Below are 43,744 nucleotides of genomic sequence, written 5' to 3' on the forward strand. Positions count from 1 at the left end.
CGGCCACCCTGGCCCGTCACGAGGTCCACCGTCGTGCTGAACGACAGGACGTCCACGATGACCAGCACCGCGCACTCCCGCCCCAGCCCGGCGACCCCTTCCGCGCCCCACTCCACCCGCAGGTCATACCCGTCCTGGGCGAACACGTCCACACCCCCAGCATGCCCGGCTCGGGTCCGGATGCGAGACTCCAACCCGTGCGCGTCTACTTGGGATCAGACCACGCCGGCTTCGAGCTGAAGAACCACCTGGTCGAGTACTTGAAGGGCCAGGGCCACGAGGTCACCGACATCGGCCCGGCCGTCTACGACGCCGCCGACGACTACCCGGCCTTCTGCATCGAGACCGCCCGCCGAGTGGTGGCGGACGAGGGCAGCCTGGGCATCGTCATCGGCGGTTCGGGCAACGGTGAGCAGATCGCCGCGAACAAGGTGAAGGGCGCCCGGGCCGCGCTGGCCTGGAAGCCGGAGATCGCCGCGCTCGCCCGCGAGCACAACCACGCGCAGCTGATCGGCATCGGCGCCCGCATGCACACGGTCGACGAGGCCACCGCGATCGTCGACACATTCCTGTCCACCCCGCCGTCGGAGGACGCGCGGCACGGCCGTCGCGTGCAGCAGATGCTCGACTACGAGCGCACCGGCACGCCGCCGCCGCTGCCTGCCTGATGCCCGAAGGGCACACCCTCCACCGGCTCGCCCGCCTGCACCAACGGCGCTACGCGGGCGCGCCGGTGGGCGTCTCCAGTCCGCAGGGCCGCTTCGCGAGCGAGGCGGCCCTTTTGGACGGCCGGGTCATGCTCGGGGCCGAGGCCTACGGCAAGCACCTGTTCCACGACTTCGGACCGCTCGGGTCCGTGCACGTCCACTTGGGACTCTACGGCACGTTCACCGAGGCGAAACTGCCGGAAACCACGCCGGTGGGCCAGGTCCGGCTGCGGCTGACCGGCCGGACACATTGGACGGACCTGCGCGGCCCGACCCGCTGCGAGCTGCTGACCCCGGACGAGGTCGACGCGATCAAGGCGCGCCTCGGCCCGGACCCGCTGCGCCGCGACGCCCGCCCGGATGAGGCGTGGCAGCGGATCTCGGCCTCCCGGACCTCGATCGCCGCGCTGCTGATGGACCAGTCGGTGATCTCCGGTGTCGGCAACGTGTACCGGGCCGAGGTCCTGTTCCGGCACCGGATCAACCCGATGGTGCCCGGCCGGGCGCTGGACCACGTGCAGTGGAAGGAGATGTGGACCGACCTCGTGGCGCTCATGCGCAAGGGCGTCCGGATCGGCCGCATCGACACCGTGGACGACGAGCACCTGCCCGAGGTCACCGGCCGCGCGCCGCGGCAGGACCGGCACGGCGGCGAGGTGTACGTCTACCGGCGCACCGGGCAGCCGTGCCTGGTGTGCGGCACGCCGGTCGCGCACACCGAGCTGGCCGGGCGGAACCTCTACTGGTGCCCGGTCTGCCAGACGGCATGACCGAGCGGGCCGGACTGCGCGTCCGGCCCGCCGTCGGGTGAATCAGAAGTCGCCGAAGCCGCCGAAGTCCCCGCCGCCGAAGTCGCCGCCCATGTCGCCGCCCGCGTCGCCACCGGCGTCACCCATGTCGCCGCCGTCGGCTCCCGCGTCGGCCATGGCGTCCTCCTGGCCCGCGTCGTAGCCGGACTCCCACGCCGAGGCGCTCGCGATGCCGGCCATGCCGCTGAACATCGCGCTGAACAGGAACATCGAGCCCAGGCCCCACGCGCCGGCCACGAGCGCCGGCTTCCACCAAGGCTCGCTGTACCAGCCCTGCGGCACCGGGCGCCCGGCCACGCGGCCGCCGGGGTAGTAGTACGGGGTGTTGTCGCCCGGCTTCGGCGAGGCCTCGTAGTGCCTGCCCTCGACATCGACGCTGCGGTGCTCGGTGACCTTGCCGGCGCGCTCGCGCTCGGTCTCCTCGGGCAGCTTCGGGCCCGGGTCCATGCCCATCGCCTCGCGGGCCGCGCGCACGTAGTAGAGGCCCTCCAGGGCGGTCTCCTTGACGAGCTTGGCCTGCTCGGCCGTCTGCGCCTGCTCCAGCTGCGAGCCCGCCGCGTTGTAGCGCTCGGACGCGTCGGCCAGCGCCTGCTTCGCCGGCTCGTTCGAACCCACGAGGTTCAGCACCTGCCCGCCGAGGCGCTCGACCAGGCGCCGGGCGTCGGCCTTGGCGTCGTCGAGCTGGCGCCGCCGGGTGGCGGCCTGAGCCTTCGCGAAGTAGGCGATGCCGCCCACGATGAGGACGAGGAGCACGATCACGGTGATCGTGGTGCCCATGGCTTACTCCCGGAAGTTCGGTGTCTTGAACCGGACAACGCGGGCGCTACGCCGATGGTTCCCAGCTTCCGCACAGCACCCGCACCGGCACTTCCTCGGTGAACACGCCCTCGGGTTCGGCCGCCAGGAGCGCGGCCCGCAGGTCGGTGTCGAAAGCGCGCCGACCTGCGGCGTCGAGCTTCTCCAGGGCGCCTGCGGAGTAGAAGGCGCCGACCACCTCGTCGAGGCCGAGCCGTTCGGTGTGATCAAGACGATGTTCCCGCACCCGGGTGAACCCGGCCCGTTCGAGCAGGTCGCGGTAGCGCGCGCGCTCGTCCTCGCTGCTGCCGCACGCGGGGAACTCCAGCGCGCCCAGCCAGCGGGTGGACACCTGCCGGATCGCCGCCGCCCACGGGCTGCGCTGCGTCCACACCGGCGTGCCGTTGGCGATCACCGCGACCCCGCCGCCGGGCCGCAGCAGGCGGGTCAGCGCGGCGAACAGCGGCCCCGGATCCATCCAGTGCAGCGCCTGGCCGACGGTGACCAGATCGAGGCTGCCGCCGCCGAGCAGCGGCTCCAGGGCCGGCACGTCGCTGTCCGCGCCGACGACCCACACGACGTTGGGGAGCTCCGCCGCGCGGGCCTGCGCGAGCATGTCGGGTGAGGGGTCCATGCCGATCACCGCGCCGGCCCTGGCGGCCATCGGCACCGTCAGCTGCCCGGTGCCGCAACCCAGGTCGAGCACCCGGCCGAGCGGGAACTCCGCCGCGAGCAGGTCGAAGACCTCCGGCCGGTACCCGCGGCGGAACTTCGCGTAGTTCGACGCCACCTCGCCGGCGAATTCCTGGATCATCCGCCCAGTCTGTGACCTGCGGGAATCGCGGCGCAAGCGGTTCCGCTCTCGACGAAAACTAGAACAGGTTATAGTCTCGGGCGCATGAAGTTCACCCTCTCGGTCGCGATGAACCCCCTGGACCAGTTCACCGAGTTGGCGCGCACCGCCGAGGAGTGCGGCTTCTCCTCGATCGCGCTGCCGGACTCGCTGTTCTACTCCGAGCACGTGTCCGCCGAGTACCCGTACACGCCCGACGGCAGCCGGTTCTGGACCGCGGACACGCCGTGGGCGGACCCGCTGGTGGCGGTCGCGACGATGGCCGCGGTGACGGAGCGGATCGAGTTCTACACGTCGGTGCTCAAGCTCGGCTCGCGCAACCCGGTGCTGCTCGCGCGTCAGGTCGGGTCGGTCGCGGTGCTGTCCGGCAACCGGTTCGGGCTCGGGCTCGGGGTGGGCTGGTCGCCGGAGGAGTTCGAGTGGTGCGGCGCGCCGTACGCCAACCGCGGCAAACGCGTGGACGAGGCGATCGAGGTGCTGCGGCTGATCCTGGACGGCGGGATGGTCGAGTACCACGGCAGGTTCTTCGACTTCGACAAGCTGCAGATGAGCCCGGCGCCGTCGGAGCACGTGCCGTTCTACATCGGCGGGCACACCGAAGTGGCGTTGAAGCGGGCCGCGCGGGTGGGCGACGGCTGGTCCTCGGCGATGATGAAGTTCGACGACCTGCGCTCGACGATCGCGCGGCTGGCCGAGTTGCGCGCCGAGTACGGGCGGGCCGACGTGCCGTTCGAGGTCCAGGCGGTGTGCATCGACCGGTTCGGGCTGGACGGCTACCGCGAGCAGGCCGAGATCGGCGTGACGGACATCGTGACGCAGCCTTGGGTGTTCGAGGGCATCGGGTTCGGCGACCCGATCGGCCCGAAGAAGGACGCGATCCGCAAGTTCGCCGACGAGATCATTTCCCGGTTCTGAAGGGGTGTGCCATGGGTGTTCAGGTGTGCTGGGACGTCGATGCCGAGCAGCCGCCGGCGCGGGTCGCTTCGTGGAGGTCGATGAACGCGACCTGCCGCGGCGCCAAGGACGAGTGGCTGGCGCTGTTCGCTGACGACGCGGTGGTCGAGGACCCGGTCGGCAAGTCGATGTTCGACGAGGAGGGTCGCGGGCACCACGGGCACCAGGGGATCGCGGCGTTCTGGGACCTGACGATCGCGAAGGTGGAGCGGTTCGAGTTCGTGATCAAGGATTCCTTCGCGGCGGGGGACGAGGTGGCCAACGTCGGCACGATCACGACGTACCTGCCCGGCGGGTACCGGGTGGATACGGACGGCGTGTTCGTGTACCGCGTGGGGGCGGACGGGCTGGTCCGATCGATGCGGGCGTTCTGGGAGACGGAACGCGCCATGGCGACGGCGCGGCAGGTGAGCGGGTAGGCAGCGGGCGCGTAGCAACCTCCCGCGATGCCTGGCGTCACCGGCTGTCCCGCAGCACCGGGCGGCCGCTGCGCAGGGCCTCGAAGGCCGCCTCGACCCGGGCCACCAGTGACGGTGGGGTCTTCGCGGGCAGCTCGTCGCGGGTGAACAGGCGGGCCGAGAGGATCTCGGGATCGGTGAGTTCGAGCGAATCGACCTCGGTTTCGGTGATGAGCCCGCCGTCGAAGACGAAGTAGAGCCCTTCCGGCAGACGCTCGTCGGACCGGCGGTGATCGATGACGAGAAGATCGCCGCGCCGGCGTCGCAGGCCGAGCTCCTCGCGGACCTCCCGCGTCGCGGCGGCCCACGGTGCTTCCTCGGCGTCGACCGTGCCGCCCGGGAGGTCCCAGTACGGCTTGTACGACGGCTCGACGAGCAGCACGCGGTTGGCGTCGTCGCGGAACAGGACGCCCGCGGCCATGCGCTTGCGGGGGAGTGCCTTGACGTACTCGTCGAAGGGGAGCAGGTCCACGGGTTGCGTGGCTAGACGAGGCGCTTGGTGAAACCGGCGTCGATGAGGCGTTGCAGGGCGGCCCGGACGGTCGCCGGGAGCGGTTGCGGGATGGCGAACCCGCGCTCGGCGTAGGCGGTGATGCGTTGTGTGTCGCCGACGAGCATGTTGATCACCCGGTCGTCGTCGGCGATGGTGTGCAGGTATTCGTCGAGGGTTTGTGGCTTGGCGGCGCAGACGACGTCGACCTCGGGCCAGAGCTTGCGGCAGGTCGCGTAGGCGCGGCGCTGCTGGTAGGGGCGCGAGACAAGGGTGACTTCGCGGATGTCGTGGTCGCGGAGCAGATCGCGGGCGAAGGTGATGTTCTCGCCGGTGTTGGTGGCGCGGGTCTCGACCCGGATGGCCGACGCCGGCACCCCCAGGGCGCGCGCGTGCTCGCCGAAGTGGACGGCTTCCCCACGCGGGAACAGCCCGACGGTGGTGGGCGCGTTGGCCCCGGTGAAAACGACCAGCGGAAACCGGCCCGCGTGGTACAGCTCAGCGACGTACCCGGCGACGCCGAGATCATGACTCCCGAGCCCGATGCCGACATCCGTCCGCCGGGGCTCGTGGCGCAGGTGGTGGTAGCGCCAGAGAACCTCGGCGTCGGCGCGCAGCTGTTCGTCCACGTCGCTCGTCTGCCTCACGCGAGGTTGCGCAGCAGTGCTTGGTACGTCAGGTCCACCTGGCCTTCCTCGACGTGGACGATCCGCGCCCCCGGCCGTGCGGGATCACCGCTCGATCATCTCCTGGGCCTCGACGTGCAGCGGATCCGCCGCCGCGCGCGTGCGCTCAACGAAGCGCCTCACCGTGTTCTCCTTGCTGCCGAGCAGCACGATCTCGTGGAACGTGGCGTCCACCTCGGGCGAGGCCCTCGAGTTGTTCGATGAACGGCGTCCGGCCCAGGAACTGCGGAATCACCACGTCGTGGCCGGATGCCAGGTGGGTGCGTGCGGCAGCGAGCGCGACACCGCGAGCAAGCCGGCCGGCGGCGCGCGGGTCGTCGCGCCGGCGGCCGATCAGATTTCGTAGACGGTCGACGTCCAGGTTCAGCGCCAGCGGATGCTCGTCCACATACCGCCCGGCGAGCGTCGACCTACCACACGCGGGCGGCCCGTTGAGCAAGATCAGCCGCGGCACCGGGCGACGGTACCAACGACCCGCGAACAACGAGAGCGGGCGACGGGAATCGAACCCGCACCACCAGTTTGGAAGATTGCGTCTGCTGCCCGGCCGGTGCGCGTGACCTGCTGCTTCCTGGTCCGCTGAGGTCTCCGGTTGACCGCTGTTGACCGGGGCTACTGGCACGGTAATGGCACGCGGTTGAGCTGCCCACACCCCTCCCATCACCCCGACACACAGCCAAGAACACGGCCGGTGGTGCCGGGTCAAGGCACGCTTTCCAGCCTTGACGCGGTGCCACCGGCCGTAGTCACGATCGGCTGTCGGGGTGGTGATCGACTTGTGACCCGCGCTTGCGTAATGCGCGGCTCCTGGCGAACGACGTTCAATCCATAGCGTTGACGCAAGGAGACCGAGCGTGAGAGTGCCCAGGCAGGCGGCGGGTGGCTGCCCAGGTGATGAGCTGCTGCGCTCGGTCCGGCTGTATCGGCGCGCCGCCGGCGGTGGCGAAGTGCCCGGCTGGGTTGCCGCGCCACGCGGCTCGCCGGGCGGAGCGGAGCGGCAGCCCGGCGTAAGCCGCGCCCGGGATCTGCTGCGGCACCCAAGGCAACGGGCAGAGCGCGTCGCCGCCGGCGGCGCGCCTTGATCCCATAGAGGCGAATTCGGCAATCCCATGCGCGCTCAGGAGACCAAGCGGAGACACGGATGTACACACTCATAACAGATGAGACGAACACGCAGGAGTCGAAAAATAGCGAGTTCTTCATCTACGGCGGCCTCGTCTTCAGCCCCGAGCAAATGGGCATTATCAGTAGCGACATCCAAGCGATACGTGACACGTATGGATTTGCGCCGGAAGATAAGCTAAAATTCGATACTAATAGCAGGCCTGCGAACGTCGATCGCTCAAGTTATACGGCAGCCAAGAAGCAGGTAATTCAATCCTGCCTTAACGCTGGTGTCGTATTCATTGCCTACATGATCCTCCACAAGATAGCGAAAGACCCAAAAACTATAGGAGAATACGCGCTCAATAGTGTTCTGGTTAGGTTCGACGGCGTATTTCTTCGCGAAAAGAGCGACATTGGTGTTGTTATCGTCGACAGACTTCCAGACCAAGCGCGAGCGTACGATATGTTGAGGCGGAAATTTCAGACCGGGCTAGAAATAGCATCAAATGGTAGCAAAATCGAACTTGACCGCGTTCTTCTGTACGCCACGACCTGCGATGGTGCCTCCCATTTGAGTTCCGCTGTCGATATCGTACTTGGAAGTCTGCGGTGGGTAGTCAATCACAGCAATAACGGGCCGACCACTGAGCTGAGCAGAGACATGTTCGGCAGCGTAGCGAGCATGATGTACCACCGGGAGTCGGGTGGAAAAAAATACCTTCGTGACTACGGCCTGATATTGAGGCCGAAAGAGCCCGGACATCCACCATACAAAGCGAGATACGACGACCTCGTATCCTATCTGCAAGGTCTCCTGAATTCGTAACTGGTGACGTCGAGGCCGAAGGGTTGCGATGGCTATCGTAGATATGGAATGGCGCGCGCCAAGAAAGGTTGCGACGCTAAGCGACAATGCGGCAAAGGCACGGTACGGCGTAGCCTATCTTCGGTCTCTTTGTAGCCAGGCGGGCGTTGGGTTCGGCGAGACGGACCCCGATGAAGATGTTGCGGCTGTTGACGGTGAGGTAAAGTTCTTCGAGGCCAATGTTCGGTTTCAAATTAAATGCACATCGAAGTTTAAAATATCGGGCAAGTCGGCCAGTTGGGTTATTGAGCCAGAATGGCGCGAGAAATGGAATCGCAGCCAAGTCCCGGTCTATCTAATATTGGTTATCATCGATCCTGAATTGCGAGCCGACTGGCTAACCCACCATGAGCAAGGAACACTGCACCGGTCGGCAGCGTTTTGGACGCGAGTCGACAAGTTGGATCAACATGGGTCGATCTCGGTGCCAAAATCGAATCGGCTAACTGTAGAGACCTTTTCTACCTGGCATCGAGAGCTTATGGCATGCTTTGCGCCACCGGCACGCGAGGGGATAATAGCGTGATACGTTTTCCCGTCCCGTCGCTTGACGATTTGATCGTCTACATGCAAAACGAGAATTGGGACGAAGGCCCAGAAGGTCCCGCCGGGAGTCTTTGGTTTCGAGATGGCGCTTCCGTTGCCGTCCCAAGGTTCGACGACCAAGAACTGGTGCGCGGAACACTGGAACGCATTGCGAAATTCGAGAACAAAGATTCCGCTGACCTTTCGGACTCAATTAGGTACTACCGGATGGACGTAACGAACTTTCGATCCTTGATTAATCGGGGAATTGTGGACACTATACCGCTCGATTCCGCTGTCAACATTGTATCATCGATTAGGACGCTGTTCCGCTGCTCCGGGATGACGGCATATCGCCCGCAGGCTGATTTGAAATCAGGCTACTCGCGTAGCGTTCGTGATTTTACAAGGCAAGCTGGAATGGGTCATACAAAACGTGGATCGTTTGTGTTCCCTGTGGTTATTCCCTTAGGTGAAACGGAAATCCCGACGCCCGCTGAACCTACTCTCGTCGAGGTGACTCGCAGCGCGCCTGAGCCCTACGAACGGCGAATAGTTCGCACTTTGGCGCAGTCGCTGAAGGCTGTGGAGGAAGTTGTAATACAACCGGGTCGTGAGCCAACGCTGAAACGCCTTCATGATGCTGTTGAGGCTGGCGTGAGTCGACAATTGTGTTCAGCGTTGGTTAGCATTACGTCGGATTCGGTTGTCACGGCGCTGGATGCGCAATTTTCGTGGGGAGGCATCGTGCCGCCAGCGCGAAATTCCCCGAAGCAGGTAGTTATCCCGGCCGAGTCAAGAGATTTGCTATCCAAAGCTGCTGAGAAGCTGCGCGAAGTGCGGGTTGAGCCTGCTCGAGTCTTTAGCGGGTCAATCGTTGAGTTACGACACGAGGAGAACGACCCTGTCGGTTATGTCACCATTTCAACTCCGCGAAATGGTCGCATGTCAGAAATCCGCGTGCAATTGCCATATTCGCGCTATCAGGACGCGCTGAGATGGCACTCAGATTCGCGACCTGTGCTTGTGGAGGGCGACGTCGTCAAGGACAAGGGTCGGCTGGTCGTGAACGAACCGATAAGGTGTCACCCAATAGACGAACTCTATTTGACCTCGAATTAGCTACTTTTTTCGAGGATCGTCGCCAGTTTTGCCCGGGAAGGTATCGGCAACTGTCCGGCAAATCGTCTGTGCCAAAGTTGGACAGCGTGCCGTGGCGTGCGCACTGCTAGCCTGGCTCTATGCGTGGTGCGGGTGATCAGCTCAGCATCGGGGAGCGTATTGCCTTCTACCGGCGTCGGCGGGGGTTGTCGCAGGCCGTACTGGCTGATCTGGTCGGCCGCTCTGAGGACTGGCTCAGCAAGATCGAGCGTGGTGAGCGCGATATCCGCAGGTTGGACGTGCTCGCGGATGTGGCTCGTGCGCTGCGGGTGACCCTTGGGGACCTGCTTGGTGAGCCCGTGCTCATGGAGGACGAAGAGCGCAATGACGACGTTCCGGCGATCCGGGATGCGCTCATGGCTCCGCGTCGGCTGTCCCGCACGCTGTTCTCGTCGTCCATGTTGCCTGAGTACATCGACCCGGCCCCGGTGCAGCAGCTCGTGGAGGGGGCCTGGTCGAGCTACCAGAAAGGCGACCTCGGCCGGGTTGTCCAGGCTCTTCCTGGGCTGATCAAGACCACGCAGCAGATGGAAGCGGCCTCGGCGGATGATCCGGCCTACCGGCGCACCTGTGCGGCGCTCTCGGCGCGGATTCATCACCTGACCGCGACCACGTTGAGCAAGATCGGTGAGGCCGACCTGTCGTGGATCGCTGCTGAGCGGGCTATGCAGGCGGCCGACGAGGCGGACGATCCGCTCGTGCTGGCCTCGGCTGCGAGGTCCGGTACTCATGCGCTCCTGGCTGTCGGCCGGTTTGAAGACGCGCTTGAGCTGGGAGAAGCTGCGGCGAAGTGGCTGCTTCCGCGGATGGCTGCTGGTGATCCGGCGGCGTTGAGCCTCTACGGCATGCTCTACCTGCGGACGGCGGTGGCCGCGGCCCGTCATCAGGACCGGGCGACCTCGAATGACCTGCTCGCGCACGCCACCCGTGCTGGCGAACAGCTCGGCGTGGATGCGAACTACTGGCACACCGGCTTCGGACCGGTGAATGTTGAGTTGCACCGCCTCTCGGCGGCCCTCGACCTCGGCGACGTGACGCAGGTGATCGAGCAGGCTCCGAAGGTCGACGTCGATCACTTACCCGCGGAACGGCAGGTCACGTACCTGATCGACTACGCGCGGGCGCTGAGTCTGATGGCGAAGGACGACGAGGCACTTCAGACGCTGCTCTCGGCTGAGCAGAAGTCGCCGGCCATCGTGCGGCATTCGACCGTGGTCCGTGAGGTTGTGCGGTCGATGTACCGTCGTGCGCCGGCCACGGCTGGGCGGAAGTCGTCGGCGCTCCTGGCGCTGGCTGAGCGTTGTGGAGCGGTGAGGTAGCTGCATGGGTTCGCGGGTGCTCGGTCTGATCGGTTCCGGTGCGGGTGGCGTCGAGGAGCTGCTTCCGCGCGTCATCAAGCCTGCGCAAAAAGCAGGATGGACGGTCGTCGTCACCCTGACGCCCACTGCCGGCCGCTGGCTCCAGAAGTCCGGGGCGCTCGCTGAGATCGAGGAGGCGACTGGCTACCCGGTACGCGTTGAGCCTCGCGACCCGGATGAGAAGAGCCCACACCCTCCCGTTGACTGCTACCTGGTCGCTCCGGCGTCGGCGAACATGGTCGCCAAGCTCGCGATGGGTATCGCGGACAACCAGGCTTTGACGCAGGTGAACGAGGCCATTGGTACTCGGAACCTGCCGGTCGTCGTGTTTCCGCGGGTGAACGCTGCGCACGCGAGGCACCCGTCGTGGGAGTTCCATATCGCCGCGCTCCAGCGGGCGGGCGTGCGCCTCGTCTACGGTGATGACGTCTGGCCGCTCCACGAGCCGCGCAGTGCGCCGGGGCGTGAATTGCCCTGGTCGGCCGTGCTCGACGCGGTGAACGAGGCCGTTCCCGCCTCGCGCTAGTCCTCCCCAGCACCTACCCGGACAGTTTGTCCGGGTGATCGCCCTGAACCGGGTGTCTCCTGGGTCATACCGCGCCCCACCGGACGCGGGAGAGCCAAGACCCCCAGGAGAGCAGATGGGCATTCACGTGGTGATCCAGCCCGCCGCCGGGTACGGCGCTGAGGTCGTTTCACCGTCACCCGGCATCCGGCAACTCATCGCCGGTGGGGAGGACGCCACCTTCGTCATCCAGGTTCCCGCGCGCATCGGCGGGCTGACCGATGCCGCTCGGTTCGCGCGGAGCCTGGCTGTCGCTGCCATCGAGTTCGGGGACTGGTGCGAGACGCAGAACCGTTCGCGCTCGTTCCCGTTCAACTCCGCGGATGGTCGCCGCTCGAACGACACCGAATGACTGGTCGCGCTCGACCACAGAACACGAAGGCACACAAGGGGTATCGACATGGCTATTTCCAGGGGACACCGCTTCCCGATCGAGTTCGATGACGCGTTCCCGCAGGGTTTGGTGATGGTGGGCGAGATCTCCCCGGACAACGAGTACCAGTCCCGGGAGGACAGGGCGGCCGGTCGTCCCGCTCGGCAGCGCGTCGACGAGGTGACGGGCAAGCGCCAGTGGAAGGCAACGGTGACCGACCCGTCGGAGCCGAACGCCAAGCGCGCGTCCTTCGAGCTCACGTTCCTCGCCGACGTCCAGCCTGTGCCGACGACGAGCGAGGTGCTTCCCGGCATGCGGCCGGTGGAGCTGGAGGGGCTGACCGCGGAGCCACGAGTGGCTGGCAACGGCGAGTTCAAGTACCAGTCCTTCGTCTTCCGCGCGACCGGTTTCAAGGCTGCGAACAGCGGCGGAGGACGAGCGGGGAAGGCTCCGGCGGAGCAGTCGGCGAAGGCCGCGTGAGTGGGGGAGGAGCGCTGATGATGACGCGTGAGGACCACGCGCCCCCGGCCCGCGCATGGAGGCGGCCGGAGGGTGGGGAGCCGGGCTACGTCTACGAATGGGTGGCGGCCTACATCGCCGACCGCATCAACTCGGGCGAGCTTCCTGTGTATGCGCGGCTGCCCAGTGAGAAGCGGTTGGCAGTGGAGTACGGCGTTTCGCTGGGATCGGCCCGCCACGCGACTCGGATTCTGCGGGAGCGCGGGTTCGTCATGACGATCCGGTCCAAGGGCACGTTCGTCGCCCCGCGGAACGCCAAGAGTGATTGAGATCGGCACGGGAACGGATGACGCATCCGTTCCCGTGCTCTCCCAGTGGAAGGAGGTGAACGAAGTGCCATCCAGGCCCCGGAAGCCTCGTCGCCGGTGGCTGGTCCGGCGGCGCTGCTGGCTGTGCGGACGCACCCATCGCCTGATGCGGGACAAGGCGTACGTGTGCCGGACCTGTGCGGGCCGCGGCAGCGAAGGTCTCTAGAGGAAGGTCCACAGTAGACACGAAACGCACGTGGGCACGTGCGGCGATCAAGCACCCCCTCATGCAAGAAACCTCGAAATATAAGGCGCAGAAGCGGAACCTGGCTACCAACCGTGCCGCTCCTGAGCTGTCCACCCTCTGGGAGCAGACAAGCGGCAACGATAGACAACGGCAACCGAGCCGTGTCAACCGGCCGCACCCCGACGCGGTGCGCCGCACGCAAGAAGTTCACCCGACTGGCCCCCGGCGACACCGAATGCGCGGCGTGTGCCGGCCGACTGCCGCTGCCGATCACCACGAAGGCGGGTGGTCGCTGATGGACGCGCACATTCGGAATCCTCTTCCTCGGCGGGATCGGTCGACGACGGGCGGATCAAGCGGAACCCGTGCCGGATCAAGGGCGCGGACCAGCACCGCACACCGGAGCGGCCGCACGCGTCGATCGAGGAGGTGTACCGGCTGGCGGACCTGATGCCGCGGCGGTACCGGTTCCTGATCCTGCTGGCCGCGTTCTCCGGGCTGCGCTGGGGCGAGTTGATCGCCCTGCGCGTGCGGGACCTGGACCGGGTGAACCTGGTGGCGCGGGTGGCCCGCCGGACGGCTGAGCTGCGGAGTGGGCGGCTCGACGTGGGGCCCACCAAGTCCGCGGCCGGTGTGCGCACGGTGGCGCTGCCTCGCTTCCTGGCCGATGAGCTGGCGGAGCACCTGGCCGAGTTCGCCGAACCGGGGCCGGACGGGCTGCTGTTCGTCGGCAAGCGCGGAGGGGTGCTGCGCCGGGGGAACTTCCGTCGCGAGGTGGACTGGAAGAAGCTTCTGGCCAAGGCCGGGCTGCCGGACGGCTTCCACTTCCATGATCTCCGCCACACCGGCAACCAGATGGCGGCGGAGGCCGGCGCGACCACGCGGGAGCTGATGCAGCGGATGGGGCAGAGCACCGCGCGGGCAGCGCTGATCTACCAGCACGCGACGAGCGCCCGGGACCGGCAGATCGCCGACGAGCTCAACGCACGGGTGGAGCGCTACCGGCAGGGCGGGAGCTAATGGCACGGTAATGGCACGACAGCAGCGAGCGGCGGCCCTCAGAACCGAGGACCGCCGCACGTTGCATGCTTTGACCTGCGAAGACAGTGAGAGCGGGCGACGGGAATCGAACCCGCACCACCAGTTTGGAAGACTGGGGCTCTACCATTGAGCTACGCCCGCATGCACCCGCATCGTACGGGCGCGTCTGCGAGTCTAGCGGGCCACGCTAGAGTGATCGCACCGCCCCGGCTCTGGGGCGACCGGGATGTGGCGCAGCTTGGTAGCGCATCCGCTTTGGGAGCGGAGGGTCGCAGGTTCAAATCCTGTCATCCCGACCACGCCGGCCGGCTCGCGGTCCTTGGGGCTGTTCGGCCGGGGCCGACCTGATCCGTTTCTAGCGTGGGCGGCATGAACGTCACAGGCGAGCACGTCGTGATCAGCCCGAGCATCCTCTACTTCGGCACCCCGGTCGTGTTGCTGTCGACCGGGAACGCCGACGGCAGCGCCAACCTCGCGCCCATGTCCTCGGCCTGGGCGCTCGGCCAGGTGGTCGTGCTCGGGCTGGCCGCGGCGTCGCACACGGTGGCCAACCTTCGCGTCCGTCCGGACCTCGTGATCAACCTGCCGGGGCCGGACCAGTGGCGGGCGGTGGAGCGGCTGACCCCGCTCACCGGGGCGGACCCGGTGCCGGAGCACGAGCGCGGCGCCTTCCGCCACGAACCGGACAAGTTCGGGGCGGCTGGGCTGCAGCCGGTGGACTCCGACCTGGTCCGGCCGCCGCGGGTGGCGGACTGCCCGATCGCGATGGAAGCGCGTGCGGCCGAGGTGCGGGAGGGCTGCACGGGCGGCTTCGTCGTGGTGCAGGCGGAGGTGCTGCGCGTGCACTGCGAGTCACGGCTCGTGGTGCCGGGGACGCAGCACGTCGATCCAGGGGAGTGGAGCCCGCTGATCTACAACTTCCGGCACTACTTCGGCCTCGGGCCGGAGCTGGGGCACAGCTTCCGCTCGGAGACGCCGCGGAGTTAGCGATGTGGTCCCGCTGGCGCAGGTGGCGACGGCCGTGCATTGGTGCGGAGGTGGCCTCGGGCTGCTCGTGGCGCTGCCGTTGGCTGCTCTTCCCGGGGATGGCGCTGACCCCGCGAACCACCAGCCGTCAGGAGTCCTGCTCCCGGCGGGCTCGGGCTCGGCGTTTGCCCTCGTGCATTGCCTGGACCCGGGCGATCGGGATGGTGCGGCCGTGCTCGATCAACTCTTCCGGCAGGCTCTGCGGCTCCGGCAGCGAGTCGGCCCACGGATCCCCGGAACCCAGCAGCCGGACGGCCTCGCGCAGGGTGAACGTCGCCGGGTGCACGTTGTCGAGCTCGTCCCATGGCACGGGGAACGACACCGGCAGCCCGGGGCGCACCCGCGGGCTGTACACCGCCACGACCGTCGCGCCGCCGGCGCGTGTCGAATCCAGGAACACCTTGCCGCCGCGGTCCTCGCGGATGAACGCCGTCGTCGCCAGGTCCGGGTCGAGCTTCTCGGCGCGGGCGGCCAGCGCCCGGGTCGCCGCGGCGGCCTGCTCAGCGTCGGCGCCGCGCACCGGCACGAAGATGTGCACGCCCTTGGACCCGCTCGTCTTCACCGCGCCCGCCAGCCCGCAGTCGGCCAGGGCCTGGCGCACCAGGTGGGCCGCGCGCACCGCCAGCCCGAACGCCGCCGACCCCTCCGGCGGGTCCAGGTCCAGCACCAGATGCGTGGGCGTCTCCAGGTGCCCCGCGAGGCCCAGCGTCGGGTGGTACTCGATCGCCCGCTGGTTGCCGAACCACAGCAGCGTGCGGCGGTCGTTGCACAACGCGTACGACACCTGCCGGTGCGAACTCTCCGCCCACATGCTCACCCGCGGCACCCACTCCGGCGTGTACTTCGGCAGGTTCTTCTGCATGAACGGGTCCTGGCCGCGCAGCAGCCGCACGACCGACAGCGGCCGGTCCCGCAACGCCGCGACCATCCGGTCGGCGACCGCGTCCAGGTAGTCGACCAGATCGCGCTTCGTGGCGCCGGCATCGGCGAACAGTGACTGGTCGAGGTTCGTCAACGACACGCCGTCCCGCACCTCTGCGCTGCTCATGGCCCCACTCTTGCCGATCCGGGTCGCCGCGGCCACCCCTGGCGGGGTTTGCCCGCACCCGCGCAGGGGTAGCGATTCCTCGTGGACATGGGTGAGCGGTACCGGCTCGGGGAGCGGATCGGCGGCGGTGGCAGTGCCGACGTGCACCGCGCGTGGGACCGCGTCGCCGAACGCGAGGTCGCGGTCAAGCTCTTCCACGCGCGCCCGACGCCCGCCCAGCAGCGGCGGCAGGCGCGGGAGTTCCGCATCCTGGACCGGCTGCGGCACCCGGCCCTGGTGCCGCTGTACGACTCCGGCGTCCGCGACGGCCGCGTCTTCTTCGTGATGCGCCTGGTCGACGGCCCCACCCTGGCGGACCGCATCGCCGAGGGACCGCTCTCCGTGGACGAGACCATCGAGCTGGGCGCCCGGCTGGCGGACGCGCTGGCCTACGTCCACCGCGCCGGCATCACGCACCGGGACGTCAAGCCCGCGAACATCCTGCTCGCCCCGGACGGGGCCGTGCTCGGCGACTTCGGCATCGCGCAGGGCCACGACACCACCCGGTTCACCACCATCGGCACCGTCGTGGGCACCGCCGCGTACATGGCGCCCGAGCAGGTCCGCGGGGAACCGGTCGGGCCGTCCGCGGACGTCTACTCGCTGGCGCTGGTGCTGCTGGAATGCCTGTCCGGGCGGCGCGAGTACCCGGGATCGCTCACCGAGTCGGCGGTGGCGCGGTTGCTCCGCCCGCCCGCGGTGCCGGACGGCCTCCCACCGCACCTCGCGGACCTGTTGCGGCGCATGGGAGATCGCGACCCGGACGCGCGGCCGTCGGCGCGGGAAGTGTCGGCCGTGCTCGGCGGGGTGACGCGGCCGCTGGCCGTGGTGAAGCCGCGTCGCCGGCTGGCGGTGGCCGCGGGCTCCGCGGTGACGGCCGCCGCGGCCGCTCTCGCCTTCGCACTCCTCAACGGGTCCACCGCGGAGGTCCCCGCCACGTCCGTTCCGGCGCCCGCCCCGGTTTCGGCCGCCCCGCCGCCGGTGACGAGCGACGCGCCGGCACCGGTGGCGAAGACGGCCCCGGTCACCCAGGCCGAGGAGACCACGGCCGCCCCGGACAACCGGGGCAACGGCGAGGACAAGGGCAAGGACAAGGACAAGGGGCAGCAGAAGAAGCCGCACAAGGACAAGTGATCAGACCGCCTTGCTCATGTGCACCAGCGCCCCGTCGAGGAACGGCTCCTCGCGGTCGACCCGGTAGCCCAGCCGCCGGTAGAAGCGGATGTTCTCGGTGAACAGCGCGTTGGTGTAGAGCCGCACGCCGTGCAGGCCCATCGACTGGGCCAGGAGGTCCGCGTGCCGCATCAGCAGCCGCCCGTATCCGGTGCCCTGCGCCGACGGCCGCACGGCGACGTTCTCGATCAGCAGGTGGTCCACCGCCGGGATCATCTCGATCAACGCGACCAGCTGGTCGTCGTCGTAGAGCAGGTCGATCCGGTGGGCGGTCACGGCCTGCCGGTAGTCGGTCTGCATCGGCAGGGGTTCGCGCCGGATCAGATCCGCCCACTTCGCGTACGCGGCGTGGACCAGGTCCCGGATCGCGTCGGCGTCCTCGGGCGTCGCGCGCCGGAAGAGGTATTTGTGTTGCGGCATTTCTCCTCCTTCGCGGCGGTGTGGTTGCCCGCGGACCTCGGGGGTACCCGGTGGCCGCACGAACAGCCGAGCAACAGGAGAACGAATGGCGCAGCACGCCGGACTCCGGGACCTCGCCGCCGCGGGTCGCGCCGAGGCCGACGCCTACCGGGGCGACCACGACCGTCCGCTGGGCGGCTATCTCGTCGTCATGATCGTCTACACCTCGCTCGTGGTGGCGGCGGCACTCGCGGCCGTGCTCACCGGCCGGAAGCTGCCCCGTGACCTGCGGGTTTCCGATATCGCCCTGATGGCGATGGGTACCCACAAGCTGGCCCGGACCATCAGCAAGGACGCCGTCACCAGCCCCCTGCGCGCCCCGTTCACCCGATACGCTGACACCGGCGGCCCCGCCGAGGTCATGGAGGAGGTGCGCAAGCCCTCCGGGCTCCGGCACAGCGTCGGCGAACTGCTCAGCTGCCCGTTCTGCCTCGACATGTGGGTGGTGACCGGGTTCACCATCGGCCACGTCTTCGCCCCCCGCCTCACCCGCCTGGTCGCGTCGGCGCTGGCCGCGCTGACCGGCGCCGACTTCCTGCAGCTGGCCTACGCGAAGGCGCAGCAGATCGCCGAGGACTGACCCGCCCGGGTGTCGCGGAGGAGAAGCAGGGGTACTCGCACCGCGGACAGGAGGTGCGATGACTGAGCTGATGACCCGGGAAGACGCGGCCATCGAGGTCCACGACCCCGCGAGCGGTGAGCTGGTGGGACGCGTGCCGAGCGCGACCGAGCAGCAGGCCGCCGCGGCGGTGCGCGCGGCCCAGGCGCTGTTCGCGGACTGGGCGCGGACCGCGGCGGGGGAGCGGGCCACCGCGTTGAAGGCCGCGGCGGCCGAGCTGCGCGAGCGGGCGGACGAGCTGGCCGCGATGAACCACCGCGAAACCGGCAAGCTGCTCGACGAAGCGCGCGAGGGCGTGCTCGCCGGAGCGGGAACCCTGGAGCAGTACGCCGAGCTGGGCCCGGCCCACCGCGGGCGGAGCCTGCAGGGCGGCTGGGACGCGACGGACCTGATGGTGCCCGAGCCGCGCGGGGTCGTGGTGGCGCTGACGCCGTGGAACGATCCGGTCGCGGTCGCGTGCGGGCTGCTCGGCGCGGCGCTGGCGACCGGCAACGTCGTGGTGCACAAGCCGAGCGAGCGGTGCCCGCACGTGGGACGGATGCTGACCGAGCTGCTGGCGCGGCACCTGCCGGTGGACGTGCTGTCCTGCGTGGACGGTGACGGCCGGGTCGGGGCGTGGCTCGCGGAGTCGGCGGACGTGGACGTGATCGCGCACGTCGGCAGCACCGCGACCGGCCGGTCGGTGGCGGTGGCCGCGGCGCGGACCGGGGCGAAGGTGCTGCTGGAGAACGGCGGCAACGACGCGCTGATCGTCGACACCGGGGTCGATCCGCGGTGGGCGGCCGCGCAGGCCGCGCTGGGGGCGTTCGCGAACGCCGGGCAGATCTGCGTGTCGGTGGAACGGATCTACGTGCACCGCGCGGTGGCCGGCGAGTTCCTGGACGCGCTCGTGGCGGAGGCGCGCAAGCGCCCGTCGGAGGTGCCGATGGCGCCGCTGGTGGACGAGCGTCAGCGCGAGCACGTGCACTCGCACGTCGAGGACGCGGTGTCGCAGGGTGCTTCGCTGCTGGCCGGCGGGACGTTGCCGGACGGGCCGGGCGCGCACTACCCGGCGACCGTGCTGAGTGGATGCACGCCGTCGATGCGGGTCCTGACGGAGGAGACGTTCGGGCCGGTCGCGCCGGTGCGCGTGGTGGACAGCTTCGACCAGGCGCTCGAGGAGGCGGCCGACGACCGGTACGGCCTGACGGCGACGGTGCTGACGGAGTCGATGGCGCACGCCCAGCGCGCGTGGCGGGAGCTGCCGGTGGGGACGGTGAAGGTGAACAACGTCTTCGGCGGCGCGCCCGCCGGGGCGGCCCACCCGCGGAAGGCCAGCGGCGAGGGGTTCGGCTACGGACCCGAGCTGCTGGACGAGATGACCGTCACGAAGGTCGTCCACATCGGACCCGCAGGCGGCTGACCGGCGGACGTCCGGTGGCGCCCCGCTGCCGGACGTCCCTAGGGCGCGTCCTCAAAGCCAGATGAGCGGTGTGGCGAGGTCGATCGTGCTCCGGTGGCGGTGGCGCGGAACTGTATGAGGCGGTTGAAGCATCGTTGGACGATGTTGCGGCGTGTGTAGCTGGCGCGGCCGGTTGGCCTGCTGGTCCCGGCGTTCAGGAATGGTCGCTGGGATGCGCCGTCGGCGCAGGTAAGAGCGAATGGCGCGGCTGGAGTAGCCGGAACTCGATGCCTGCGATGACCTGCGTGAACATGGTGCAGTCGTGGACGTTGCCGCCGGTCACCGCGATCGACAAGGGCCGTCCGTGTCCGTCGCAGGCGGGGTGGATCTTGGTGGTGGGGCCGCCGCGGGACCGGCCGATGGCGTGATCATCTGGTTCGCTGTGTCCGCCGCACGAGTGCGATTCCCCCTGTGTGGGACGCGGTCACGCGGCGGGCACCGGCAGCGTGCTGATGCGCCCGCACGATGCCGGAATCGACCGAGACCTCGCGGGTCACGCCATGCCACCCCGGTCTTGGCCATGAACAACATCCCGTTGATCACCCGGCGGTCATCAACCCGTGGGCGCCCCTTCGCCCCCGACCCCGGCAGGTCAGCTCGCGCCTACGCACCACAACCCAAGATCAAACCAGATCGAAACACCGACTTTGGGGACACGTCCCTAGGCCGATTCCCGCAGGGTGAGCGACACCGGCAGCACCTGCCGCCGCGGGGGCAGCGTTTCGCTGGCCAGCAGGGTAGTCAGGGTGGCCACCATCTGGCGCACCTGGGCGGCCGGGTCCTGGTGCACCGTCGTCAGCGGGGGGTTCATCGCGGCGGCCAGTGCCGGGTGGTCGTCGAAGCCGACGACCGCCACGTCGGCCGGGACTCGGCGGCCCGCGGCGCCCAGTGACTGCAGCACCCCGGCGGCCATCACGTCGCTGGCGACGAACACCGCGTCCAGCGCCGGCTCCCGGGCCAGCAGGCGGTCCATCGCGATCCGGCCGCCGTCCAGGGTGAAATCCGCCTCCTCCGCCAGGCCCGCCGAGTCCAGTCCCGCGTCGGCCAGTGTCTTGCGCCACCCGGACAGCCGGTGGACCGCCGCGGTCTGGTCCTGCGGGCCGGCGACCGTCGCGATGCGACGGCGGCCCCGGGAAACCAGGTGCTCCACCGCGAGCCGCGCGCCGGACTCGTTGTCGAAGTCGATCACGTGCACCCCGCGCGCCACCCCGCCCGCCGGACCGCCGAACACCACCGGCAACCGCAGCAGCCGCAGCGCCCGCGGCAACGGGTCCGCCTGGTGCGGCGCGAACACCAGCGCGCCGTCGACGTGCCCGCCCTCCAGAAACCGCAGCGTCCGCGTCAGGTCGGCGCGCCCGTCGCAGAACATCAACACCATCTGGATCCCGGTCGCGGCCAGCTCCCGGTACCCGGCGCGCATGACCGCCGTCCGGTACGGGTCCCCGAGCAGGACCTCCTCCGGCTCGGACAGCACCACCGCCACCGCGCCCGTCCGCCGCGTCACCAGCGACCGCGCCGCCTGGTTCGGCGAATAGCCCAGATCGGCGGCCGCCGCGCGCACCGCCTCCCGGGCACGCGCGCTGACGTTCGGGTCGTCGTTCAGCGCCCGGGACGCCGTCGAGCGGGAGACCCCGGCGAACGCGGCGACGTCCTCCAGCGTCGGCCGGCCCTCGTGGTTGCCGTGTGCGGTCACCGGGTCACCTTCCGCCATTGATGGGAGCGCTTCCAACAATAGCGCATCTTGACACGGCTGGTGACTAGCGACACACTCAACCCCGTTCTGGGAGCGCTCCCAAAATCTCTCTCCCCGGAACCCCACGAGTTAGGGAAACGACGTGCGACATCTTCACAAGGGCGTGAGCTTCGCGATCGGCCTGGCTGTGCTCGGCGCGAGCCTGGCCGCCTGTGGTGGCGGCGGCTCGTCCGGAACCTCCGGCGACGGGCGGATCGAGCTGTCCATCGGCACCTTCACCGAGTTCGGGTACGAGGAACTGATCCCCGAGTACGAACGCCTGCACCCCAACATCAAGATCACCCACCACAAGACGGGCGAGGGCGGCCCCTACCACCAGAACCTGATCACCAAGCTGGCCGCGGGCAACGGCCTGGAGGACGTGGTCGCGGTCGAGGAGGGCCACTTCTCCGACATCATCGACAAGTCGTCCAAGTTCAACGACCTCACCGAGATCGGTCCCAAGGACGTGACCGCCGACCGGTGGCTGAACTGGAAGTACGAGGCGGGCAAGGACTCCGACGGCAGGCTGATCGGCTACGGCACCGACATCGGCCCGCTGGCCCTGTGCTACCGCAAGGACCTGCTGCAGGCCGCCGGGCTGCCGTCCGACCCCGAGGGCGTCAAGTCGCTGTTCGCGACCTGGGAGTCCTACTTCGCGGCCGGTGACCAGTACGTGCAGCGCACCGGCGGCAAGGCGTGGTTCGACGCGTCCTCGCAGCTGTACAACTCGATGGTCAACCAGCTCGAGACCGGCTACCTGGACCGCAACGACGACCTCACCATCGAGTCCAACCCGGGCATCAAGGCGGCCTGGGACCGCATCACCGGCGCGATCCAGCGCGGCCAGTCCGCCAGGCTCATCGCGTTCGGCAACGAGTGGAAGACCGGTTTCCAGCAGGGATCCTTCGCCACCACCGTGTGCCCGTCGTGGATGCTCGGCGTGGTCGAGGAGAACGCCGGGCCGGGCAACGCGGGCAAGTGGGCGGTCACCGACGCCTTCCCCAACGGCGGCGGCAACTGGGGCGGTTCCTACCTGACCGTGCCCAAGCAGAGCCAGCACCCGAAGGAGGCCGCGGAGTTCGCGGCGTGGCTGACCGCGCCGGAGCAGCAGCTCAAGGCGTTCCAGGCACGCGGCAACTTCCCCAGCCAGACGCAGGCGCTGTCCTCGCCGCAGCTGCTGCAGCAGACCGAGCCGTACTTCGGCGACACCCTGGTCGGCCGGCTCTACTCCGAGCAGGCCAGGAAGGTGACCCGCGCGCAGTACAAGGGCCCGGGTGACGGCCAGATCCAGGAGAACGTCACCAGCCCGGCGCTGCAGGCGGTCGAGCAGGGGACACCGCCCGACCAGGCCTGGCAGCAGGTGGTCGACGAAGCCAAGAAGATCGTGAAGTGAGCCGAGGGGGAACAGGCCGATGACCACCGTGGCGGAGAAACCGCCGAGGCAGGACGTGCCGCCGGAACCGGCGAGACCGACGCTGCGGCAACGCCTCTCGCGCTGGGACGTCAAGTTCTCGCCGTACCTCTACATCGCGCCGTTCTTCGTGGTGTTCGGCCTGACCGGCCTGTTCCCCCTGCTCTACACGGGCTACGTGTCGCTGTTCGACTGGGAGATCGGCGACGACGACCCGAAGTTCATCGGGCTGCAGAACTTCGTGACGCTGCTCGGTGACCCGCAGTTCTGGAACGCGGTCGTCAACACGATCTCGATCTTCGTGCTGTCCAGCGGGCCGCAGCTGGTGATCGCGGTGCTGCTCGCGGCGCTGCTGTCGCTGCGGCTGCGCTTCCCGGCGAGCTGGCGGGTCGGGATCCTGCTGCCGTACTCGGCCAGCCTGGTCGCGCTCGGCATCATCTTCGCGAACCTGTTCGGCCCGCGCTACGGGCTGGTCAACGCGATGCTGGAGACGTTCGGGCTGGACCGGGTCGAGTGGCAGGCCAACCGGTTCGCCAGCCACCTGGCGATCGCCACGATGGTCAACTGGCGCTGGACCGGCTACAACGCGCTGATCGTGCTGGCGGCGATGCAGGCGCTGCCGCGGGACGTCTACGAGGCGGCGGTGGTCGACGGCGCCGGCGCGGTCCGCCGGTTCTTCTCGATCACGCTGCCGATGCTGCGGCCGACGCTGATCTTCGTGGTGATCACCTCGACGATCGGCGGGCTGCAGATCTTCACCGAGCCCAAGCTGTTCGACGCGATGCCCGGGTCGAACAACGGTGGTTCGCAGCACCAGTTCCAGACGCTGACGCTGTACCTGTACCAGTCCGCGTTCGAGAGCTTCGACCTCGGCTACGCGTCGGCGATCGCGTGGCTGCTGTTCCTGCTGATCGTCCTCATCGCGCTGGTCAACTTCCTGATCACCCGGCGGCTCGCCGCGACGACGGGACTGAAACGATGACCGTACGGATACTTCCCCGGCGGCGGGGCGGGTCGCGCTTCTTCGTCTACGCCACGCTGATCGCGTTCGTCGCCGGTTCGCTGTTCCCGTTCTACTGGTCGTTCCTGGTGGCCAGCCGCGACACCGGCATGCTGTCGGACCACCTGCCGCCGCTGCTGCCGGGCGGCAACTTCTGGGCCAACGCCAGCCGCGTGTTCGACGCGGTGCCGTTCTGGAAGGCGCTGGGCAACAGCCTCATCGTGGCGGGCACGGTGACACTCACGACGGTGCTGTTCTCCGCGCTGGCCGGGTTCGCCTTCGCCAAGATGCGCTTCCGCGGCTCCAACGGCCTGTTCGTGTTCATCGTGGTGACGCTCGCGGTGCCCACGCAGCTGGGCGTGATCCCGCTGTTCATCATGATGTCCGAACTCGGCTGGGCCGGGCACCTGCAGGCGGTGATCGTGCCGAACCTGGTCACCGCGTTCGGGGTGTTCTGGATGCGCCAGTACATCGTGGACGCCGTACCGTACGAGCTGATCGAGGCGGCGCGGGTGGACGGGTGCAGCGTGTTCGGCACGTTCGTGCACGTCTGCCTGCCCGCGATCCGCCCGGCGGCCGCGGTGCTCGCGATGTTCACGTTCATGATGTCGTGGAACGACTTCCTGTGGCCGCTGATCGTGCTCGACGCGGGCAACCCCACCGTGCAGGTCGCGCTGGAGAAGCTGCAGAGCGGTCACTACGTCGACTATTCGCTGGTGCTGGCCGGGACCACGCTGGCGACCATTCCGGTTCTGATCGTCTTCCTGCTGCTCGGGCGCCAGATCGTGTCCGGGATCATGCAGGGCGCGGTGAAAGGGTGAGCATGTCGGTTCTGGGTGAAGAGGTCACCGCCGGGCTGGAGTTCCCGCCCGGGTTCGCGTGGGGGGCCAGCACGGCGGCCTTCCAGATCGAGGGGGCGACCACTGTGGACGGTCGCACCGACTCGATCTGGGACGCGTTCTGCCGCCGTCCGGGCGCGGTCGCGGGCGGTGACACCGGGGAACCGGCGGCCGACCACTACCACCGGTTCCGCGACGACGTCGCGTTGATGGCCGAACTCGGGCTCGGGGTGTACCGGTTCTCGCTGGCCTGGTCGCGGGTGCGGCCCGACGGCGGCGAAGTCAACCCGAAGGGGCTGGACTTCTACGAGCGGCTGGTGGACGCGTTGCTGGACCGGGGCATCACGCCCTGGGCCACGCTGTACCACTTCGACCTGCCGCAGGCGCTGGAGGAGCGTGGCGGCTGGGCCGTCCGCGACACCGCCTACCGCTTCGCCGAGTTCGCGGCGTCGGCGGCGGACCGGCTGGGGGACCGCATTCCCTTCTGGTCCACGTTGAACGAGCCGTGGTGCTCGGCGTTCCTGGGCTACGCCAAGGGGATCCACGCGCCGGGGCGGCAGGAGCCGCGGGCGGCGGTCGCGGCCGCGCACCACCTGCTGCTCGCGCACGGGCTCGGGCTCGCCGAGATCCGGCGCGCGGCGGACGTCCAGGCCGGGATCACGGTGAACCTGTACCCGGTGCGGGCGGCTTCGGATTCGGCGGCGGACGCCGACGCGGCGCGGCGGGTGGACGGGTTGCAGAACCGGCTGTTCCTCGACCCGGTGCTGCGTGGCCGGTACCCGGCGGACCTGCTGGCGGACCTGGAGCCGTTCGGTCTGGGCGAGTGCGTCCGCGACGGGGACCTGGCGCTGATCGTGGCGCCGATCGACCAGATGGGGATCAACTACTACCGCGGCTACGAGGTCACCGGCACGCTGCGGCCGGGCGTCGAGCCGGGCGGGCTGGAGTGGGTGGGCGCGGACGGGATCGGGTTCGTGCCCGACGCCGCGGCCTCGGTGACGCACTCGGGCTGGTCCGTGCAGCCGGAGGGGCTGACCGAAACGCTGGTGCGGGTGCACCGCGAGTACCCGGCGGTGCCGTTGTACGTCACGGAGAACGGCGCGGCCTACGACGACTCGGTGCGGCCGGACGGCTGGATCGACGACGTCGAGCGGGTCGAGTTCCTGGCCGCGCACCTGCGGGCGGCGCACGCGGCGCTCGCGCAGGGGGTCGACCTGCGGGGGTTCTCGTACTGGTCGCTGCTGGACAACTTCGAGTGGGCGGAGGGTTATTCGAAGCGGTTCGGCCTGGTGCACGTCGATTACCGGACGCAGGTCCGCACGATGAAGCGCAGCGCCCACTTCTACGCGCAGGTGATCCGCGCCAACGCCGTGCCGGTCACGTCGTGACGGCGCCTCGTCACTCGTCGTCGGGTTTCGAATCGCCGTCGAGGTCGGCCGCCAGACCCAGGTGTTCGACGAGCCACTTGTCGAACTCCATCGACGCGCGGATCCAGCTGACCGTGCTGTTGACGAAGTGTTCCAGCGCGACACCGGTGCCGATCAGCATCGACTCCTCGCCGATCAGGCGGACCGTCCCGTCGTCGTCGGTGTGGGTGTAGACCTTGGGGAACAGCGTGCGGCGGTTCCAGTCGTCGATCGCCTCCAGCAGCATCGGCTTGTGCTCGATGGCGTGCGGGCGGTCGTAGAAGGCGCGCACGGCGTAGGTCTGGTTCTCCTGCTCGCCCCGGAAGAGGAAGTAGATGCGGTAGTGCTCCCACGCGGCGCCGAGGTCGCCGTCCTCGTCGAGGGCGTGCTTCAGGTCGATCTGGTCCAGGAGCTGTTCGACCAGGCCCTGGTCGGGCACGACGAGGTCCGGCACGGGGGAGGGATCGGTGGTCATCGTGGAGATCCTTCCGCATGCCGCCGGCTCACGCCGGGGTGGCCGTCGGCAGTGGGGTGGTCGTCAGGTCGGGCAGGGCGGGCGCCAGGTCGGCCATCAGGGCGGTCGCGTTGTCCCGGCCGCCCGCGGCCAGTGCGGCGTCCACCAGGGCCTGCGCGCTGTTCGCCGGCACCCGCAGCAGCTCGGCCATCGCGGCACGCGCCAGCGGCTTGTGGACGCCGTCGCTGGTCAGGAGGAGCCCCGCCGGGCCCACCGCCTCCGCGCGGCCGAACTCCTCCGGCCGCGCCGTCCGCACGCTGGTCGTGACCAGGTGCTCCATCCCGGGGGTGGGCACCTGGCCACGATCGCGGAAGTACTGGGCCACCGTGTGGTCCCTGGTCAGCTGCCGCAGCGAGCCGCCGTTCCAGGCGTAGGCCCGCACGTCCCCGACCCACGCCACCCGGTAACCACCGTCGAACGGGGTCGCGACCACCAGCACGCAGTCGCCGGCCGCCTCCGCCCGCACGGCCCGCTGGGCGGCGGCCAGCGCGGCCGCGGGGCCCTGCGACGCGGGCACCTGGACGGCGGTGGACACCGCGACCTGGGCGGCCCGCGCGGCGGACCGCTCGTCCCCGACGCCGTCGGCCAGGGCGAACACGACCTCCCCGGTGCTCGGGTCGGTGTAGGCCGCGGTGGCGTCGGCGTTCACCGAACGCGGGCCGCGGGCGGTCGCGGTGGCCCACACGGGGCTGGAGGTGAGGCGGTACATGGTGACCTCCTTCGTGCTGTTATACCTCCACTTTCCGCGTCGCGCCTGAGGTCAGCCTGTGACCGGCGTGAACCCGGGCTGTGAGTCAGCTCAACTCACCGGCGCCCGCATGCCCTGCCCGTCGGCGGGGTAGTACTTGATCTCGCCGGCCGCGACGGAGGCCTGGAACTGCTCCAGCGTCGGTGAGTCGTCGCCGCCGTCCCAGCCGCCGATGGCGATGACCGCCTTGCCGCCGACTGCGACCCGCCGCCGCCCGCTTGGTCGTGGTCTGGGACAGCGCCGTGGTGAGCTCCGCCGAGGAAAGCTCCCGGCCCAGGCCGCTCATCGTGCTGCTGACCGGGCCGGACGCCGGGGTGGAGCCGGTGTGCGCGACGCTCGCGGTAGTCACCGCATACGCCGCGCCGCCCAGGCCGAAAACCAGCACCGCCGCCGTGACGAGCACGGTCCCGATCCGCTTGAACTGCGTTACGCCGACCAGCAACCCGGTCGACACCAGCAGCCCGAGCGCGACGACCGCGAACTTCAGCCACGGCAGGTAGTCCGGCGTGCGGGCCAGCAGGATCTAGTCCCACACCGCGGCGACCGCGGCCAGCACGGCCAGCACCGCGCGGGCGGAGGAGTTCGCCCGGACCCGCCACAGCGCCCGGCCCGCGATCGCGATCAGCGCGGCGATCGCCGGGGCCAGCGCGACCGAGTAGTACGGGTGGACCGTGCCGCTCATGAAGCTGAACACGCCCGCCGTCACCACGAGCCAGCCGCCCCACCGCAGCAGCGACAGCCGGGTGCGGTCGGTGCGCGCGCCGGGTGAACCACAGCCCGGCGACCAGGCCGAGCACCGCGGCGGGCAGCAGCCAGGAGAACTCGGTGCCGAAGGCGGAGCCGAACATCCGGAAGACGCGGGTGCGGCCGCCGAAGCCGGTGCCGCCGCCGCCCGTGTTGCCGTCACCGCCGAAGATGCGGCCCAGGCCGTTGTAGCCCAGCGCCAGCTCCAGCAGGCTGTTCGTGGTCGAGCCGCCGATGTAGGGCCGGGCCGACGCGGGCCAGAGCTCCACCAGCGCGACGTACCAGCCGGCCGAGACGACCACGGCGACCAGGGCGCCGAGCAGGTGCAGCACCCGGCGGCGCACCGAAGCCGGGGCGGCCACCAGGTACACCAGCGCGAACGCCGGGAGCACCAGGAACGCCTGCATCATCTTGGTCAGGAACGCGAAGCCGATCGCCACACCCGCCAGCGCGAGCCACTTCCCGCTGGCCTTCTCGGTGGCCCGCACGGTGCAGTAGGCGCCCGCGAGGAGCAGCAGCACCAGCAGCGCGTCCGGGTTGTTGAACCGGAACATCAGCACGGCCACCGGTGTCAGCGCGAACGCGGCCCCGGCGAACAACCCTGCCACGGGACCGGACGTGCGCTTCACGGTCGCGTACAGCAACCCGACCGAGGCGACGCCCATCAGCGCCTGCGGCGCCAGCACGGTGAAGCTGGGGTCATGGGGTGAACTCCCGCTCGTTGGTGGACCGGGTCAGCGCTGCCGGCGCGGGTGGAACACCCAGCCGCGCAGCAGGACGAATCGCAGGACGGCGGCGAGGTTCGCCGGCACCAGGACGGTCAGCTCGAGCGCGAGCCCGGGCGCGGTGAGGCCGTGCAGCAGCGCGAGCGATCCGCTGGTGAGGACGAGCCCGAGCCCGAACACGATCAGGCCCTCGAACTGGTGCCGTCCCGCGCCCTTCGCGCCGCGCACGCCGAAGGTGAACCGGCGGTTGGCGGCGTGTTGGCGATCGCGGTGACGCCCAGGGCCAGGAAGTTGGCGAGCTGGGCTCCCGTGCCCAGGCGCAGCACCAGGAACAGCACGAGGTAGGCCAGCGTGCTGCCGACGCCGATCGCGGCGAAGCGGACCAGTTGCGTGGCGAGCCGTGGTGGCACCCCGGGCGCCGAGACACCGATCGGCAGCGTGCCCTTGGGAACGCTGCGCAGCAGGCGGGCCACGCCCTTGAGGTCGGCGGTGGCGGTCGCGACGATGTCCACCGACGAGTCCGGGTCGTCGACCCAGTCCACCGGGACCTCGTGGATGCGCAGGCCGGCGCGCTGCGCGAGGACGAGCAGTTCGGTCTCGAAGAACCAGCCGGTGTCCTCGACCAGCGGCAGCACTCCGCGCACCACACGCGCGCCGCGGGCGAGCCGCGAGCCGATCGCGACGTCCGAGTGCCCGGAGATCAGCGGGGCGACGAGCGGCGCCAGCGCGGCGAGATCGGTCGACAGGTCGACATCCAGGTAGGCCGGCACCTGGGCGTCGGAGGCGGACCAGACGGCGTTGAGCGCGCGCCCGTGGCCCTTGAGGTCCAGGTGGTGCACCTCGACCTCGGCGAACTCGCGCGCGAGCCGTTCGGCCACCAGCAGGGTGGTGTCGGTGCTCGCGTTGTCGGCGATGGTGATGCGGAAGCGGTAGGGCAGGGTGGCGACCAGGTGCGCGTGCAGCCGGCGGACACTCGGTTCGAGGTCGGTTTCCTCGTTGTGGACCGGGATGACGACGTCGAGAACCGGGTTGGCGGTCCGGGTGTCGATGCTGGTGGTGCCGGGGCTGTGCGCTGACTTTGCAGAAGTCTTGTGCTGCCTAGGAAGTCAGGTCGTACACCGTGACACCGTCCACAGTGGTCGCCGTGAACGTGGCCGCCACCCATGCGGCGATCTCCTCCGCCGCGTCGCTGCCGCCGGTGCTGTTGATCTCCGTGGGTTCGCCGATGAAGTAGTGGATCCGCCCGTCGGCGACGTAGGCCTGGAACTGCTCCAGCGTCGGGGACGGGTCGGTGCCGTTGAACCCGCCCAGCGCCATCACCGGGAAGCCGGACGCCAGCTGGTAACTCGCCGCGGGGTTGGAGCCGACCGTGGCCGCCACCCACGTGTAGTTCTCCGCGTCGGCCTGCAGCAGTGCGGTCATCTCCGCGCTCGGTGTCGTCGTGATGAGCAGGCTGCCGACACCGCCGCCGCGAGGACCGCCTCGTCCGCCGAACCCACCGAACCCGCCGCTGTCCCGCCCGGCCGAGGGGATCGCCCCGGAGTGCGGCGTGGCCGCGGTCGCGACGGTGTACGCGCCGGACCCGAGCAGCGAAGCGACCAGCGCCACCACCGCGACCACGCGGGCACCGGCGCGCGGCAGCCGGTCGGACACCAGGATCAGCACCGCGGCGGCCAGCCCGGACAGCAGCACCACGTACTTCAGCCACGGCAGCCACGTGGATTCCCGCGTCAGCAACAAGTACGCGGTCAGCGCGGTGAGCCCGACACCGCTGGACAGCAACCCGGACGCGGTCGGGTGCGCCCGCGCCCGCCACAGCCGCACGGCCCCGGTCCCGGCGAGCGCGGCGACCGCCGGGGCCAGCGCGACCGTGTAGTACGGGTGGATGATCCCGCTCATGAAGCTGAACACGCCACCGGTCACGACCAGCCAGCCGCCCCACAGCACCGCCGCGGCACGCGTGCGGTCGGTGCGCGGCGCGCGCCAGGTCAGCCAGACGAGCGCGCCGAGCGCGATCGCCGCCGCCGGCAGCAGCCAGGCGATCCCGCCGGCCATCTCGCTGCCGAACAGCCGCGCCCAGCTGCCGTCGCTTTGCGCGCCGCCCAGGCTGCCGACCTCGTCGCCGGTGATCCGGCCGACGCCGTTGTAGCCCAGGGTCAGCTCGAGGATGCTGTTGGTCTGCGAACCGCCGATGTAGGGCCGCGCGGACGCCGGCCACAGCTCGGCGACCGCGAGGTACCAGCCGGCCGAGACGACCACCGCGCCCAGCGCACCGAGCAGGTGCAGCAGCCGCTTGCCCAGCGACGTGGGCGCCGCGAGCAGGTAAGCGATCCCGAACGCGGGCAGCACCAGGAACGCCTGCAGCATCTTCGCCAGGAAGCCGAACCCGGCCGCGACCCCGGCCAGCGCCAGCCACTTCGGGCTCGCCTTCTCCAGCGCCCGCACCACGCAGTACGCGCCGAGCACGAGCAGCAGCACCAGCAGCGCGTCCGGGTTGTCGAACCGGAACATCAGCGCGGCCACCGGGGTCAGCGCGAGCACCGCGCCGCCCAGCAGGCCCGCGGCCGGTCCGGACACCCGGCGCACGGCCGCGAACAGCGCCCACACCGAGCCGACGCCCATCAGCGCCTGCGGCACGAGGACGCTCCACGAGCTGAGCCCGAACAGCCGCACCGACAGGCCCATCACCCACAACGCGGCGGGCGTCTTGTCGACGGTGATCGCGTTGGCCGCGTCGCTGGAGCCGAAGAACCACGCCTGCCAGCTCTCGCCACCGGCCTGCGCGGCGGCCGAGTAGAACGCGTTGGCCCAGCCGGACGCGCTCAGTCCCCACAGGTAGAGCACGGTGGTGACCAGCAGCAGCCCGGCCAGCGCCGGGCGCACCCAGACCGGCCGGGGGCGCGGACTGGCGGGTTCGGGGGTCGGGGGTGCGGAGTCACGCTCGGCGAGGGCCGTCATGACGTCACTGTCACCGGCCGAGCTTGGTCGTCGTTGTGGCGTTCCTGTGCGACACCTGTGCGTGGCAGCCGCACCTCGAACTCGGTGCGGCCGGGTCTGCTGTGGACACCGACCGTGCCGTGGTGCGCGTGCACCACCGCGGCGACGATCGCCATGCCGAGACCGGTGCTGCCGGCCGCGCGGGAGCGCGAGGAGTCGCCGCGCGCGAAGCGTTCGAAGACGTGCGGCAGCAGGCCGGGGGCGATCCCGGGGCCGTCGTCGGTGACGGTCAGGACCGCGGTGCCGTCCGCGGACACCGCGAGCCGCGTGGTCACGGTCGTGCCGGGCGGGGTGTGGGTGCGGCCGTTGGTGAGCAGGTTGCCGAGCACCTGGTGCAGGCGCTGGGCGTCGCCGGTCACCACGACCGGGTCCGGCGGCAGTTCGAGCCGCCACCGGTGCTCGGGCCCGGTGATGTGCGCGTCGCCGACCGCGTCGGCGACCAGGCGGGTGAGGTCGACATCCCCGGCGTCGAGCGGGCGGCCCGCGTCCAGGCGGGCGAGCAGCAGCAGGTCGTCGACCAGCGTCGTCATGCGGTCGGCCTCGGACTCGACCCGGCTCATCGCGTGCGCGATCTCCGGCGGCACGCGCCCGCCGCCGCGCCGGGTCAGCTCGGCGTACCCGCGGATCGCGGCGAGCGGGGTGCGCAGCTCGTGGCCGGCGTCCGCGACGAACTGGCGCACCCGCATCTCGCTGTTCGCACGGGCGTCGAGCGCGTTGTCGATGTGCACGAGCATCCGGTTCAGTGCGTGGCCGACCTGCCCGACCTCGGTCGAGGGATCGGTGTCGGTCACCGGGACGCGCACCGACAACGCGACGTCGCGGCGGTCCAGCGGCAGCCCGGCGACCTGCGCCGCGGCCGCGGCCACGCGGTCCAGCGGGCGCAGGGTCCGGCGCACGACGAACGCGCCCACGAACCCCGCGCCCAGCACGGCGATCGCGGCGACCGCGGCCAGGATGATCCCGACGGTGACCAGCGTGTCCTCGGCCTGGTCCAAGGGCAGGCCGAGGATCAGCACGGCGCCGTCGTCGATCGTCGCGATCACCCGGTAGTCGCCGCCGGACAGCGAAATCGTGTGTGCGTGACCGTCGACCGGCACCTCCAGCAGGGCCACGGCGTCGGTGGCGGGCAGCGCTTGGGCCTCGTTCTCCGGCGAACCCGGGATCTGGGCGAGGGTCGCCGCCGCGCGGACCTGGCCGCCGGAGAGCTGCGCGTACAGCGTGCCCTCCGCGGTGCCCGGGATGTGCAGCGGATCGTCGCCGGCCGGCCCGTCGAAGTGCCGGGTCCGCTCGACCGCGTCGCGCACCTGCGCGTCGACCTGCTGGGTGAGGAACCTGCTCAGCGCGAACTCGCTGATCACGCCGACCACCAGGCACACCACGGTGAGCAGCGCGACGAGTGCCGCGATCAGCTTGGTCCGCAGCGGCCGGACGCGCCGCGGTCGCGTCCCGGCCCGCGGGTGCGGGGTCATGCCACGACGATCCGCCCGGATCGTGTGGAGTCCTTGTGGAGTTCCTGTGCGGCGGCTGTGTCCGGCCGGGCACAGAAATCCTTTGGCGCTCCCACAGTCCGCGCACAGCGGAGCCGCTGAAGTGGTCGACGCGCAAGACCGTCGCTGCGATCGCCGTCGCGATCTACGCGGCCGGCGGGTCGGCCGACGCCTCGGCGACGGAACGCGCTGCACGGCGAGTACGTCGTCTCCGACGGCAACGGCGGCTACACCGCCCACACGCTGACCGAGGGCGACCAGGCCGGCACCGGCACCCCCGGCGGCAGCCAGCAGGGCGTCCTCCCACGCCGCGACGACGGCACCGCGGACTCGGGTTCGAGCTGACCTCGGTCCACGGCGCGACGGTGGCCGGTGTGGAGCACGACTTCCGTGGTTGCGCCGCTAGCGGGCCCGCGCGCGGAGGTGGATGCGTTCGCCCTGCCGGCCGAACAGGCTGAGCACCTCGACGCCGCCCCGGCCGGCCGCGCCGAACCAGTGCGGGATCTGGCAGTCGAACTCGGCCGCTTCGCCTGCGGCCATCACGAAGTCGTGGTCGCCCAGCCGGACCCGCAGCCGCCCGCGCAGCACGTAGAGCCATTCGTAGCCGGCGTGGGTGCGCAGGTGCGGTTCCTCGTCGTGCGCGGGGATGATCATCTTGTACGCCCGCGGCTCGCCCTGGTGCCGCGACAACGGGATCAGCACCCGGCCGTCCTTGCGCGTCGGCTCCTGCGGCACGCGTGGATCGACGATCCGGGGCGCGGCGACGATCTCGTCGAGCGGGATGCCCAGCGCCGTGGTGACCGGCAGCAGCAGTTCCAGGCTCGGCTTGCGCTGCCCCGATTCCAGCCGGGACAAGGTGCTCGTCGAGATCCCCGTGGTCCGCGCGAGATCGGTCAGGCTGACGCCCTTCCGTTCCCGGGCGCGCCGCAGCCGGGGTGCGATCTGCTCGATGACGGCGCCGACGGCCGGTTGTGAGTCCACGGCACGCAGTGAACCAAGGCGTCCCGGTTTTGGCAACGTTCGTTGTCGGGACCGGCCGGATCTCCGGATGCTCGTGGCGGAGGTGATCCGACATGGAGAACACACTGTGGGACGCGGTGATCATCGGCGGCGGGGCGGCCGGTCTGTCGGCGGGGGTGGTGCTGGCGCGGGCGCGGTTCGCGACCCTGGTCGTCGACGCCGGCGAGCCGCGGAACGGGCCCGCCGGCCACATGCACGGCTACCTGACCCGGGACGGCATGGCGCCCAAGGAGTTCCTCGCCACCGGGCGCGACGAGTTCACCCGCTACGGCGGCACCGTCGAGCGGGCCGCGGTGGCCGCCGCCCGGCGCGACCCGGACGGCACGTTCGAGATCCGGCTCGGCGACGACCGCGTCCTGCGGGCGCGCTCGGTGCTCGTCGCCACCGGGCTGACCGACGAGCTGCCGGACATCCCGGGGCTGGCCGAGCGGTGGGCGTCCGAGGTGCACCACTGCCCGCACTGCCACGGCTACGAGGTGCGGGGGCGGGCGGTGGTGGTCATCGGCAGCGCCCATCTGGCCGCGCTGATGCGCCGGCACAGCCCCTCGGTCACGTTCTGCCCCCACGGCACCGAAGTCGGCCCCGCCGAGCGGCACCGCCTCACCGCGTACGGCGTGCGCGTGGTCGACGCGCGCGTCACGCGGGTTAGCGACGGGCTCACCCTTGACCTCGACGACGGCGGGACGCTCACCTGCGACGCGATCTTCGTCCAGTCCCGGCCGGTGCCGCACGACGCCGTGCTCAACGCGCTCGGGGCGCGCCGTGACCCCGGGAGCGGGCTCGTCGACGTCGACCGCCAGGGGGCCACGGACGTGCCCGGCCTGTGGGCCGCCGGAAACGTGGTCAACCCGAGGGCGCAGGTCGTCGCGGCCGCGGGGGCGGGTGGCACCGCGGCCATCGCCATGTCCTCCTGGCTGCTGGAGCGGGAGCTCGCCGGGGGCGCGGCCCGATGATCGCCACGCAGACCCGCAACCGGCTGCCCGCCGGGGTCTACCTGCTCGGGTTCAGCCTCTTCGCGATGGGCACCGCGGAGTTCCTGCTGGCCGGGGTGCTGCCCGCGGTGGCCACCGACCTGGACGTCCCGCTGTCGTCCGCCGGGTTCCTGATCACCGCGTTCGCGCTCGGGGTGGTGCTCGGCGGGCCGCCGTTCGCCGTGCTCAGCCTGCGCCGGCCCCGCCGCGCCACGCTGGTCGTGACCCAGGCCGTCTTCGCCGCGAGCGTGGTCGCCGGGCTGCTCGGCGACTACCCCGTGCTGCTGGTCAGCCGGGCGGTCTCCGGCATCGCCTACGCCGGATTCTTCGCGGTGGCGTCGGTGACCGCGATCAGCCTGGTGACACCCGACCGGACCGCCCGCGCCTCCGGGGTCGTGGTGAGCGGGCTCAGCGTGGCGATGGTCGCCGGAGGGCCCGCGGGCACGCTGCTGAGTCACTTCACCGACTGGCGCGGCGGCTTCTGGGCGGTGGCGGCGCTCACGGTCGCCGGGATCGGCGGGTGCCTGCTCGGCATCCCGGCGGCGCCGAACCACGCGGCCCGGCCCAGCGTGGCGCGCGAACTGGCGACCATGCGGAAACCGGCGTTGTGGCGCCTGTTCGCGATCACGATCCTGACCACGGCCGCCTACATGATCACGTTCAACTACCTGGCGGCCATGCTCACCGTGCCCGGGGTGTGGATCCCGGCGATCCTCGCGCTCTTCGGGGCCGGCGCGTTCGCCGGGCTGTCGATCGGCGGCCGCGTGTCCGACCGGCGTCCGCACCTCGCGCTGGTCACGGGTGCCGCCGCGATCGTGGTCCTGTCGGTGGTGATGGCTGTCGCGGTCCGGCACGGATGGGTGGTGGTGCCGGTGGTCTTCCTGCTCGGCGTGGCGGCGTTTGTGCTGAACCCGGCGATCTACGGGCGCGTCTTCACCGTGGCGGCGGACGCGCCGACGCTGGCCGGCGCCACCACCGTGTCGGCGTTCCAGCTGGGCATCAGCATCACCCCGGTCCTGGCGGCCGCCGCGCTGAGCCGGGGCGCGCCGCTCACCTCGGTCTGCCTGATCGGGGCCGCGCTCGCCGCCGCCGCGGTGCCGCTGATCCGGCTCGACCGGCGCTAGGCCTCGTCCGCGATCCGGGCCAGCATCGCGCGGAACGCACGCTGCTCGGCCGCGCTCAGCGCGCCGAGCAGTTCGTCCTCCAGCGCGCGGATGCCGGCCCGGGCCGCGGCGTGGCGGGCTTCGCCGTCCGGGGTCAGCCGCACGATGTGGGAGCGCCGGTCGGCCGGGTCCCGCTCGCGCACGACCAGACCGGCCTCGGCGAGTTCGTCCAGCAGGCCGATCAGGCGGGTCTTGTCGTAACCGATGGCCTTCGCCAGCGCGAGCTGCGACGTCGCCGGGCGCTCGGCGAGGCTCGACAACGCCGCGTACGCCCACATCGAGAGCCCGTGTTCACGCAGCACGGGCTCTTCCGCCTTCATCAACCGCCGCACGATGCGCGCCAGCGAAGCGCCGAGATCCGTCACGCCCCGAATCGTAGAGTGACAAAACGATACGCAAGCGCGTACGACCTGCGCATGCAGACAATCACCGAGTCCATCTCGATCGCCGCCGCGCCCCAGACCGTCTTCGACCTCGTGTCCGACCCCGGGCAGCTGCCCAAGTGGGCTCCCGGCGTGGACGCCACGCGGGTGAACGTCCGCGCCTCCCGCGAGCACGGCACCGTCGACTTCTTCGCCGCCGACAACCCGGACGCCGGCGTCTACACCCGCGTGCTGCCCAACGGCCCGGGCGCGGAGTACCAGTTCACGATGTTCTTCCCGGACGGCACGCCGGAGACCGCGGTCGCGGAGCAGGCGTCGGTCGTGCGGGGCGAACTGGAGACCGTGCGCGCGCTCTGCGAGTGAGCGCTCAGGGCCGGTGGAAGTGCTCCACGTGCACGACGTCGTCCGGCACCCCGTGCTCGGCCAGCGCGGCCCGCACCGGCCCGGCGACCTCGGACGGCGCGCACACCAGCCACTCGTCCACCTTCGCCGGGTGCAGGCGCACCTCCAGCAGCGCCCGGATGCGCCCCGGGTCCAGCCCGCCCGGCACGTACCGCTCGTACGAGATCGCCAGCGCCTGCCCGATGCTGTCGAACGGCCGCGACCCCCGCGAGTAGCGCAGCGACGGGTCGCGCTCGTCGGTCCGGTAGTGGGTCACCCGCAGCCGCCCCTCGAAGCGGCGCGTGTATTCCGACAGCTCGTCGGCGAACAGCGCGTCGTCCCCCGACCGGTTCACGTACAGCAGCGTCACCCGGCTGCGGGGCGAGGTCTCCAGCAGGTGCACCACGACCGGCAGCACCGGGGCGATCCCCGAACCCGCCGCCACGGCCACCACGTGCCGCGGCCGCGAGCGCAGGGTGAACGTCCCGGACGGCGGCCGGGCCAGGACCCGGTCGCCGAGCCGCAACCCCGTCGCGTATTCCGAGAACCGCCCGCCGGGCACCCGCTTGATCGCCACCCGCAGCTCCGGCTCGTCCGGGCACGCGCAGATCGCGTAGCTGCGCTCCACCGGCTCGCCGCCGATCTCGGCCCGCAGCACCAGGTGCTGCCCCGGCGCGAACCGGAACACCTCGCGCAGCCCCTCCGGCACGGCGAGGGTGACCGCGACGGCCTCCCCGGTCAGCCACCGCACGCCGGTGACGGTCAGCGGGTGGAACTCCGCGGGCGGCGCCTCGGCGACCGACGCCGGCGGCTCCGGCGCACGCGGCGCGGGGATCGCGGCGTAGCGGTAGAACGGCTGGCTGGGCCGCTCGGCGTGCATCCGGTGGTAGCCGGTCGGCCGCCGCCGGGGATGCCAGTCGTGGCACCACGACACGAGCGTGAGCGCGAGCCGCTGCGGCAGCAGGTAGACCACCGCCAGCTCCCACCCGTGCCCGGTGCCGACCACGGCGGCCAGCACGCACGGCAGGAACACGAGCATCGCGAGCATCTCGGCGCTCTCCGCGGTCGGCCGCCCGGGTGTGGACAGGTAGCGCCACGCGTACCAGAGGTCGACGGTCGCCCAGCGCGCCGGGAGCGTCCACGCCGGGCCGCGCGTGTTCCACGGCGTGAGGTGCTCCGGCGAGCCGGACCGGTGCTGGGTCAGGTGCACGTACCGGGCCGCGGGGAAGCCGCCGAACGGCGACACGAACGGCACCGTCAGCCGGCCGAGCACCTCGTTCACCCACGTGAGGCTGCCCGCCGCGTGGTGCGCGGCCTCGTGCAGCACGGTGAAGAGGGCGACCACGGCGAGGGTGTGCAGCGGGACGGTCACCCACGCCGGTGAGTGCCAGACGAGCGCGAGCAGCGTCGCCCAGCCCCACAGCGCGAGCCCGGCGACCAGCAGCCCGGCGGTCGGCACGACCACCACCGGCAGGCGCGTCCGGGGTTCCGCCAGAGCCTGCGGAACGCCCTGGACCTGGGCATCGGCTGTCACGAACCGGGCTCCTGGGGACGGCGGGACGGCTGGACCAAGACGGTAGACAAAGCGTGTGGAAATGTAAACGGAGAGTCCGCGCCCGGACCCGGCGGCCGGGGAAGCAGGGTCCGGCCGGTGCTGTCAAGTCGCTGGCCTAGACTCGGCCTTTGGGCACCGCCGTGCCCGCTTGTCGGCTACCACCCGAAAACCAGGTTTTCACGGCTCGAGGAGAACACGTTGAAGAGCACCGTCGAGCAGCTCAGCCCGACGCGAGTCAAGATCAATGTCGAGGTGCCGTTCGACGAACTCAAACCGAACTTCGACCGCGCCTACTCGAAGATCGCCTCGCAGGTCCGCATCCCGGGCTTCCGGCCCGGCAAGGTGCCCGCCCGCGTCCTGGAGAGCCGGATCGGCCGCGCGCCGGTGCTCGATGAGGTCGTCAACGAGGCCATCCCGGCGAAGTACCTGGAGGCGGTCCGGGCCGGCGAGGTGCGCACCCTCGGCCAGCCCGACTTCGAGGTGACCAAGCTCGAGGACCGTGAGGTGCTGGAGTTCACCGCCGAGGTGGACATCCGCCCGGAGATCACCCTCCCCGACTTCAGCGGCCTGTCGGTCAGCGTCGACGACGTCGAGGTGACCGACGAGGAGGTCGAGGCCGAGCTGGACAACCTCCGGGCCCGCTTCGGCACCCTCAAGGGCGCCGAGCGCCCCGCCCAGGACGGCGACTTCGTGTCGATCGACCTGTCGGCCACCGTCGACGGCCAGGAGGTCGAGGAGGCCGCCACCACCGGCCTGTCCTACGAGATCGGTTCGGGCCAGCTGGTCGAGGGCATCGACGAGGCCATCATCGGCGCGAACGAGGGCGAGACCAAGACCTTCACCACCAAGCTGGTGGCGGGTGAGTACGCCGGCCGCGACGCCGAGGTGTCGGTGACCGTGCAGAGCGTCAAGGAGCGCGAGCTCCCCGAGGCCGACGACGAGTTCGCCCAGCTGGCGAGCGAGTTCGACACCATCGACGAGCTCAAGTCCGACCTGCGCGAGCGCCTCGGCAAGATGAAGAAGGTCCAGCAGGGCGTGCAGGCCCGCGACAAGATCCTGGACGAGCTGCTGGAGACCGTCGACGTCCCGCTGCCGGAGAAGGTCGTCGAGGCCGAGGTCGAGAACCGCAAGCACGACGCGATCCACGACCTGGACCACAGCGAGGAGAACCTCGCCAAGGTGCTGGAGACCCAGGGCAAGACCCTCGAGGAGTTCCACGCCGAGCTGCAGACCGAGGCGGAGAAGGCGGTGCGCACCCAGCTGCTGCTGGACACCGTCGCCGACGCCGAGCAGGTCCAGGTGGGCGACGCCGAGCTGACCGAGCGGATCATCTACCAGGCCCAGCGCTTCGGCATCAGCCCGGACGAGTACGTGCAGCGGGCCCAGCAGTCCGGCCAGCTGTCCGCGATCTTCGCCGACGTGCGCCGCGGCAAGGCGCTGGCCTCGATCGTGCGCAAGGCGACGGTCACCGACGCCTCCGGCGCCGAGATCGACCTGAGCGACCTCTTCGGGGACGAGGAGGAGGCCCCCGCGGCCACCACTGAGACCGAGGTCACCGAGGAACCCGCGGCTGCTTCCGAGAAATAAAGCTGTCAGCGAACTTGGGCGGTACCGGGCATGCCGGGCCGCCCGAGTTCGTTAGGGTCGGTTACAAGATCTCAGCATCTTCGACAGTGCACAGTGGATCTCCCTCCCCGGGAGAGCCACAGCGGTGAAAAGGCAGGCAGACGTGACGCAGCACAAGGCAGAGGCACGCAGCTCGACCGCGGGCCTCAATCTGACCGACTCGGTGTACGAGCGGCTGCTCCAGGAGCGCATCGTCGTCCTCGGCTCCGAGGTCAACGACGAGGTGGCGAACCGGATCACCGCGCAGCTCCTGCTGCTGTCCGCGGAGGACTCCGAGTCGGACATCCGCTTCTACATCAACTCGCCGGGCGGCTCGGTGACCGCCGGGTTCGCCATCTACGACACGATGCAGCTCATCGAGCCGGACGTGGCGACCTACGCGATGGGCCTGGCCGCCTCGATGGGGCAGTTCCTGCTGTCCTCGGGCGCCCCCGGGAAGCGCTACTCGCTCCCGCACGCGCGCATCCTGATGCACCAGCCGTCGGCCGGTGTCGGCGGCACCGCATCCGACATCGCGATCCAGGCCGAGGTCTTCGGCAAGTGGAAGCAGGAGCTGGCCCGGATCACCGCCGATCAGACCGGTCAGACGGTCGAGCAGATCATCGCCGACGGCGACCGGGACCGCTGGTTCACCGCCGAGGAGGCGCGGGAGTACGGCTTCGTCGACCACGTCCTCACCCGGGAGAACCAGCTCCCGTCCAGCAACGGCAGCCGCTGACCGGGCCTGACGAGGAGAAAGCTCTCATGAACAACTTCCAGCTTCCGCAGTCCCGGTACATCCTGCCGTCGTACGTGGAGCGCACCAGCTACGGCGTCAAGGAATCGAACCCGTACAACAAGCTGTACGAGGAGCGGGTCATCTTCCTCGGTGTGCAGGTGGACGACGCGTCGGCCAACGACGTGATGGCCCAGCTGCTGCACCTCGAGCACGAGGACCCGGACCGCGACATCACGATCTACATCAACTCGCCGGGTGGCTCGTTCACCTCGCTGATGGCGATCTACGACACCATGCAGTTCGTGCGCCCGGACATCCAGACCGTCGCGCTGGGCCAGGCCGCCTCCGCGGCCGCGGTCCTGCTGGCGGCCGGTACCAAGGGCAAGCGGCTCGCGCTGCCCAACGCCCGCGTGCTGATCCACCAGCCGGCCACCGAGGGCACCTACGGGCAGGTCTCGGACCTGGAGATCCAGGCCAACGAGATCCAGCGGGTGCGCCGCCTGATGGAGACCACGCTGTCCAAGCACACGAACAAGACCGCCGACGAGGTCCGCGCGGACATCGAGCGGGACAAGATCCTGACGGCCGAGCAGGCCAAGGAGTACGGCATTATCGACGAGGTGCTGCCGTACCGCAAGGCGTCGCAGATCGGCTGAGTCCTGGCCCCGGGACTCTGGCCCGGGCCGGTGCGTGTCCTACCCGGCACGCCCCGTCCCCCGGTTTAGGGTCTCGGGGCGCCCGGCGCCCGCTGGTCCTCCCGCGCGGCGCTCCGGGCGGGTACCGTCTAGGGGCAGCGGCCATTTTTCCCGCTGGCTCGGCGGTGAGGGCAGGAACACGATCAGGTGTGCCGGCAGGTGCACCGGAGGGGAACAGGTCTACGGTCATGGCACGGATCGGCGACGGCGGGGACCTGCTGAAGTGTTCTTTCTGCGGGAAGAGCCAGAAACAGGTGAAGAAGCTCATCGCCGGACCTGGCGTCTACATCTGCGATGAGTGCATCGACCTGTGCAACGAGATCATCGAGGAGGAGCTGGCCGAGGCCGGCGAGGTGAAGCTCGACGAGCTGCCCAAGCCGCTCGACATCCACGAGTTCCTCGACCAGTACATCATCGGCCAGAGCGACGCCAAGCGGACGCTCGCCGTGGCGGTGTACAACCACTACAAGCGCATCCAGTCCGAGGACAAGACCGGTCCGAAGGACGCCAAGGACGAGCCGGTCGAGCTGGCGAAGTCGAACATCCTGCTGCTCGGGCCCACCGGCTGCGGCAAGACCTACCTCGCGCAGACCCTGGCCAAGATGCTGAACGTGCCGTTCGCCATCGCGGACGCCACGGCGCTGACCGAGGCCGGGTACGTCGGCGAGGACGTCGAGAACATCCTGCTGAAGCTGATCCAGGCGGCGGATTACGACGTCAAGCGCGCCGAGACGGGCATCATCTACATCGACGAGGTCGACAAGATCGCCCGCAAGTCGGAGAACCCGTCGATCACCCGGGACGTGTCGGGTGAGGGTGTGCAGCAGGCGCTGCTGAAGATCCTGGAGGGCACGACGGCGTCGGTGCCGCCGCAGGGCGGGCGCAAGCACCCGCACCAGGAGTTCATCCAGATCGACACCACGAACGTGTTGTTCATCGTGGCGGGTGCGTTCGCGGGCCTGGAGAAGATCATCAACGAGCGGGTCGGCAAGCGCGGCCTGGGCTTCGGTGCCGAGATCCGCACGAAGGCCGAGATCGACGAGAGCGACGTCTTCTCCGACACGATGCCCGAGGATCTGATCAAGTTCGGGCTGATCCCGGAGTTCATCGGCCGTCTCCCGGTCGTGGCGAACGTGACGCACCTGGACAAGCACTCGCTGGTCCGGATCCTCACCGAGCCGCGCAACGCCCTGGTGAAGCAGTACAAGAAGTTGTTCGAGATGGACAACGTCGAGCTGGAGTTCACCAAGACGGCGCTGGAGGCCATCGCCGACCAGGCAGTGCTGCGTGGCACGGGCGCCCGCGGCCTGCGCGCGATCATGGAGGAGGTGCTGCAGCCGGTGATGTACGACATCCCGAGCCGCACCGACGTCGCCAAGGTCGTCATCACCGAGCAGACGGTCCGCGAGAACGTCAATCCCACGATCGTGTCGCGCCAGCCCTCGCGGCGCCGCAGCAGCGAACGTGGCGAGAAAACGGCCTGATCTGCGTGAAGGCGGTTCCGCCGCGCTCGCTAAGCTAGTCCGATGAGCGTGGAGGGGGCTGGTCCCCGTTCGGGTGCCGGCGAGGGCACCGCTCCGGCCGAGGCCGGGGACACCGTCGTTCCGGAGGGGCGGGACGACGTGCGCGGCATCAGCGATCTGACGTTCCGGATCGTCGCGCCGTACCTGAGCAGCGCGGCGCTGTACAAGGTCACGCTGGTGCTGTTGGGGCTGATGACGGCGGCCTGCGTGATCGCCGCCCCCGTGCGGCTCTCGGCGCTGCCCCTGATCCCGCTCCCCGTGCTCGGCCTGGGCTTCTACGCGCTCCGCCGGGTACGCGCAGCAGGCACCGAGTACCGCCCCTTGCTGCGCTGGTCATGCGTACTCTTCGCGGCGACGCTGTTCGGGTTGTGGCTGCTGTCGGTGGTGGGCCGCTGGGTCAGCTGACCTGGCACTGCCGGCGGCCGGCAATGCAAGGGAACCGGCACTCGGCTGTCCGCGCGGCAGCCCAACAAACCGCCGGCCGGCAACGCGAGCGGACCGAACACGCCCCACACCCCCACCTGTCTCTTATCAACA

At 70.1% G+C, this 43,744-nt stretch carries 44 protein-coding genes, 2 tRNA genes and 4 pseudogenes; 30 read left to right on the plus strand and 20 right to left on the minus strand.

Annotation, left to right across the window (positions count from 1 at the left end; all coding sequences use genetic code 11):
• Nucleotides 1–152 (minus strand): annotated as a pseudogene (locus D0D15_RS37865) (2-phosphosulfolactate phosphatase); the annotation flags it as partial.
• 45 nt (nucleotides 153–197) lie between these two features.
• Here D0D15_RS37865 and D0D15_RS21335 point away from each other — a divergent pair.
• Both D0D15_RS21335 and D0D15_RS21340 read left to right on the plus strand, forming a co-directional pair.
• On the plus strand, nucleotides 198–668 hold the full coding sequence (locus D0D15_RS21335) for a ribose-5-phosphate isomerase (RefSeq protein ID WP_094007802.1): 471 nt from the start codon (nucleotides 198–200) through the stop codon (nucleotides 666–668).
• Nucleotides 668–1,477 (plus strand): Fpg/Nei family DNA glycosylase, encoded by an 810-nt coding sequence (locus tag D0D15_RS21340; RefSeq protein ID WP_094007801.1) that lies wholly within the window; start codon nucleotides 668–670, stop codon nucleotides 1,475–1,477. The genes D0D15_RS21335 and D0D15_RS21340 overlap by 1 nt, the downstream gene beginning before the upstream one ends.
• Nucleotides 1,478–1,519: 42 nt before the next feature.
• Here D0D15_RS21340 and D0D15_RS21345 read toward each other — a convergent pair whose 3' ends face one another.
• A complete protein-coding gene (locus D0D15_RS21345; protein WP_094007800.1) occupies nucleotides 1,520–2,293 on the minus strand; it encodes a hypothetical protein in 774 nt (257 codons plus the stop codon).
• A 46-nt stretch (nucleotides 2,294–2,339) separates the two neighbouring features.
• Nucleotides 2,340–3,125: a class I SAM-dependent methyltransferase gene (locus tag D0D15_RS21350; RefSeq protein WP_094007799.1), complete on the minus strand. Its 786-nt coding sequence runs from the start codon at nucleotides 3,123–3,125 to the stop codon at nucleotides 2,340–2,342.
• A gap of 84 nt (nucleotides 3,126–3,209) precedes the next feature.
• On the opposite strand from D0D15_RS21350, the gene D0D15_RS21355 reads away from it, so the two are divergent.
• Both D0D15_RS21355 and D0D15_RS21360 read left to right on the plus strand, forming a co-directional pair.
• Complete coding sequence (locus tag D0D15_RS21355) at nucleotides 3,210–4,079, plus strand: LLM class F420-dependent oxidoreductase (protein WP_094007798.1); 870 nt, start codon at nucleotides 3,210–3,212, stop codon at nucleotides 4,077–4,079.
• 11 nt (nucleotides 4,080–4,090) lie between these two features.
• Complete coding sequence (locus tag D0D15_RS21360; protein WP_094007797.1) at nucleotides 4,091–4,537, plus strand: nuclear transport factor 2 family protein; 447 nt, start codon at nucleotides 4,091–4,093, stop codon at nucleotides 4,535–4,537.
• Nucleotides 4,538–4,574: 37 nt separating this feature from the next.
• On the opposite strand, the gene D0D15_RS21365 is transcribed toward D0D15_RS21360, so the two are convergent.
• The 3 genes from D0D15_RS21365 to D0D15_RS21375 all read right to left on the minus strand — a co-directional run bounded on the left by D0D15_RS21365 (nucleotide 4,575) and on the right by D0D15_RS21375 (nucleotide 6,206).
• Nucleotides 4,575–5,048, minus strand: coding sequence for an NUDIX domain-containing protein (locus D0D15_RS21365; RefSeq protein WP_094007796.1), 474 nt, complete (start codon nucleotides 5,046–5,048; stop codon nucleotides 4,575–4,577).
• 11 nt (nucleotides 5,049–5,059) lie between these two features.
• Nucleotides 5,060–5,713 (minus strand): YdcF family protein, encoded by a 654-nt coding sequence (locus D0D15_RS21370; protein ID WP_233157442.1) that lies wholly within the window; start codon nucleotides 5,711–5,713, stop codon nucleotides 5,060–5,062.
• A gap of 145 nt (nucleotides 5,714–5,858) precedes the next feature.
• The gene (locus tag D0D15_RS21375; protein WP_338024682.1) at nucleotides 5,859–6,206 is read right to left on the minus strand and encodes an AAA family ATPase; all 348 of its coding nucleotides are present in this window, start codon (nucleotides 6,204–6,206) and stop codon (nucleotides 5,859–5,861) included.
• A 687-nt stretch (nucleotides 6,207–6,893) separates the two neighbouring features.
• On the opposite strand from D0D15_RS21375, the gene D0D15_RS36020 reads away from it, so the two are divergent.
• The 9 genes from D0D15_RS36020 to D0D15_RS21410 all read left to right on the plus strand — a co-directional run bounded on the left by D0D15_RS36020 (nucleotide 6,894) and on the right by D0D15_RS21410 (nucleotide 13,740).
• Nucleotides 6,894–7,685, plus strand: coding sequence for a DUF3800 domain-containing protein (locus tag D0D15_RS36020; protein WP_143266232.1), 792 nt, complete (start codon nucleotides 6,894–6,896; stop codon nucleotides 7,683–7,685).
• A gap of 28 nt (nucleotides 7,686–7,713) precedes the next feature.
• Nucleotides 7,714–8,250: a DUF4365 domain-containing protein gene (locus D0D15_RS21380; RefSeq protein ID WP_094007794.1), complete on the plus strand. Its 537-nt coding sequence runs from the start codon at nucleotides 7,714–7,716 to the stop codon at nucleotides 8,248–8,250.
• Nucleotides 8,251–8,279: 29 nt separating this feature from the next.
• Nucleotides 8,280–9,371, plus strand: coding sequence for a hypothetical protein (locus tag D0D15_RS36025; RefSeq protein WP_143266231.1), 1,092 nt, complete (start codon nucleotides 8,280–8,282; stop codon nucleotides 9,369–9,371).
• 119 nt (nucleotides 9,372–9,490) lie between these two features.
• Nucleotides 9,491–10,729, plus strand: a complete 1,239-nt coding sequence (locus D0D15_RS21385) for a helix-turn-helix domain-containing protein (RefSeq protein WP_094007793.1) — start codon at nucleotides 9,491–9,493, stop codon at nucleotides 10,727–10,729.
• A 4-nt stretch (nucleotides 10,730–10,733) separates the two neighbouring features.
• On the plus strand, nucleotides 10,734–11,294 hold the full coding sequence (locus tag D0D15_RS21390; RefSeq protein WP_094007792.1) for a flavoprotein: 561 nt from the start codon (nucleotides 10,734–10,736) through the stop codon (nucleotides 11,292–11,294).
• A 115-nt stretch (nucleotides 11,295–11,409) separates the two neighbouring features.
• A complete protein-coding gene (locus D0D15_RS21395) occupies nucleotides 11,410–11,685 on the plus strand; it encodes a hypothetical protein (RefSeq protein WP_094007791.1) in 276 nt (91 codons plus the stop codon).
• A 48-nt stretch (nucleotides 11,686–11,733) separates the two neighbouring features.
• Nucleotides 11,734–12,186: a hypothetical protein gene (locus D0D15_RS21400; RefSeq protein WP_094007790.1), complete on the plus strand. Its 453-nt coding sequence runs from the start codon at nucleotides 11,734–11,736 to the stop codon at nucleotides 12,184–12,186.
• Between the two features lie 17 nt (nucleotides 12,187–12,203).
• Nucleotides 12,204–12,494, plus strand: coding sequence for a GntR family transcriptional regulator (locus D0D15_RS21405; protein ID WP_198958339.1), 291 nt, complete (start codon nucleotides 12,204–12,206; stop codon nucleotides 12,492–12,494).
• Between the two features lie 511 nt (nucleotides 12,495–13,005).
• A complete protein-coding gene (locus D0D15_RS21410) occupies nucleotides 13,006–13,740 on the plus strand; it encodes a tyrosine-type recombinase/integrase (RefSeq protein ID WP_233157441.1) in 735 nt (244 codons plus the stop codon).
• 91 nt (nucleotides 13,741–13,831) lie between these two features.
• On the opposite strand, the gene D0D15_RS21415 is transcribed toward D0D15_RS21410, so the two are convergent.
• Nucleotides 13,832–13,902: transfer RNA gene (locus tag D0D15_RS21415), tRNA-Gly, on the minus strand.
• 81 nt (nucleotides 13,903–13,983) lie between these two features.
• Between D0D15_RS21415 and D0D15_RS21420 the strand changes: the two genes are divergently transcribed.
• Nucleotides 13,984–14,060, plus strand: a tRNA-Pro gene (locus D0D15_RS21420).
• Between the two features lie 70 nt (nucleotides 14,061–14,130).
• Nucleotides 14,131–14,748 carry a flavin reductase family protein gene (locus tag D0D15_RS21425; protein WP_094007814.1) on the plus strand — a complete coding sequence of 206 codons (618 nt, stop codon included), beginning with the start codon at nucleotides 14,131–14,133 and terminating at the stop codon, nucleotides 14,746–14,748.
• Between the two features lie 127 nt (nucleotides 14,749–14,875).
• On the opposite strand, the gene D0D15_RS21430 is transcribed toward D0D15_RS21425, so the two are convergent.
• Nucleotides 14,876–15,835: a DNA polymerase domain-containing protein gene (locus D0D15_RS21430; RefSeq protein WP_094007789.1), complete on the minus strand. Its 960-nt coding sequence runs from the start codon at nucleotides 15,833–15,835 to the stop codon at nucleotides 14,876–14,878.
• Between the two features lie 87 nt (nucleotides 15,836–15,922).
• Between D0D15_RS21430 and D0D15_RS21435 the strand changes: the two genes are divergently transcribed.
• Nucleotides 15,923–17,008: a serine/threonine-protein kinase gene (locus tag D0D15_RS21435; RefSeq protein ID WP_094007788.1), complete on the plus strand. Its 1,086-nt coding sequence runs from the start codon at nucleotides 15,923–15,925 to the stop codon at nucleotides 17,006–17,008.
• On the opposite strand, the gene D0D15_RS21440 is transcribed toward D0D15_RS21435, so the two are convergent.
• Entirely contained in the window at nucleotides 17,009–17,467 is a 459-nt protein-coding gene (locus tag D0D15_RS21440; RefSeq protein ID WP_094007787.1) for a GNAT family N-acetyltransferase, read from the minus strand.
• An 85-nt stretch (nucleotides 17,468–17,552) separates the two neighbouring features.
• On the opposite strand from D0D15_RS21440, the gene D0D15_RS21445 reads away from it, so the two are divergent.
• Complete coding sequence (locus tag D0D15_RS21445) at nucleotides 17,553–18,086, plus strand: DUF1360 domain-containing protein (RefSeq protein ID WP_094007786.1); 534 nt, start codon at nucleotides 17,553–17,555, stop codon at nucleotides 18,084–18,086.
• Nucleotides 18,087–18,144: 58 nt separating this feature from the next.
• Nucleotides 18,145–19,527, plus strand: coding sequence for an aldehyde dehydrogenase family protein (locus D0D15_RS21450; RefSeq protein ID WP_115944687.1), 1,383 nt, complete (start codon nucleotides 18,145–18,147; stop codon nucleotides 19,525–19,527).
• 92 nt (nucleotides 19,528–19,619) lie between these two features.
• Here the strand turns inward: D0D15_RS21450 and D0D15_RS37870 are convergent.
• Both D0D15_RS37870 and D0D15_RS21460 read right to left on the minus strand, forming a co-directional pair.
• Nucleotides 19,620–20,136: pseudogene (locus tag D0D15_RS37870) on the minus strand (transposase); the annotation flags it as partial.
• A gap of 91 nt (nucleotides 20,137–20,227) precedes the next feature.
• Nucleotides 20,228–21,277: a LacI family DNA-binding transcriptional regulator gene (locus D0D15_RS21460; RefSeq protein ID WP_094007783.1), complete on the minus strand. Its 1,050-nt coding sequence runs from the start codon at nucleotides 21,275–21,277 to the stop codon at nucleotides 20,228–20,230.
• 124 nt (nucleotides 21,278–21,401) lie between these two features.
• Here D0D15_RS21460 and D0D15_RS21465 point away from each other — a divergent pair, with 124 nt between their 5' ends.
• Genes D0D15_RS21465 through D0D15_RS21480 form a run of 4 tightly spaced genes read left to right on the plus strand, consistent with a single transcriptional unit; the run spans nucleotide 21,402 to nucleotide 25,939 of the window.
• On the plus strand, nucleotides 21,402–22,694 hold the full coding sequence (locus tag D0D15_RS21465; RefSeq protein ID WP_162830628.1) for an ABC transporter substrate-binding protein: 1,293 nt from the start codon (nucleotides 21,402–21,404) through the stop codon (nucleotides 22,692–22,694).
• Between the two features lie 19 nt (nucleotides 22,695–22,713).
• Nucleotides 22,714–23,694, plus strand: coding sequence for a carbohydrate ABC transporter permease (locus D0D15_RS21470; RefSeq protein ID WP_094007781.1), 981 nt, complete (start codon nucleotides 22,714–22,716; stop codon nucleotides 23,692–23,694).
• Nucleotides 23,691–24,533 (plus strand): carbohydrate ABC transporter permease, encoded by an 843-nt coding sequence (locus D0D15_RS21475; RefSeq protein WP_094007780.1) that lies wholly within the window; start codon nucleotides 23,691–23,693, stop codon nucleotides 24,531–24,533. The genes D0D15_RS21470 and D0D15_RS21475 overlap by 4 nt, the downstream gene beginning before the upstream one ends.
• Nucleotides 24,530–25,939 carry a GH1 family beta-glucosidase gene (locus D0D15_RS21480; RefSeq protein ID WP_369806815.1) on the plus strand — a complete coding sequence of 470 codons (1,410 nt, stop codon included), beginning with the start codon at nucleotides 24,530–24,532 and terminating at the stop codon, nucleotides 25,937–25,939. Before D0D15_RS21475 ends, D0D15_RS21480 begins: the two co-directional genes overlap by 4 nt.
• A gap of 10 nt (nucleotides 25,940–25,949) precedes the next feature.
• Here the strand turns inward: D0D15_RS21480 and D0D15_RS21485 are convergent, their stop codons facing one another.
• From D0D15_RS21485 to D0D15_RS21520, 7 genes and pseudogenes are all read right to left on the minus strand, one after another.
• Nucleotides 25,950–26,432, minus strand: a complete 483-nt coding sequence (locus D0D15_RS21485) for a YbjN domain-containing protein (protein ID WP_094007778.1) — start codon at nucleotides 26,430–26,432, stop codon at nucleotides 25,950–25,952.
• 28 nt (nucleotides 26,433–26,460) lie between these two features.
• Nucleotides 26,461–27,180: a PP2C family protein-serine/threonine phosphatase gene (locus D0D15_RS21490; protein WP_094007777.1), complete on the minus strand. Its 720-nt coding sequence runs from the start codon at nucleotides 27,178–27,180 to the stop codon at nucleotides 26,461–26,463.
• Between the two features lie 111 nt (nucleotides 27,181–27,291).
• Nucleotides 27,292–28,658, minus strand: a pseudogene (locus D0D15_RS21495) (glycosyltransferase family 39 protein); the annotation flags it as partial.
• Between the two features lie 39 nt (nucleotides 28,659–28,697).
• Nucleotides 28,698–29,737: pseudogene (locus D0D15_RS21500) on the minus strand (glycosyltransferase).
• A 49-nt stretch (nucleotides 29,738–29,786) separates the two neighbouring features.
• The gene (locus tag D0D15_RS21505; protein ID WP_094007776.1) at nucleotides 29,787–31,646 is read right to left on the minus strand and encodes an ArnT family glycosyltransferase; all 1,860 of its coding nucleotides are present in this window, start codon (nucleotides 31,644–31,646) and stop codon (nucleotides 29,787–29,789) included.
• Nucleotides 31,643–33,154, minus strand: a complete 1,512-nt coding sequence (locus tag D0D15_RS21510; RefSeq protein ID WP_115944688.1) for a sensor histidine kinase — start codon at nucleotides 33,152–33,154, stop codon at nucleotides 31,643–31,645. Before D0D15_RS21510 ends, D0D15_RS21505 begins: the two co-directional genes overlap by 4 nt.
• Before the next feature lie 420 nt (nucleotides 33,155–33,574).
• Nucleotides 33,575–34,153 carry a helix-turn-helix domain-containing protein gene (locus tag D0D15_RS21520; RefSeq protein WP_094007774.1) on the minus strand — a complete coding sequence of 193 codons (579 nt, stop codon included), beginning with the start codon at nucleotides 34,151–34,153 and terminating at the stop codon, nucleotides 33,575–33,577.
• Nucleotides 34,154–34,245: 92 nt separating this feature from the next.
• Here D0D15_RS21520 and D0D15_RS21525 point away from each other — a divergent pair, with 92 nt between their 5' ends.
• On the plus strand, nucleotides 34,246–35,145 hold the full coding sequence (locus tag D0D15_RS21525) for an NAD(P)/FAD-dependent oxidoreductase (protein ID WP_094007773.1): 900 nt from the start codon (nucleotides 34,246–34,248) through the stop codon (nucleotides 35,143–35,145).
• Nucleotides 35,142–36,287, plus strand: a complete 1,146-nt coding sequence (locus D0D15_RS21530; protein ID WP_094007772.1) for an MFS transporter — start codon at nucleotides 35,142–35,144, stop codon at nucleotides 36,285–36,287. Before D0D15_RS21525 ends, D0D15_RS21530 begins: the two co-directional genes overlap by 4 nt.
• Here the strand turns inward: D0D15_RS21530 and D0D15_RS21535 are convergent.
• Nucleotides 36,284–36,691 carry a MarR family winged helix-turn-helix transcriptional regulator gene (locus D0D15_RS21535; RefSeq protein WP_094007771.1) on the minus strand — a complete coding sequence of 136 codons (408 nt, stop codon included), beginning with the start codon at nucleotides 36,689–36,691 and terminating at the stop codon, nucleotides 36,284–36,286. The genes D0D15_RS21530 and D0D15_RS21535 overlap by 4 nt on opposite strands.
• A gap of 51 nt (nucleotides 36,692–36,742) precedes the next feature.
• On the opposite strand from D0D15_RS21535, the gene D0D15_RS21540 reads away from it, so the two are divergent.
• Entirely contained in the window at nucleotides 36,743–37,072 is a 330-nt protein-coding gene (locus tag D0D15_RS21540) for an SRPBCC family protein (protein WP_094007770.1), read from the plus strand.
• A 4-nt stretch (nucleotides 37,073–37,076) separates the two neighbouring features.
• On the opposite strand, the gene D0D15_RS21545 is transcribed toward D0D15_RS21540, so the two are convergent.
• Complete coding sequence (locus D0D15_RS21545; RefSeq protein WP_094007769.1) at nucleotides 37,077–38,624, minus strand: FAD-binding oxidoreductase; 1,548 nt, start codon at nucleotides 38,622–38,624, stop codon at nucleotides 37,077–37,079.
• A 219-nt stretch (nucleotides 38,625–38,843) separates the two neighbouring features.
• Between D0D15_RS21545 and tig the strand changes: the two genes are divergently transcribed.
• The 5 genes from tig (at nucleotide 38,844) to D0D15_RS21570 (ending at nucleotide 43,612) form a co-directional block, all read left to right on the plus strand.
• Complete coding sequence (tig, locus tag D0D15_RS21550; RefSeq protein ID WP_094007768.1) at nucleotides 38,844–40,232, plus strand: trigger factor; 1,389 nt, start codon at nucleotides 38,844–38,846, stop codon at nucleotides 40,230–40,232.
• Nucleotides 40,233–40,374: 142 nt separating this feature from the next.
• Nucleotides 40,375–40,989: an ATP-dependent Clp protease proteolytic subunit gene (locus D0D15_RS21555; protein WP_094007767.1), complete on the plus strand. Its 615-nt coding sequence runs from the start codon at nucleotides 40,375–40,377 to the stop codon at nucleotides 40,987–40,989.
• A 26-nt stretch (nucleotides 40,990–41,015) separates the two neighbouring features.
• The gene (locus D0D15_RS21560; protein ID WP_094007766.1) at nucleotides 41,016–41,645 is read left to right on the plus strand and encodes an ATP-dependent Clp protease proteolytic subunit; all 630 of its coding nucleotides are present in this window, start codon (nucleotides 41,016–41,018) and stop codon (nucleotides 41,643–41,645) included.
• 227 nt (nucleotides 41,646–41,872) lie between these two features.
• Nucleotides 41,873–43,168, plus strand: coding sequence for an ATP-dependent Clp protease ATP-binding subunit ClpX (clpX, locus tag D0D15_RS21565; protein ID WP_094007765.1), 1,296 nt, complete (start codon nucleotides 41,873–41,875; stop codon nucleotides 43,166–43,168).
• A gap of 42 nt (nucleotides 43,169–43,210) precedes the next feature.
• Nucleotides 43,211–43,612: a hypothetical protein gene (locus tag D0D15_RS21570; RefSeq protein WP_094007764.1), complete on the plus strand. Its 402-nt coding sequence runs from the start codon at nucleotides 43,211–43,213 to the stop codon at nucleotides 43,610–43,612.
• Nucleotides 43,613–43,744: the final 132 nt, after the last annotated feature.

The organism is Amycolatopsis thermalba (assembly GCF_003385215.1).
GTDB lineage: Bacteria > Actinomycetota > Actinomycetes > Mycobacteriales > Pseudonocardiaceae > Amycolatopsis_E > Amycolatopsis_E thermalba.

Coding starts and splice junctions, on each gene's coding strand:
- D0D15_RS21340 (WP_094007801.1), top strand. CDS start 668: ATGCCCGAAGGGCACACCCTCCACCGGCTCGCCCGCCTGCACCAACGG.
- D0D15_RS21345 (WP_094007800.1), bottom strand. CDS start 2,293: ATGGGCACCACGATCACCGTGATCGTGCTCCTCGTCCTCATCGTGGGC.
- D0D15_RS21350 (WP_094007799.1), bottom strand. CDS start 3,125: ATGATCCAGGAATTCGCCGGCGAGGTGGCGTCGAACTACGCGAAGTTC.
- D0D15_RS21355 (WP_094007798.1), top strand. CDS start 3,210: ATGAAGTTCACCCTCTCGGTCGCGATGAACCCCCTGGACCAGTTCACC.
- D0D15_RS21360 (WP_094007797.1), top strand. CDS start 4,091: ATGGGTGTTCAGGTGTGCTGGGACGTCGATGCCGAGCAGCCGCCGGCG.
- D0D15_RS36020 (WP_143266232.1), top strand. CDS start 6,894: ATGTACACACTCATAACAGATGAGACGAACACGCAGGAGTCGAAAAAT.
- D0D15_RS21380 (WP_094007794.1), top strand. CDS start 7,714: ATGGCTATCGTAGATATGGAATGGCGCGCGCCAAGAAAGGTTGCGACG.
- D0D15_RS21385 (WP_094007793.1), top strand. CDS start 9,491: ATGCGTGGTGCGGGTGATCAGCTCAGCATCGGGGAGCGTATTGCCTTC.
- D0D15_RS21390 (WP_094007792.1), top strand. CDS start 10,734: ATGGGTTCGCGGGTGCTCGGTCTGATCGGTTCCGGTGCGGGTGGCGTC.
- D0D15_RS21395 (WP_094007791.1), top strand. CDS start 11,410: ATGGGCATTCACGTGGTGATCCAGCCCGCCGCCGGGTACGGCGCTGAG.
- D0D15_RS21400 (WP_094007790.1), top strand. CDS start 11,734: ATGGCTATTTCCAGGGGACACCGCTTCCCGATCGAGTTCGATGACGCG.
- D0D15_RS21405 (WP_198958339.1), top strand. CDS start 12,204: ATGATGACGCGTGAGGACCACGCGCCCCCGGCCCGCGCATGGAGGCGG.
- D0D15_RS21425 (WP_094007814.1), top strand. CDS start 14,131: ATGAACGTCACAGGCGAGCACGTCGTGATCAGCCCGAGCATCCTCTAC.
- D0D15_RS21430 (WP_094007789.1), bottom strand. CDS start 15,835: ATGAGCAGCGCAGAGGTGCGGGACGGCGTGTCGTTGACGAACCTCGAC.
- D0D15_RS21435 (WP_094007788.1), top strand. CDS start 15,923: ATGGGTGAGCGGTACCGGCTCGGGGAGCGGATCGGCGGCGGTGGCAGT.
- D0D15_RS21440 (WP_094007787.1), bottom strand. CDS start 17,467: ATGCCGCAACACAAATACCTCTTCCGGCGCGCGACGCCCGAGGACGCC.
- D0D15_RS21445 (WP_094007786.1), top strand. CDS start 17,553: ATGGCGCAGCACGCCGGACTCCGGGACCTCGCCGCCGCGGGTCGCGCC.
- D0D15_RS21450 (WP_115944687.1), top strand. CDS start 18,145: ATGACTGAGCTGATGACCCGGGAAGACGCGGCCATCGAGGTCCACGAC.
- D0D15_RS21460 (WP_094007783.1), bottom strand. CDS start 21,277: ATGGCGGAAGGTGACCCGGTGACCGCACACGGCAACCACGAGGGCCGG.
- D0D15_RS21470 (WP_094007781.1), top strand. CDS start 22,714: ATGACCACCGTGGCGGAGAAACCGCCGAGGCAGGACGTGCCGCCGGAA.
- D0D15_RS21475 (WP_094007780.1), top strand. CDS start 23,691: ATGACCGTACGGATACTTCCCCGGCGGCGGGGCGGGTCGCGCTTCTTC.
- D0D15_RS21485 (WP_094007778.1), bottom strand. CDS start 26,432: ATGACCACCGATCCCTCCCCCGTGCCGGACCTCGTCGTGCCCGACCAG.
- D0D15_RS21490 (WP_094007777.1), bottom strand. CDS start 27,180: ATGTACCGCCTCACCTCCAGCCCCGTGTGGGCCACCGCGACCGCCCGC.
- D0D15_RS21505 (WP_094007776.1), bottom strand. CDS start 31,646: ATGACGGCCCTCGCCGAGCGTGACTCCGCACCCCCGACCCCCGAACCC.
- D0D15_RS21510 (WP_115944688.1), bottom strand. CDS start 33,154: ATGACCCCGCACCCGCGGGCCGGGACGCGACCGCGGCGCGTCCGGCCG.
- D0D15_RS21525 (WP_094007773.1), top strand. CDS start 34,246: ATGGAGAACACACTGTGGGACGCGGTGATCATCGGCGGCGGGGCGGCC.
- D0D15_RS21530 (WP_094007772.1), top strand. CDS start 35,142: ATGATCGCCACGCAGACCCGCAACCGGCTGCCCGCCGGGGTCTACCTG.
- D0D15_RS21540 (WP_094007770.1), top strand. CDS start 36,743: ATGCAGACAATCACCGAGTCCATCTCGATCGCCGCCGCGCCCCAGACC.
- D0D15_RS21560 (WP_094007766.1), top strand. CDS start 41,016: ATGAACAACTTCCAGCTTCCGCAGTCCCGGTACATCCTGCCGTCGTAC.
- clpX (WP_094007765.1), top strand. CDS start 41,873: ATGGCACGGATCGGCGACGGCGGGGACCTGCTGAAGTGTTCTTTCTGC.
- D0D15_RS21570 (WP_094007764.1), top strand. CDS start 43,211: ATGAGCGTGGAGGGGGCTGGTCCCCGTTCGGGTGCCGGCGAGGGCACC.